This window comes from Cellulomonas sp. P24, from assembly GCF_024704385.1.
Lineage (GTDB): Bacteria > Actinomycetota > Actinomycetes > Actinomycetales > Cellulomonadaceae > JAJDFX01.
Genome location: NZ_JAJDFX010000002.1, coordinates 690,499 through 747,031 on the forward strand (window position 1 = coordinate 690,499; position 56,533 = coordinate 747,031).

The 56,533-nt window shown below is 71.7% G+C and carries 52 protein-coding genes (1 of these 52 cut by a window edge); 24 read left to right on the top strand and 28 right to left on the bottom strand.

What is annotated here, in order from left to right:
- Positions 1-78: 78 nt before the first annotated feature.
- From LJB74_RS03325 to LJB74_RS03340, 4 genes are all read right to left on the bottom strand, one after another.
- Positions 79-1,431, bottom strand: a complete 1,353-nt coding sequence (locus LJB74_RS03325) for an extracellular solute-binding protein (RefSeq protein ID WP_259307186.1) — start codon at positions 1,429-1,431, stop codon at positions 79-81.
- Positions 1,432-1,507: 76 nt separating this feature from the next.
- Positions 1,508-2,713 carry an ROK family transcriptional regulator gene (locus LJB74_RS03330; protein ID WP_310650798.1) on the bottom strand — a complete coding sequence of 402 codons (1,206 nt, stop codon included), beginning with the start codon at positions 2,711-2,713 and terminating at the stop codon, positions 1,508-1,510.
- A 32-nt stretch (positions 2,714-2,745) separates the two neighbouring features.
- Positions 2,746-3,684, bottom strand: coding sequence for a CAP domain-containing protein (locus LJB74_RS03335; protein WP_259307187.1), 939 nt, complete (start codon positions 3,682-3,684; stop codon positions 2,746-2,748).
- Positions 3,681-4,739, bottom strand: coding sequence for a PfkB family carbohydrate kinase (locus LJB74_RS03340; RefSeq protein WP_259307188.1), 1,059 nt, complete (start codon positions 4,737-4,739; stop codon positions 3,681-3,683). Before LJB74_RS03340 ends, LJB74_RS03335 begins: the two co-directional genes overlap by 4 nt.
- Positions 4,740-4,816: 77 nt before the next feature.
- On the opposite strand from LJB74_RS03340, the gene LJB74_RS03345 reads away from it, so the two are divergent.
- Positions 4,817-5,866, top strand: coding sequence for an LLM class flavin-dependent oxidoreductase (locus LJB74_RS03345; protein WP_259307189.1), 1,050 nt, complete (start codon positions 4,817-4,819; stop codon positions 5,864-5,866).
- Between the two features lie 40 nt (positions 5,867-5,906).
- Here the strand turns inward: LJB74_RS03345 and LJB74_RS03350 are convergent, their stop codons facing one another.
- The gene (locus LJB74_RS03350; protein ID WP_259307190.1) at positions 5,907-7,478 is read right to left on the bottom strand and encodes a hypothetical protein; all 1,572 of its coding nucleotides are present in this window, start codon (positions 7,476-7,478) and stop codon (positions 5,907-5,909) included.
- Entirely contained in the window at positions 7,454-8,230 is a 777-nt protein-coding gene (locus LJB74_RS03355; protein ID WP_259307191.1) for an ABC transporter ATP-binding protein, read from the bottom strand. Before LJB74_RS03355 ends, LJB74_RS03350 begins: the two co-directional genes overlap by 25 nt.
- A 313-nt stretch (positions 8,231-8,543) precedes the next feature.
- Here LJB74_RS03355 and LJB74_RS03360 point away from each other — a divergent pair, with 313 nt between their 5' ends.
- Together LJB74_RS03360 and pgi are read left to right on the top strand one after the other, a co-directional pair.
- Complete coding sequence (locus LJB74_RS03360) at positions 8,544-11,039, top strand: bifunctional diguanylate cyclase/phosphodiesterase (RefSeq protein WP_259307192.1); 2,496 nt, start codon at positions 8,544-8,546, stop codon at positions 11,037-11,039.
- A 118-nt stretch (positions 11,040-11,157) separates the two neighbouring features.
- Entirely contained in the window at positions 11,158-12,858 is a 1,701-nt protein-coding gene (gene pgi, locus LJB74_RS03365; protein WP_259307193.1) for a glucose-6-phosphate isomerase, read from the top strand.
- Positions 12,859-12,989: 131 nt separating this feature from the next.
- Here pgi and LJB74_RS03370 read toward each other — a convergent pair whose 3' ends face one another.
- Positions 12,990-14,255: a S1C family serine protease gene (locus tag LJB74_RS03370; RefSeq protein WP_259307194.1), complete on the bottom strand. Its 1,266-nt coding sequence runs from the start codon at positions 14,253-14,255 to the stop codon at positions 12,990-12,992.
- A gap of 174 nt (positions 14,256-14,429) precedes the next feature.
- On the opposite strand from LJB74_RS03370, the gene LJB74_RS03375 reads away from it, so the two are divergent.
- From LJB74_RS03375 to LJB74_RS03385, 3 genes are all read left to right on the top strand, one after another.
- Positions 14,430-14,810: an RNA-binding S4 domain-containing protein gene (locus LJB74_RS03375; protein WP_259307195.1), complete on the top strand. Its 381-nt coding sequence runs from the start codon at positions 14,430-14,432 to the stop codon at positions 14,808-14,810.
- 80 nt (positions 14,811-14,890) lie between these two features.
- The gene (locus LJB74_RS03380; RefSeq protein WP_259307196.1) at positions 14,891-15,850 is read left to right on the top strand and encodes a 2-hydroxyacid dehydrogenase; all 960 of its coding nucleotides are present in this window, start codon (positions 14,891-14,893) and stop codon (positions 15,848-15,850) included.
- Positions 15,851-15,921: 71 nt separating this feature from the next.
- Positions 15,922-16,596 (top strand): histidine phosphatase family protein, encoded by a 675-nt coding sequence (locus LJB74_RS03385; protein ID WP_259307197.1) that lies wholly within the window; start codon positions 15,922-15,924, stop codon positions 16,594-16,596.
- 194 nt (positions 16,597-16,790) lie between these two features.
- Here LJB74_RS03385 and LJB74_RS03390 read toward each other — a convergent pair whose 3' ends face one another.
- Positions 16,791-17,765 carry an aldo/keto reductase gene (locus LJB74_RS03390; RefSeq protein WP_259307198.1) on the bottom strand — a complete coding sequence of 325 codons (975 nt, stop codon included), beginning with the start codon at positions 17,763-17,765 and terminating at the stop codon, positions 16,791-16,793.
- Between the two features lie 25 nt (positions 17,766-17,790).
- Positions 17,791-18,660 (bottom strand): aldo/keto reductase, encoded by an 870-nt coding sequence (locus LJB74_RS03395; RefSeq protein WP_259307199.1) that lies wholly within the window; start codon positions 18,658-18,660, stop codon positions 17,791-17,793.
- 174 nt (positions 18,661-18,834) lie between these two features.
- Between LJB74_RS03395 and LJB74_RS03400 the strand changes: the two genes are divergently transcribed.
- The 4 genes from LJB74_RS03400 to mtnN all read left to right on the top strand — a co-directional run bounded on the left by LJB74_RS03400 (position 18,835) and on the right by mtnN (position 21,658).
- A complete protein-coding gene (locus LJB74_RS03400; RefSeq protein WP_259307200.1) occupies positions 18,835-19,734 on the top strand; it encodes a LysR family transcriptional regulator in 900 nt (299 codons plus the stop codon).
- A gap of 82 nt (positions 19,735-19,816) precedes the next feature.
- Entirely contained in the window at positions 19,817-20,311 is a 495-nt protein-coding gene (locus LJB74_RS03405) for a DinB family protein (protein ID WP_259307201.1), read from the top strand.
- Between the two features lie 172 nt (positions 20,312-20,483).
- Positions 20,484-20,936: an S-ribosylhomocysteine lyase gene (locus LJB74_RS03410; protein WP_259310272.1), complete on the top strand. Its 453-nt coding sequence runs from the start codon at positions 20,484-20,486 to the stop codon at positions 20,934-20,936.
- Positions 20,933-21,658: a 5'-methylthioadenosine/S-adenosylhomocysteine nucleosidase gene (gene mtnN, locus LJB74_RS03415; RefSeq protein ID WP_259307202.1), complete on the top strand. Its 726-nt coding sequence runs from the start codon at positions 20,933-20,935 to the stop codon at positions 21,656-21,658. The genes LJB74_RS03410 and mtnN overlap by 4 nt, the downstream gene beginning before the upstream one ends.
- 113 nt (positions 21,659-21,771) lie before the next feature.
- Here mtnN and LJB74_RS03420 read toward each other — a convergent pair whose 3' ends face one another.
- A complete protein-coding gene (locus tag LJB74_RS03420) occupies positions 21,772-22,584 on the bottom strand; it encodes a TetR/AcrR family transcriptional regulator (protein ID WP_259307203.1) in 813 nt (270 codons plus the stop codon).
- A 154-nt stretch (positions 22,585-22,738) separates the two neighbouring features.
- Here LJB74_RS03420 and LJB74_RS03425 point away from each other — a divergent pair, with 154 nt between their 5' ends.
- Both LJB74_RS03425 and LJB74_RS03430 read left to right on the top strand, forming a co-directional pair.
- Positions 22,739-23,773: an ABC transporter ATP-binding protein gene (locus LJB74_RS03425; RefSeq protein WP_259307204.1), complete on the top strand. Its 1,035-nt coding sequence runs from the start codon at positions 22,739-22,741 to the stop codon at positions 23,771-23,773.
- Entirely contained in the window at positions 23,770-24,504 is a 735-nt protein-coding gene (locus LJB74_RS03430; RefSeq protein ID WP_259307205.1) for an ABC transporter permease, read from the top strand. The genes LJB74_RS03425 and LJB74_RS03430 overlap by 4 nt, the downstream gene beginning before the upstream one ends.
- Here the strand turns inward: LJB74_RS03430 and LJB74_RS03435 are convergent.
- Positions 24,488-26,167: an MFS transporter gene (locus LJB74_RS03435; protein WP_259307206.1), complete on the bottom strand. Its 1,680-nt coding sequence runs from the start codon at positions 26,165-26,167 to the stop codon at positions 24,488-24,490. The genes LJB74_RS03430 and LJB74_RS03435 overlap by 17 nt on opposite strands.
- 102 nt (positions 26,168-26,269) lie before the next feature.
- Between LJB74_RS03435 and LJB74_RS03440 the strand changes: the two genes are divergently transcribed.
- Complete coding sequence (locus LJB74_RS03440) at positions 26,270-26,872, top strand: TetR family transcriptional regulator (protein WP_259307207.1); 603 nt, start codon at positions 26,270-26,272, stop codon at positions 26,870-26,872.
- A 56-nt stretch (positions 26,873-26,928) separates the two neighbouring features.
- Here LJB74_RS03440 and LJB74_RS03445 read toward each other — a convergent pair whose 3' ends face one another.
- On the bottom strand, positions 26,929-27,915 hold the full coding sequence (locus LJB74_RS03445; protein ID WP_396125113.1) for a nitrilase-related carbon-nitrogen hydrolase: 987 nt from the start codon (positions 27,913-27,915) through the stop codon (positions 26,929-26,931).
- A gap of 235 nt (positions 27,916-28,150) precedes the next feature.
- Between LJB74_RS03445 and LJB74_RS03450 the strand changes: the two genes are divergently transcribed.
- Positions 28,151-28,939: an SDR family NAD(P)-dependent oxidoreductase gene (locus tag LJB74_RS03450; protein WP_259307208.1), complete on the top strand. Its 789-nt coding sequence runs from the start codon at positions 28,151-28,153 to the stop codon at positions 28,937-28,939.
- A gap of 365 nt (positions 28,940-29,304) precedes the next feature.
- Entirely contained in the window at positions 29,305-30,576 is a 1,272-nt protein-coding gene (locus tag LJB74_RS03455; protein WP_259307209.1) for a DUF4921 family protein, read from the top strand.
- 21 nt (positions 30,577-30,597) lie between these two features.
- Here LJB74_RS03455 and LJB74_RS03460 read toward each other — a convergent pair whose 3' ends face one another.
- The 4 genes from LJB74_RS03460 to LJB74_RS03475 all read right to left on the bottom strand — a co-directional run bounded on the left by LJB74_RS03460 (position 30,598) and on the right by LJB74_RS03475 (position 33,620).
- Positions 30,598-31,458, bottom strand: a complete 861-nt coding sequence (locus LJB74_RS03460; protein ID WP_310650799.1) for an LLM class F420-dependent oxidoreductase — start codon at positions 31,456-31,458, stop codon at positions 30,598-30,600.
- A gap of 145 nt (positions 31,459-31,603) precedes the next feature.
- On the bottom strand, positions 31,604-32,476 hold the full coding sequence (locus LJB74_RS03465; protein WP_259307211.1) for an LLM class flavin-dependent oxidoreductase: 873 nt from the start codon (positions 32,474-32,476) through the stop codon (positions 31,604-31,606).
- 76 nt (positions 32,477-32,552) lie between these two features.
- A complete protein-coding gene (locus LJB74_RS03470; RefSeq protein WP_259307212.1) occupies positions 32,553-32,798 on the bottom strand; it encodes a hypothetical protein in 246 nt (81 codons plus the stop codon).
- 171 nt (positions 32,799-32,969) lie between these two features.
- Positions 32,970-33,620 carry a DUF2461 domain-containing protein gene (locus tag LJB74_RS03475; RefSeq protein WP_259307213.1) on the bottom strand — a complete coding sequence of 217 codons (651 nt, stop codon included), beginning with the start codon at positions 33,618-33,620 and terminating at the stop codon, positions 32,970-32,972.
- A gap of 202 nt (positions 33,621-33,822) precedes the next feature.
- Between LJB74_RS03475 and LJB74_RS03480 the strand changes: the two genes are divergently transcribed.
- Together LJB74_RS03480 and LJB74_RS03485 are read left to right on the top strand one after the other, a co-directional pair.
- Positions 33,823-34,683 carry a putative protein N(5)-glutamine methyltransferase gene (locus LJB74_RS03480; protein ID WP_259307214.1) on the top strand — a complete coding sequence of 287 codons (861 nt, stop codon included), beginning with the start codon at positions 33,823-33,825 and terminating at the stop codon, positions 34,681-34,683.
- A 32-nt stretch (positions 34,684-34,715) separates the two neighbouring features.
- Positions 34,716-35,684 carry an SGNH/GDSL hydrolase family protein gene (locus LJB74_RS03485; protein ID WP_259307215.1) on the top strand — a complete coding sequence of 323 codons (969 nt, stop codon included), beginning with the start codon at positions 34,716-34,718 and terminating at the stop codon, positions 35,682-35,684.
- A 9-nt stretch (positions 35,685-35,693) separates the two neighbouring features.
- Here LJB74_RS03485 and LJB74_RS03490 read toward each other — a convergent pair whose 3' ends face one another.
- The 4 genes from LJB74_RS03490 to LJB74_RS03505 all read right to left on the bottom strand — a co-directional run bounded on the left by LJB74_RS03490 (position 35,694) and on the right by LJB74_RS03505 (position 40,850).
- Positions 35,694-37,637, bottom strand: coding sequence for an acyl-CoA dehydrogenase family protein (locus LJB74_RS03490; RefSeq protein ID WP_259307216.1), 1,944 nt, complete (start codon positions 37,635-37,637; stop codon positions 35,694-35,696).
- Between the two features lie 120 nt (positions 37,638-37,757).
- Positions 37,758-37,979, bottom strand: a complete 222-nt coding sequence (locus LJB74_RS03495; RefSeq protein WP_259307217.1) for a hypothetical protein — start codon at positions 37,977-37,979, stop codon at positions 37,758-37,760.
- Positions 37,980-37,984: 5 nt separating this feature from the next.
- Positions 37,985-39,358, bottom strand: a complete 1,374-nt coding sequence (locus LJB74_RS03500) for a phospholipase D-like domain-containing protein (RefSeq protein ID WP_259307218.1) — start codon at positions 39,356-39,358, stop codon at positions 37,985-37,987.
- A 142-nt stretch (positions 39,359-39,500) separates the two neighbouring features.
- Positions 39,501-40,850: an MFS transporter gene (locus LJB74_RS03505; protein WP_259307219.1), complete on the bottom strand. Its 1,350-nt coding sequence runs from the start codon at positions 40,848-40,850 to the stop codon at positions 39,501-39,503.
- A 111-nt stretch (positions 40,851-40,961) separates the two neighbouring features.
- Between LJB74_RS03505 and LJB74_RS03510 the strand changes: the two genes are divergently transcribed.
- The 3 genes from LJB74_RS03510 (at position 40,962) to LJB74_RS03520 (ending at position 44,895) form a co-directional block, all read left to right on the top strand.
- Positions 40,962-41,864: a LysR family transcriptional regulator gene (locus LJB74_RS03510; protein WP_259307220.1), complete on the top strand. Its 903-nt coding sequence runs from the start codon at positions 40,962-40,964 to the stop codon at positions 41,862-41,864.
- 266 nt (positions 41,865-42,130) lie between these two features.
- Complete coding sequence (locus LJB74_RS03515; protein ID WP_259307221.1) at positions 42,131-43,774, top strand: APC family permease; 1,644 nt, start codon at positions 42,131-42,133, stop codon at positions 43,772-43,774.
- 221 nt (positions 43,775-43,995) lie between these two features.
- Positions 43,996-44,895 (top strand): ferritin family protein, encoded by a 900-nt coding sequence (locus LJB74_RS03520; RefSeq protein WP_259307222.1) that lies wholly within the window; start codon positions 43,996-43,998, stop codon positions 44,893-44,895.
- A 70-nt stretch (positions 44,896-44,965) separates the two neighbouring features.
- Here LJB74_RS03520 and LJB74_RS03525 read toward each other — a convergent pair whose 3' ends face one another.
- Both LJB74_RS03525 and LJB74_RS03530 read right to left on the bottom strand, forming a co-directional pair.
- Positions 44,966-45,847, bottom strand: coding sequence for an oxygenase MpaB family protein (locus tag LJB74_RS03525; protein WP_259307223.1), 882 nt, complete (start codon positions 45,845-45,847; stop codon positions 44,966-44,968).
- A gap of 99 nt (positions 45,848-45,946) precedes the next feature.
- A complete protein-coding gene (locus tag LJB74_RS03530) occupies positions 45,947-46,315 on the bottom strand; it encodes a VOC family protein (RefSeq protein WP_259307224.1) in 369 nt (122 codons plus the stop codon).
- 59 nt (positions 46,316-46,374) lie between these two features.
- On the opposite strand from LJB74_RS03530, the gene LJB74_RS03535 reads away from it, so the two are divergent.
- On the top strand, positions 46,375-46,824 hold the full coding sequence (locus LJB74_RS03535; protein ID WP_259307225.1) for a MarR family winged helix-turn-helix transcriptional regulator: 450 nt from the start codon (positions 46,375-46,377) through the stop codon (positions 46,822-46,824).
- 748 nt (positions 46,825-47,572) lie between these two features.
- Here LJB74_RS03535 and LJB74_RS03540 read toward each other — a convergent pair.
- The gene (locus tag LJB74_RS03540) at positions 47,573-48,373 is read right to left on the bottom strand and encodes a hypothetical protein (RefSeq protein WP_259307226.1); all 801 of its coding nucleotides are present in this window, start codon (positions 48,371-48,373) and stop codon (positions 47,573-47,575) included.
- 132 nt (positions 48,374-48,505) lie between these two features.
- Positions 48,506-48,598, bottom strand: coding sequence for a hypothetical protein (locus LJB74_RS20775; RefSeq protein ID WP_396125213.1), 93 nt, complete (start codon positions 48,596-48,598; stop codon positions 48,506-48,508).
- A gap of 15 nt (positions 48,599-48,613) precedes the next feature.
- Here LJB74_RS20775 and LJB74_RS03545 point away from each other — a divergent pair, with 15 nt between their 5' ends.
- On the top strand, positions 48,614-49,030 hold the full coding sequence (locus LJB74_RS03545; protein WP_259307227.1) for a hypothetical protein: 417 nt from the start codon (positions 48,614-48,616) through the stop codon (positions 49,028-49,030).
- A gap of 374 nt (positions 49,031-49,404) precedes the next feature.
- On the opposite strand, the gene LJB74_RS03550 is transcribed toward LJB74_RS03545, so the two are convergent.
- The 3 genes from LJB74_RS03550 to LJB74_RS03560 all read right to left on the bottom strand — a co-directional run bounded on the left by LJB74_RS03550 (position 49,405) and on the right by LJB74_RS03560 (position 52,586).
- Positions 49,405-50,694: an APC family permease gene (locus LJB74_RS03550; protein WP_259307228.1), complete on the bottom strand. Its 1,290-nt coding sequence runs from the start codon at positions 50,692-50,694 to the stop codon at positions 49,405-49,407.
- Positions 50,695-50,889: 195 nt separating this feature from the next.
- Entirely contained in the window at positions 50,890-51,198 is a 309-nt protein-coding gene (locus LJB74_RS03555) for a hypothetical protein (RefSeq protein WP_259307229.1), read from the bottom strand.
- A gap of 776 nt (positions 51,199-51,974) precedes the next feature.
- Complete coding sequence (locus LJB74_RS03560; protein WP_259307230.1) at positions 51,975-52,586, bottom strand: TMEM175 family protein; 612 nt, start codon at positions 52,584-52,586, stop codon at positions 51,975-51,977.
- A gap of 228 nt (positions 52,587-52,814) precedes the next feature.
- Here LJB74_RS03560 and LJB74_RS03565 point away from each other — a divergent pair, with 228 nt between their 5' ends.
- Positions 52,815-53,714 carry a dihydrofolate reductase family protein gene (locus tag LJB74_RS03565; protein WP_259307231.1) on the top strand — a complete coding sequence of 300 codons (900 nt, stop codon included), beginning with the start codon at positions 52,815-52,817 and terminating at the stop codon, positions 53,712-53,714.
- A 41-nt stretch (positions 53,715-53,755) separates the two neighbouring features.
- Positions 53,756-55,279, top strand: coding sequence for an MFS transporter (locus tag LJB74_RS03570; protein ID WP_259307232.1), 1,524 nt, complete (start codon positions 53,756-53,758; stop codon positions 55,277-55,279).
- Between the two features lie 10 nt (positions 55,280-55,289).
- On the opposite strand, the gene LJB74_RS03575 is transcribed toward LJB74_RS03570, so the two are convergent.
- On the bottom strand, positions 55,290-56,533 hold the 3' portion of the coding sequence (locus tag LJB74_RS03575; protein WP_259307233.1) for a bifunctional diguanylate cyclase/phosphodiesterase. 790 nt of this gene lie beyond the right edge of the window; 1,244 of the gene's 2,034 nt are visible here — the last part of the coding sequence; its start codon lies beyond the right edge, outside the window; its stop codon occupies positions 55,290-55,292.

Sequence of the window (56,533 nt, forward strand, 5' to 3'; positions counted from 1 at the left end):
CGCCCGTCGTCCGGGCGGGGTGGTGCCGTGGGTGGGGGTGCGTGCGCACCCCCACCCACGGGTCACGGACGCGCTCGGTCAGCTGACGCCGTTGAGGAGCGGGGTGATCTTGGCGTCGTACTCGGCGGCGAGCGCCGTGATGTCGCCGCCCTGGGAGACCTTGCTGAAGAACTCCTCGAGCAGGCCGGAGCCCTCGACCGCCGCCCAGCCCGGGGCTGCCGGGGTGAGCTTCGAGTTCGACGCGGACAGGATCGCGTCCTTCGCGAACTGGTCGGTCCCGAGCGAGCTCACGTAGTCCGAGTTCGCCGGGCCGAGCCCGCTCTCGCCGAGCATCTTCTGGTAGGCGGGGCTGAAGATGATCCGCATCAGGCTCTTGGCGAGCTCGGGGTGCTGGGACTTCGCCGAGATGCCGATGTTCGACCCGCCGGCGAGGACCGGAGCGGCCCCACCGTCCTTGCCCGGGAGCACGAACGTGCCGAAGGTCGCGTCGTTCCAGGTGCGGACGGGCTTGCCGTCCTTCTCCGAGAGGTCACCGATCGACCAGTGCGCCCAGCCCGGCGCCATGATCGTCGCGGCCGCAAGGGACGTGTTCGTCGTCGTCTTGTCCGTGTTGGTCGCGGTGTCCGTGTCGTTGAGGTAGAGCCACGGGCTCTGGTCCTTGGCGTCCGCGGGCGCCTTCGAGGCCTTGAGGTCGATCTGCTGGAGCTGGGTCAGGCCGGTGATGCTGTTCGGGTCCGAGAGCGTCGAGACCCACTTCCCGTTCTCCTTCTTGGCGAGGTCGCCGCCGTTGGCGAAGATCCACGAGATCCCGTTGCGCCAGTCCTGGCCACCGATGAAGAAGCCCGAGAAGTTCGCGATGTTGCGTGGGTTCTTCTCGGCGATCGTGACCACCGCGCTGTTGAACTCCGCAAGGGTCGTGGGGACCTCGACCCCCGCCTCCTTCCAGACGTCCGCGCGGTAGAACATGTAGCGCGAGCCGAAGTAGTACGGGAGCGTGAAGTTCTTGCCGTCGACCTCACCCGCGGCGACGAACGACTTCAGCAGCTTGTCGCCGCCCAGCTCGGTGTACATGTCGGAGATGTCGAGGAACGCGCCGACGTTCGTGAAGGTCGGCGACTGCGTGTTCCCGAGCTCGACGACGTCGGGCGTGTTGTTCGCGTCCGGCAGCGCGGTGGTGAGCTTGGTGACGAGGTCGCCCCAGTCCTGCTGCTCGATCGTGAGCGTCGACCCGGGGTTCTCCTTGGCGAACTCGGTCTTCAGGTACGTGCGCAGGCTGTCGGGGGTGTCGCCCCCTGCGAGCCAGAGCCTGATGTTCGCGGGTTCGGGCGTGCCCGCGGCGGACGGGGTCGTCGACGCGCCCGAGCCGCTCGAGCAGGCGCTCAGTGCGAGCGCCGTCGCGGCACCCAGTGCTGCGAAACGTAGGATCTTCACGTTGGTGTTCCTCCCATGTGCGGAGGCGATCGCCGGACAGCGTCGCCGCGGGGGTACTGCCGACCTGCATGGCCGGTCAGCTCGGGGTCGTCACGTGACCCCGAGCTGGCCGGACAGAACGAGCACGGCCGCCCCGGACAGGGCGGCGTCCTCGCCGAGGGTGGCCATCCTGACCGTGAGCGGTCCGCCGATGACCGGCATGGTGCGCTCGCGGATGGTGGCCAGCGCCTCCTCGCGGACCGGGCCGTCGAGCAGCTCGGCCGGGCCGCTGATCAGCACCTCCGCGAGGTTGAGCGCACTGACGACGGGTGCCAGGACCATGCCGAGCATCCGTCCGACCGACGCCAGCGCGGCGTCGGAGGCGTGGGGGTCGAGTCCGTCGACCAGGTGACGCAGGGCGGGTACCGAGAGCACCGTCTCGAGGCACCCCCCACCGTCCGCAGGCGCACTGCAGCGGCGCGGGCCCGCCGACCTGGTGGTCCCGCTCGTCGACGACGGTGAGGTGACCGACCTCGCCGGCGGCGTTGGCGTGGCCGGTCAGGAGCATGCCGTCCACGACGATCCCGGCGCCGACGCCCTGCCCGACCGTGAGCACCAGGAGGCCGTCGCCGCTCGCCCCGCCGTAGGTGTACTCACCGAGCGCACGGGTGTTGGCGTCGTTGCCGACGTGCACCGGGACGCCGAGCCGGGAGGTGAGGATGCTCGCGAGCGGGACGTCGTACCAGTCACGGTTCGGCGCCTCGATGACGACGCCGTCGCGATCGATCACCCCGGGCGACCCGATGCCGATGCCGATCACCGGGCGGGTGGCGGCGGCGAGGAGCTCCTTGGCGAGCTCGGCGAGGAGGTCGAGCGCAGCCTCCCCGGCGCGCCCGTCGAGCCGTGCGGCCCGTCGGACGACGACACCGCCGACGAGCGACATCACCGCACCCCGGATCCAGGCATCGTCGGCGAGGTCGATCGCGACGATCTGGTAGTCCTCGGTCCGCATCCCGACGAGGGTCGCGGGCTTGCCGACGCGCGCCTCGGTGCGCAGCCCGAGCTCTTCGACGAGGCCCTCGGCGATCAGCTCGGCGACGAGGTCCGAGACCGTCACGCGCGTCAGCCCGGTGCTGCGTGCGAGGTCCGCCCGTGACGTCGGGCCCGCGTGGAACAGGTGCTGGAGGACCATCGAGCGGTTGTGCGCCCGGGCGTGCTCCGGCAGCACCTTGACCATGGGGCGCAGGACGCGACCGAGTCCTCGGCCTGCGGCCCCGGGGCGAGCCGTCGTCGGTGTCGTCACATTTGTTAGTAGACCTTCCTTACAAACTCATGTCAACAGTCGGAACACTCCGTGACCGGATCGTTGCCGAACTGCGTCAGGTGCGCTTTCGCCGGTGCCCGGCGACTGCCAGGACACCGAGCGTCAGCGAACCCGCGACACCGAGGAGCCCGGCGGCGTCCGCTCCCCCGGCCGTCGACCGGGCTGCTGCTGACGACGCACCGGTCGCCGCGGCAGCCGGAACGGAGTCCGGGACGGCGTCCGGAGCCGAGGTCAGGGTGGGGGCAGGCGTCGGGCTCGCTGACGGTGACGGGGACGGGGTGGGGGTGGGGGGTGGGGGTGGGCGCAGGAGGCGCCGGGGCAGGCAGCAGAGCAGGTTCAGGTGCGGGCGCGCTCGAGTACGTGCCGAAGTTCTGCGTGCCCCAGGCCGTCCTGCCGCGGACCACGATCCCGATCCCGATGTCCGTGTACGCCGGGTTGAGGATGTTGGCCCGGTGCGGCGCCGAGCTCATCCACTGAGCCTCGAGGCCCAGCGCGTCGGCGGACGTGTTGCAGGCGACGTTCTCGCCGGCAGCGCTCCAACCCCGCGGGATCTGCTGGGAGAAGGACGGGTTGTGCGCGAGGCCGCCCGGGCACGTCCCGGAGTCGGCGAGATGAGTGCTCCACCTGGTCGCCACGGCAGACATCGCACTGCTCAGCCGGAGGGGCGGCGCACCGACCGCAGCGCGCGCCTGGTTGACCTGCACGAGGATCGCCGCGGCGTCGTCAGCGGCGGCGGCCGGAGAAGCGCCGACGCCGAGCGGCACGGCACCGACACCCACGCCCATGACCAGGAGCACCAACGCGACTCGCGCGGCCCACGACCGCGCAGGCCGCGACCTCGACGGGCGCACGCGCACCGGCCGGGCGTGCACTCGGCGGCGGCGCAGGTGCCACGCACCCACGCACGAGGCCACCACGCGCTGCGCGCGCCCGCTCTCCTCGGAACTCATGAGCGGTACCCCGGCACCCAGCCTCGCGCCCCGCGGAAGTGGACCGACTCCGACGCGACCTGCGCGGCACGTGCGAGCACGTCGACCGGATCGCTCGCAGCGAGCTCGCCGGCGAGGAACGCTGCATACGCGCCGTGCAGCACGTCACCGGCTCCGACCGTGTCGACGACGGTCCTCGACGGGTCGGCGGGCACGGTCACGGACCGCACCTCCGCCGGCGTGCGGGAGTCGAGCACCAGGATCGGGCCGGCCCCGTCGGAGCGCGCGACCACCCGAGGGCCGAACGCCGCGACCTGCCGCAGGAGCCGCTCACCGTCGACCGTCGCACCGCTCGCGATGTCCGCCGCGGGGCTGCCGGTTGCCGGCACGTCGGACGCGGGTACGTCCGCGGGAACCACACCGACGGGCACCCGGAAGTCCGCAGAGACGATCGCCTGGTCCACCAGGGCGAGCAGCCGCTCCATCCCGGGCTTCCAGCTGCCGTCATCGAGCACGACCAGCACTCCGCCGGCACGCGCCGCCCGGGAGACCTCGATCGCAGTCTCGAGATGATGCCCGTCCACCAGGACGACGTCCACACCGTCGAGCACGTCCGTCGGCACCGCCGCCAGCGCGCCGGACCTGGTGGCGTTCACCGACACCACCGCCCGTTCCCCGGTTGACGCAGTGACCAGGACGGTCGACACCGCAGGTGCGGCGCCGGTCCCGCGGGCAAGGTCGACGACCTCCACCCCGGCGTCGGCGAGCCCGGCCAGGGCGAGATCGGCGACGGGTCCGGAACCGATCGCGGTCACCAGCCGGGCGTGCGCCCCCACGGCCACCGCCGTCGCCGCCGCGTTCGCCGCAGGTCCGCCGAAGGTCAGCGTGGCGGACCGGGCGACGACCTTCTCGTTCGGTCCCGGGATCCCGTCGACCTCCTGGATGGCGTCCACGGTCGTGAGCCCGCAGCAGAGCACGACGTGCGATCGACGATCGACCCCAGCGACACCGTCGCGCCCGACGCCCGCCGGTTGGGCGTGCGCGGACAGCACCTCGGGTGACCTCGGGCCTGTCATCCGCCGATCATGACGGACGCGACCGTCCCCCGTCATGCGCCGGACCGGAGGAATATCGCGACCGTGCATGCGTTTGCATGGGAATGGACCTCGGCTTCTACACCTTCGGAGACCTCGGCACCGGCGACGGGAACACCCGGCCCCCGTCACCGGGTCAGCGGATCCGCGACATCCTCGAGCGGGTGAGGCTCGCGGACGAGGTCGGCCTTGCCTACGCCGGCATCGGGGAGCACCACCGCCCGGACTTCGCGGTGTCGTCGCCCGCGACCGTGATCGCCGCCGCACTGGCTCAGACCTCACGGATCACGGTCGGATCGGCCGTCACGGTGCTGAGCACCGAGGACCCGGTGCGGGTCTTCCAGCAGTTCGCGACGATGGACCAGTTCTCCGGCGGCCGGGTCGAGCTCCTCGCGGGTCGCGGCTCGTTCATCGAGTCCTACCCGCTGTTCGGGGCGGACCTCGCGGACTACGACGACCTCTTCGAGGAGAAGATCGCCCTCCTGCTGGCACTCGACCGCAGCACGCCCCTCAGCTGGCACGGGCGGTTCCGTCCCGCGCTGCAGGACGCCGTCGTGCTGCCCCGGCCCCTCGACCTCCCCGGTCGCGGCCCGCACCTCGACATCCAGGTCGCCACGGGCGGGAACCCGCAGTCCTCGGTGCGCGCCGGAACGCTGGGCCTCCCGGTGAACTACGCGATCATCGGCGGACGACCGGCGGACTTCGCACCGCTCGTCGAGCTGTACCGGCGCACGCACGCCGAGGCCGGTCACCCGGAGGAGAACCGCCGGGTGACCGTGTCCGGGATGGGGTTCGTCGCCGAGGAGGGGGCGCTCGACTTCTACTACCCGTACTGGCACCGGTCCATGGCCGGGATCGCGCGTGAACGCGGCTTCGCCATGCCGAACCGGATCATGTACGAGTCCACCGCTGCCCGTGGCGGCGCCTACGCGATCGGCACCCCGGAGCAGGTGGCCGAGAAGGTCGTCGAGCTGCACGCGCACCTGCACCACGACCGGCAGATCTTCCAGCTGGACCTCTCCGGGGTCCCGCAGCGCGAGTCGCTCAGGGCGATCGAGCTGCTCGGCACACAGGTGCTGCCTCTCGTCCAGGAGGCGCTGGGCGCCTGACCGTCCCGGCGCAGGACGGCCACCGCCCGCGGCACCACCATCAGCTCACCCGGACGAGGAGCGGCGCCCACCGGGAGTCGAGCGCGCGCCCGCCGAGATCGACGGCCGACCGCAGCAGCAGGCCTCCCCCGAGCACGCCGAGCGCGAGGGTGACCCAGCTGGCCGCCGGGCTCCACCACCAGGCCAGCGCGAAACCGACCAGCACCGGCAGAGCGAGAACCGTCGTCAGCACCGACGAGACGAGCTGGGCCGCCATGCTCGCACCGATCCCGCCGGTCTCCGCCGCGAACGGGCTCGCCCCGGCCCGCGGTGCGGGGTACGGCAGCACGACGCTCGCGACGGCAGACACCCCCAGCCCCACCAGCAGCAGGCCCAGTCCTGCACCGAGGCTCGCCGGGAGCATGGCCCACCTGCCGGCGACCGCCGACCCGACGACGGAGCCGACGACGACCACCGGGGCCGCCCAGATGATCACCCCGCGCGCCCGACCGCGGCGGTCGTCGACGCCGCGCATCCCGGAGGTCACGTGCATCCACAACGCGCTGCCGTCGAACGCCGTGTCGTTGTGGCGCCCCCAGCCCAGCGTCGCCCCCAGCAACGGACCGAGCACGATCACGGCGTCACGCGCGGCGATCGCGACCAGCCCGGTGATCATCACCGGGAGCAGGAGCCCCGCCGCGAGCGCGGAGAGGTACCGACCGTCACCGGCCCAGTACCGACGAGCCCGTCCGGCGACGGCCGCCGCAGCCACGCGTGAGGTGTTCCGCGGCGCCCGGTCGAGGATCAGGTCGTGACGCCGTCGCGTCGGCCCGCCGCGCAGCACCGGGTGGGTGAGGACACCACGGAGCAGGTGGTGCCAGGCACCCACCAGCCCGATCGCCCACACCACGGCGAGGACGAGCCGCGCGACCGCCCCGGCGAGGTCGCCTGTCGCCGCGGCTCCGGGCGCCGCCCAGGTGAACGCGAGCGGCGACCACCCGAGCACCGTGCTCAGCCCGGGGACCGCCTCGAGCGCGGCGCTCATCCCGAGGGACCCGAGGAACCACACCCCGAGCGCCACCAGCCCGATGACAGCGACCGCGGCACCCGCCGCGAGCCGACGACCACCGCGCGTGGCGATCACCCGGGTCGCCGCGAGGGTCGCGACCCGCGCGGACAGCAGGCACGTCACCCACGACACCGGGGCGCAGAGCGCCGTCACGATCGTCACCGTCGTGCCCTTGCCCGCCCAGGCGACCAGGCTCAGGGTGCACACGACACCGGCGAACACGGCCGGCACGCTGATCGCGCTCGCGACCCCCAGGGCCGGGACCAGTCGGCGGACCGGGACCGCGAAGGTGGCGAACCGCACCGGGTCGAGGGAGTCGTCCGTCCCGAAGACGAGGACCGGGATGACGACCCACCCCAGCACCAGCAATGTGCCGGCCACCACGAGGATGTCAGGGCGTGCCGCGGTCCCCGGGCCGGCGAGCCACCACGCCCCGGCCAGCAGGGTCGGGGTCGTCCCGAGCGCCCACAGGATGCCGAGGAGCAGCACGACGAGCCGCCACGGGTCGCGGCGCAGCGAGTGCCGCAGGAGCGTGAGCTTCAGGCGGACGACGGTCGCAACCACGACAGCTCCTGCTCGGGGCCCGGTCCGCCGAGGAGCCCGAAGAACCGGGTCTCGAGGTCCTGGCCGGCGCGCACGTCGTCGAGGGTCCCGACGGCGAGCACCCGGCCGGAGGCGATGACGGCGACGTGGTCGCACATCCGCTCGACGAGCGCCATGACGTGGCTCGAGAGCACGACGGTCCCACCGGCCTCGACGAACCTGACCAGGATCGTCCGGATCGCGCCGGCAGACACCGGGTCGACGGCCTCGAACGGCTCGTCCAGGACGAGGAGCCTCGGCGCGTGCACGAGAGCGCACGCGAGTGCGATCTTCTTGGTCATCCCGGCGGAGTAGTCGGCGACGAGCACCCCGGGGGCCGAGGCGAGGTCGAGCGCGGCGAGGAGGTCGTCACGCCGCTCGCGCACGACGCCCGGGTCCATCCCGCGCAGCAGACCCGCATAGGAGATGAGCTCGGCACCGGTCAACCGGTCGAACGTCCGGAGCCCGTCGGGGAGGACGCCGATCAGACGCTTGGCCTGTTCGGGCCGCGCCCAGAGGTCCAGGCCATGGACCAGGACGGTACCGGCGTCCGGGACGAGGAGCCCCGTCGCCATGGACAGGGTCGTGGTCTTGCCGGCACCGTTCGGGCCGACCAGCCCGAACATCGACCCCGCCGGGATGTCGAGGTCGAGGTCGTCGACCGCGACCGTGGTGCCGAACGACTTCCGCAGCCCGCGCAGGGCCAGCGCTGCGTCTCGCGGCGAGGTCTCCACCGGCGCAGCGTACCCACGTGTCGTCTCGAACCGAGGCAGGTCGGCGGATCGCACGGCCGTTCGGGTGACCGGTGCGCGCACCGCCGGCACGCTGTGCCCGCGCCGTCGGCACGCTGCGGGCGTAGGGTCCCGACCAGGCGGGTCTCCACCGGTCCCGCCGGTCGGCTGCGCTCGTGCACCACCTCGCCAGGGCCGGCACGCGGGACCACCTGACGCGCCGCGCGACGAGGCGGTCAGGACCCGCCCGCGATCGTGCGTCGGTGGACCGCCGCAGGGGGCGCTCGGACCGCCGCAGTGCGGGGAGGAGGACGCGATGGCACGGCGAGCCCCGCGGCCGGACCGGCGCGTCGGACACGTCGACGGGGCGGTCGGCGCCCTCGTCGGGCTTCTCGTGGTGTTCGCCGTCACCCTGCTGCTCTCCGGGTCGGACGTGCAACCGGTCGGCCCTGTCGCGTCGCTCGTGTACCTCGTGACGAGCATCGTGGCCGGCATCGTGTGCTGGTTCCCCGCCGACACCGGACGCGGGACGGTCTGGGGGTGGCGCCTGGTCGGCGTGCGAGCGGTGTTCGCGGTCGTGGCGACCATGCTCGTGGCCGTGCCCCGCACGTCGACGGGCAGCAACGCCTACCCCGTCGTGGCGGACTGGATCGTGCTCGCCGGGTTCCCGGTGCTCTACGTCGCCGCGATGCTCCTGGTCACCGCGCAGGTCCGGCACCTGGACGTCGGCGCCTGGCTCGACGGGGTCGTCGTCGCCGTCGGCATCGCAGCGGTGGCGAACGCGGTCCTGCTCGCTCCGCTCCGGGCCGCTCAGCGGACGGCCCCGACCAGTGTCGCGATCCTGCTCGGTCAACCGGTGGCCGACCTCGGCATCCTGCTCGCGGTCTGTGGTGCGATCCTCAGCCTCCGGCTCGTCCCCTCGGGTGGGTTGAGGCTGCTGCTCGCAGGCGTCGCCGTCAGGTTCCTCGGGGACAGCCTCCGCCTCGCGATGGAGGCCTCCGGCACGAACTCCCTCGAGCGCCTCGTCGCCTTCCTGTGGCTCTCGTCCGCGGTGCTCGTGGCCGTCGCCGCCCGGGTCCCGAGCTCAGGCACGGTCGCGGTCCGGACCACCCCGGTGAGCGACAGCGCAGCGTGGTGGCGCGGCCTGGCGCTCCCCGGCGGCGCGGCACTCGGCAGTCTGGCGATCCTCGCCGTCGCCCAGCAGCATGCGCTGCCGCTCGCTGCGTCGAGCCTCGCGCTCGTCACCCTCACGCTCGCGCTGGCCCGCACGGCGCTGACGTTCCATGAGGTCCTGTCGCTCTCCGACGTCCATGCCCAGGCCCGGACGGACGATCTCACCGGTCTGCCGAACCGCCGCGCCCTCTTCGAACGGGCCGATGCGTTGTTCCGACGGCGCAGCGCACGGGCGGCGTCCGCCGTGGACCGCGCCGTCTCGAGCCGCACGGCGTCCGCGTCGCTGCCCTCCCCCACCTCCGACACCACCGAGACCACCGGCACGGAGCGGCCCATGGGCACGGCGCGGTCCATGGGCACGGCGCGGTCCATGGGCACAGAGCGGTCCGTGGGCACAGAGCGGTACACGGACACGGGGCCGGCCTCGCTCGTCATCGTCGGCCTGGACCGGTTCAAGGAGATCAACGACTCGCTCGGCCACGCCGCAGGTGACGCGCTGCTGATCCAGGTCGGCCAACGGATCCGCACGCACCTGCGCAGCGACGACCTCCTCGCGCGGCTCGGCGGTGACGAGTTCGCCCTGCTGCTCCCCCGGACGTCTGCGGAGGGTGCCGTCGCGCTCGCCCGGACCGTACGCGCGTCGATCGAGGAGCCGTTCACCGTCGAGGCGACGCGCCTGCACGTCGACGCGAGCCTCGGCGTCGCGACGACCCCGGTGCCGGGCGGGTCCCGCGCCGAGCTGCTGCGGTGCGCCGACATCGCGATGGACGACGCCAAGCGCTCCGGCTCCGGGATCGCGCTCTACTCCCCCGTCATGCACGGCGAGGCGACCAACCGCGTCGCTCTGCTCGAGGAGCTGCGGTCCGCGCTCACGGGGGACCCGGCCGGGGGCGAGCTCGTCATGCACCTCCAGCCCCAGATGACGCTCGTCGCCGGGTCACCGGCGGACCAACGGGTGCACGGCATGGAGGCGCTCGTCCGCTGGATCCACCCGACGCAGGGGTTGCTCCTTCCGGGGCGGTTCCTTCCCCTGGCCGAGGGGACCGGCCTCATGCGCGACCTCGGGTACGTCGTCGGCGAACGCGCCCTGGACGCGTGCCGGACGTGGTGGGACCTCGGGTACCGGTTCCCCGTCTCGATCAACCTCTCCGCTGCGGACATGCACGACGAGGCCCTCCCCGAGAGGATCGCCGCCTCTCTCGCGTCGCGGGGCCTGCCGGCGTCCGCACTCGTGATCGAGGTGACCGAGCACAGCCTGATGGCCGACTCGGCGCGGGTCCGGCCGGTGCTCGAGCGGCTGCGCGCCTCGGGGGTGGCCATCTCGATCGACGACTACGGGACGGGCTTCTCCTCGCTGGCCTACCTGCGCCGACTGCCGCTCGACGAGCTCAAGCTCGACCGGCTCATGGTCGCCGACGTGCACCAGGACACGGCGAGCGCCGCAATCGTGCGCCACACCGTGGGTCTCGCGCACTCGCTCGGGCTGCGCCTGGTGGCCGAGGGCATCGAGGTCGCGGAGACCCGCGACATGCTCGCCGACCTCGGCTGCGACGTCGGGCAGGGGTATCTCTTCGCACGACCGATGCCGCCGTCCGACGTGGCGGACTGGCTCGCTGCCTCTGCCGCGCCGTCCCGCTGACCGCCCCGCTCACCACTCCCGCTGACTGCCCCGCTGACCGCCGGGCGGAAGGTCCGCCCCCGTCACGACCGCCAGGGCAATACGGTGGTCCCGAACGACAGCCGCGAGAAGGAGCACTGTGTCCACCACACCGATCGATGCCACGACCACTGCCGCCTGGGCGGCCCTCGCCGCTCACCGGGACGCGCTCGAGCCGGACCTGAGGTCCTGGTTCGCGGCCGATCCGGAGCGCGCCGCCCGACTGTCGCGCACGGTCGGTGACCTGCACGTCGACCTGTCGAAGAACCTCATCACCGACGAGACCCTCAGCCTGCTGCTCGACCTCGCCGGTGCTGTCGGTCTGGCCGAGCGGATCGACGCGATGTTCTCGGGCGTGCACATCAACGTGACCGAGAACCGCGCGGTGCTGCACACCGCCCTGCGTCGCCCGCGCGGCGCGACGCCTGCCCTGGTCGTGGACCGGCAGCAGGTCGACGTCGACGTCCAGACCGAGCTCGACAAGGTCGCCGCCTTCGCCGAGAAGGTCCGCTCCGGTGAGTGGACCGGCGTGACCGGCAAGCGCGTCGCGACCGTCGTCAACATCGGCATCGGCGGCTCCGACCTCGGCCCGGTCATGGCGTACGAGGCACTCAAGCCCTACGTCGCGGACGGTCTCGAGGTGCGGTTCGTCTCCAACATCGACCCGACCGACGTCGCGCAGACCTGCCAGGACCTCGACCCGGCGACCACGTTGTTCATCGTCGCGTCGAAGACCTTCGGCACCCTGGAGACGCTCACGAACGCCCGGCTCGCACGTCGCTGGCTCTGGGACGGGCTCCTCGCGTCCGGGGCGATCCAGGACACCGACGAGGCGCGCACGCACGCCGTCTCTCGGCACTTCGTCGCCGTGTCCACCGCCCATGCGAAGGTCGAGGCGTTCGGCATCGACCCGCAGAACGCGTTCGGGTTCTGGGACTGGGTCGGCGGGCGCTACTCGGTGGACTCTGCGATCGGGACCTCGCTCGCGATCGCGATCGGGCCGGACGCGTTCCGGTCGTTCCTCGACGGCTTCCACACGGTCGACGAGCACCTGCGGACCGTGCCGTTCGCCCAGAACGTCCCGGTGCTGATGGGCCTGCTCAACGTCTGGTACGTGAACTTCCTCGACGCGCACACGCACGCGGTCCTGCCGTACGCGCAGTCGCTGCACCGCTTCGCGGCGTACCTCCAGCAGCTGACGATGGAGTCGAACGGCAAGTCGGTGCGGTGGGACGGCAGCCCGGTCACCAGCCAGACCGGTGAGATCTTCTGGGGCGAGCCGGGCACCAACGGCCAGCATGCGTTCTACCAGCTGATCCACCAGGGCACCCGGCTGATCCCGGCGGACTTCATCGCGGTCGCGACGCCCGCGCACCCGCTCGAGGACGTCGACGCGCCGGGTGGGGACGTCGACGTCCACGAGCTGTTCCTGGCGAACTTCTTCGCCCAGACGAAGGCGCTCGCGTTCGGCAAGACCGCCGACGAGGTCCGTGCGGAGGGGACCCCCGAGGAGATCGTGGCGGCGCGTGTCTTCGGCGGGAACCGTCCGACCACGTCGATCATGGCGCCGGCGCTCACCCCGGCGGTCCTCGGTCAGCTCATCGCCCTGTACGAGCACATCACCTTCGTGCAGGGCGTCGTGTGGGGCATCGACAGCTTCGACCAGTGGGGGGTCGAGCTCGGGAAGAAGCTCGCGATGGAGATCGCACCGGCGGTGGCGGGCGACGCCGAGGTCCTGGCCGAGCAGGACTCGTCGACGCGCGGCCTGATCGAGTACTACCTCCAGCACCGGAGCCGCTGAGCGGCACGCCACAGCACAGCACGATCGCACCGGGGCCCCGCAGGTCAGCACTGCGGGGTCCCGGTGCGTCGGTGGGTCCCGGTCGCCGGGTCCCGTTGGTGGGCGGTCCCGGATCAGTCGGCGGGCTCGGATCAGTCGGCAGGCCCGGCGATCAGCGTCACGGTGGCCGTCTGGCTCGCCCCGGTGGTGCCCGACGTCCAGGTCACGGTCACCTGGTCACCCGGTTGGTGCGCGGCGAGGAGCTCGCTGAGCGCGTCTGCCGAGCCCACGGCCACGCCGTCGAGAGCGGTGATCGTGTCCCCTGCAGCGAGACCGGCCTGCTGCGCCGGGGTGCCGTCGATCACGCCGGCGACCCATGCGCCGGTCGTGGCCACGGTCGTGCCGGGACGTCCCGTCTGCGTGCCCATCTGCACCCCGAGGAAGGCGGGGTAGCCGATCGTCACGGTGTCGGTGTCCGTCCCGGCGAGGATCGTCTCGGCGATGGCGAGCGCACGATCGATCGTGATCGCGTAGCCGCTGATGTTCGAGCTCCCGGACGACGCCGCAGTCGTCACCCCGACCACGGCACCGGAGGAGTCGAGCACGGCCCCGCCGGAGTCACCCGAGACGACGTCCGCGTCGATCTGCAGGAGCCCGTCGAGCGTCACGAGCTCGCCGGTGACCTCGTCCTGCGTCGTGACCGTCGCGTCGAGGGAGGTCACGGTACCGGCGGCCGCCACGAGGCTCCCGCCGCCCTCGGCGTTCCCTACCGCGGTGACGGCGTCGCCGATCGCGACACCACTGGTCGCGATCGTCGCGGTCGCGAGCCCCGAGGCACCGGTGAGCCGCAGCACGGCGATGTCGGCGGTCGCGTCGGTGCCGACGACCTCGGCCGCGTACGTCGCACCGGTCGACTCGACGGTCACCTCGATCGCGGTGGCGCCGACGATCACGTGGTTGTTGGTGAGGACCGTGCCGTCGGAGGTCAGCACGATGCCGGTGCCCGCGGAGGTCGCCTCCTGGTACCCGAGCGTGGACACGATCGTCACGAGGCCGACCTGCTGCGTCGCGGTCGCCGCCGTCGTCTCGAGCGCCGTCGGCTCCGCTCCGCGGACCGGCCCGCTCCAGCCCCGGCCGGGCAGGTTCGACGTGTCGGGGATCTGCTCGTCCGGCTGCGTGAGGGCGCTGTCGGTCGACACCGACGCCGAGTCGAGGCTCTGCGTCGCCGACCAGATCGCACCTCCGGTCGCGAGCCCGAGGGCGAGGGCCGAGGCGGCCACGATCGCCACCGTGCGCCGACGCCGAGGACGTCGCACGACGGGTTCGACCAGGAACGTCTCCACCGGGACGTCGGGCGACGCTGCCGCGCCGGAACCGGGTGCTGTCGGGGTAGGTCCGGTGCCGTCGTTGTCATCCATGGGAGTCCTCCAGCCGTCCAGCACCTGGGTGGTGCCGTCACCTCCAGGCAACTCCGCAGGACTCTGAGCTGCCTGTGACCGTGCTGGGCCCCGGCGAAGCGTTCGGACGCGGGCGGCGGTCCAATGGTGGCCGGGTCGTCGGCGCTCGGCGCACCTCATGCCTAGGCTGGGGCGGTGGCCGTACCGGAACCTCTCGTGTCCACCCGGGTCGATCGCTGGGTATGGGCCGTCCGGCTCGCGCGCACCCGCGCGCTCGCGGCCGCCGCGTGCCGCGGTGGTCACGTCCGGGTGAACGGCGACCACGTGAAACCCGCGGCACCCGTGCGCGTCGGTGACGAGGTGCGGGTCCGGGGCGACGGCCCCGAGCGCATCGTCGTGGTCACGCGCGTGATCGAGAAGCGGGTCGGTGCCGGACCCGCGGCGGAGTGCTTCGTGGACCACACGCCGGCTCCCCCGCCACGCGAGCACGTGGCCGTCGCCGCGCAGCGCGACCGCGGTGCCGGCCGGCCGACCAAGCGCGAGCGCCGCGAGATCGACCGTCTTCGGGGTCGCTGAGCACGGCTCGATCGCCCCCGCCCGCACCCTCGGGCGCCACGAAACCTCCGCGGTACACGCGCGCACTAGGGTGCCGAACCATGACCTCTCGACGGATCGTGTGCCCCAGCGCTGACGGCGGGCTCGCCGCCCGGTTCGACTCCCCCGAGCTGCGCCGTCGGCTCGAGGCGCTCGGCGAGGTCGTCATCGCCGGCGACGTCCCCGACCAGGCGGAGATCCGGGAGTGGGTGAGCACCGCCGAGGTCGTGCTGCTCCCGGTGCACCTCGACGACGACACCCTTCGCGAGTGCGCCGGCCGCACCGAGCTCCTCGCGTTCGCCGGCACAGGGGCTGCGACCTACGTGAACCTCACGCTGGCGCGCGAGCTCGGCATCACGGTGACCAACGTGACGCACTACGGCGACCGCGCGGTCGCGGAGCATGCGCTCGCCCTGCTGCTGTCCGCTGCGCGCGGGGTGCCTGCCGCCGACCTCGCACTGCGGGGCGGGGACTGGACGGGCCGCGCGGGGCGCGAGCTCGAGGGGGCGACCGTGGGCGTGGTCGGGTTCGGCGGGATCGGCCGGACGTTCGCCCGGCTGGCGGACGCCCTCGGGATGCGGGTGCTCGTCTGGGACCGTGCGGTCGACGACGCCGACCTGTCGCCGGTCCACGGGCGGGCGGTCGACCTCGACGAGCTGTTCGCGAGCAGCGACGCCGTCAGCCTGCACCTGCCGTTGACGCCGCAGACCGACGGCCTCGTGACGGATCACCTGCTCGACCTGCTGGCTCCGGGGTCGATCCTCGTCAACACCGCGCGTGGTGAGCTGCTCGCGCGCGGCGCCCTGGTCCGTCGCCTCGCGCGCGGTGACCTGCTGGCCGCACTCGACGTGTTCGACCCGGAGCCGCTCGCGCCGGACGACCCGCTGCTCTCCGCGCCGGGCACGATCCTCACCCCTCACCTGGGGTTCCGCACCCCGCAGGCCCTGGCCCGGATGGCCGAGGGGACGGTCGCCGCCGTCGAGGGGTTCTGCGCCGGGCGTCCCGTCAACGTCGTGACCTGACTCCCGCTGCCCGCCCGGGGGTCATCCCGTCGTCACGCGGGGTTCATCGACGGTCGGTAGCATCGCCGCTCGTGGCACTCACCCTGTACCTGGTCCGGCACGGTCGCACGGTCTACAACGTCGAGCACCGGCTGCAGGGGTGGTGCGACTCACCCCTCACCGACGACGGCGCGGCCGGGGTCGACGTGACCGCGCACCACCTGCGTACCCGGTCGTTCGCCGCCGCATACGCGAGCCCATCCGGTCGGACGGTCGCGACCGCCGACGCGATCCTGAGCCATCATCCGGACACGGCGCTGACCACGGATGACGACCTCCGGGAGTTCAGCTTCGGCGACTTCGAGGCCGCGCCGGAGCAGGATCTTCACGCGTACGTCGACCCCTGGGAGATGTTCGCCCACGTGTTCGACGGGACCTACCCCGGCCTCCCCGGCGGCGAGTCCGCGCAGACGTACCTGGGTCGGGTCCGCGCCGGCTTCGCACGGATCGAGGAGGCCCATCGCGGCGACTCCGAGGTCCTGGTCGTCAGCCACGGGGTGACCCTTGCGGCGTACCTCACGCTGATCGGCTGCGCGCCGACGCATCCGCTCCCCAACGCGAGCGTCTCCACCGTCGAGATCGACGCGGACGGCGGGCACCACGTCACGTCGTTCGCGGTCGACCCGTCCGGTCAGGGCGTGCCGCAGCTCGGCACGATCCCGACGCAGGCCACCGAGCGGTCCGACCAGGCCCGCGCGTCGGCCTGACCCGCGCACCGGCTCACCTGTTCGTCGACCTGATCCGCGCGCCGGCTCACCTGGATGTCGGCCTGACCCGCACGTCGGTGTGACTCGCCCGTCGACCGACCGACGTTGCACGGACGCCGGGCCCCGGTCACCACGAGGGTGCCGAGACCCGGCGTCAGCGTGCCGTTCTGCCTGTTCGGCGCCGTCCTGCCGCCTCAGCCGCGCGCGGCCTCGACCTCGGCGTAGTCCTCCGCCGTGAGCGTCAACGACGCGGCGGGCAACCAGCCGTCGATCTGCGCCGGCGTGCGCGCGCCGACGATCGCACCGGTGACGCCCGGGAACCCCAGGGTCCAGGCTGCTGCTGCGGCCGCCGTCGGGACGTCGTGCCGTTCGGCGACCCGGGCGAGCGCTGCGGCGACCCGCAGGTTCGCGTCGAGCTCGGTGGTGAACGCCGGGGCCGACCTCCGCCAGTCGTCCGCGGGGAGGCCGGCCACCCGCTCGGCGGTGAACGCGCCGGTGAGCAGACCGGATCCCATCGGGCTGTACACGATCACGGCGGTGCCGTGCGCGTCGCACCACGGGAGCAGCTCGTCACGGGCCTCCTGGCGGATCGCCGAGAACGGCGGCTGCAGCGAGTCGACGTGGCCGAGGGACTCGGCGACCTCGAGCTGCGCGACGTCGTGGTTCGACAACCCGACGGCCCGCACCTTGCCCTCGGCCTTGAGGTCGAGGAAGGTCTGCCAGTAGACCTCCACCGGCGTCCCGTCGGCCGACGGCCAGTGCAGCTGGTACAGGTCGATGCGGTCGACGCCGAGCCGACGCAAGGACGCCTCGACCTCTGTCCGCAGCGACTCCGGGGTGCAGACGCTCCGCGGTGCGAGGCGGCGGTCGTCGTCGGACCACACGCGGCCGCCCTTGGTGAAGACGTACGGCCGCTCACCCTCCGGCAGGTCGCGCAGGGCGCGCCCGACGACCTCCTCGGAGTGGCCGAGCCCGTACACCGCCGCGGTGTCGATCCAGTTGACGCCGGACTCGACCGCGTGATGTATCGCCGCGATCGAGTCCTGGTCGTCCTGCGGTCCCCAGGCGAACGCCCAGTCCCCGCCGCCGATCGCCCATGCGCCGAAGCCGACGCGGGTGATCTGCATGTCGGTGCGCCCGAAGGTCACCGTGGGCAGCTCGGTCCTCATCGCTCTCCTCCGACTCGCGACGGGATCAGCGGGTCGGGTCGGCGGAGAGCGTGGCGATCTCCTCCGGGGTGAGCACGAGGTCGGCGGCCTGCGCCGAGTCCTGGATGCTCGCCGCACGCGACGCACCGGGGATCGGGATGACCACCGGGGCGAGCGCGAGCTCCCAGGCGAGGCAGACGCGCTGCGGGCTCACCCCGTGGGCGTCGGCGACGGTCTGGAAGGCGCCGTGCTGACCGCCGAGCTCACCGGCGCGGGCGATCCCACCGAGGGGGCTCCACGGAAGGAAGGCGATGCCGAGCTCGGCGCACAGCTCGAGCTCGCCGAGGCTGCTCCGGAACGCAGGCGAGAACTGGTTCTGCACCGACACCAGGCGCCCCCCGAGGATCTCCTGGGCCTGACGGATCTGGTCGACGTTCGCGTTCGAGATCCCGGCCATCGCGATCACGCCGTCGTCGAGCAGGTCGCGGATCGCGCCGACCGAGTCCGCGTACGGCACGCGGGGGTCCGGGCGGTGGAACTGGTAGAGGTCGATCACGTCGACGCCGAGGCGCTTGGCCGAGGCCTTGACGGCCTCCTTGAGGTACTCGGGCCGACCGTCCTGGGTCCACGAGCCGTCGCCGGGACGCAGGTGCCCGCCCTTGGTGGCGACGAGGACGTTGCTGGTGTCGCCGCCGTAGCTGCTCAGCGCGCGCGCGATCAGGCTCTCGTTGTGCCCGACGTCGGTCGCGGTGAGGTGGTAGGCGTCCGCGGTGTCGATGAGGGTGACACCGGCGTCGAGCGCGGCGTGGATCGTGCTGATCGACTGGCTCTCGTCGGGACGGCCCTCGATCGACATCGGCATCCCGCCGAGTCCGATCGCGCTGACGGACCGGTTGCCGATGGTGCGCTGCTGCATGCTGCCCTCTTCCTGTCCTGGTACTTGCTGGTGCCGCACGTGCACGGGGCACGGTGACGTGTGAGGACGCGCAGGAACGCGCGTCGTCGATCGTCCGGCACCGACGATGCTATGAAGCCGTAGACTTCGCGTCCAACAACTAGACCTCGTGAGATTGAGAACGGTGGGTCATCAATGGAGCTTCGGCAGATGGAGTACTTCGTCGCCCTCGCCGAGGAGCAGCAGTTCACCCGGGCGGCCGAGCTGACGACCGTGTCCCAGTCCGGGCTCTCGGCGGCGATCCGGAGCCTCGAGGAGGACCTCCAGACCCCGCTCTTCCTGCGGACGACCCGGCGGGTCGAGCTCACCGAGGCCGGCCACGCGCTGCTCCCGTTCGCCCGGACCCTCCTGGCCCAGGCCGCCGCCGGACGCGACGCCGTGATCGCGACCAAGAGCGAGCTGTCCGGACGTCTCCGCGTCGGCAGCGAGCAGTGCCTCGGCGTCGTCGACGTCCCCGAGCTCCTCGAGCGGTTCCACCGGCGCTACCCGCAGGTCGAGATCGAGTTCGAGCAGGCGGGGTCGCAGACGCTCCTCGGGCAGATCCGCACCGGCGAGCTCGACGTCGCGTTCATCGCCGGACCGGACAGCCGCACGCACATGCGTCTCGGGACGGTCGAGCACGTCGAGCTGAGCTCGGAGCCCCTCGTCCTGCTGGCGCCGCCGGACAGTCACCTCGCGACCAAGTCCCGCATCGAGTGGTCGTGCCTCGACGGTCTGGACTTCATCGACTTCCACCCGAGCTGGGCCGTCCGGCTCCTCAACGACGAGGCGTTCGAGGCCCGAGGGATCCACCGGCGGGTCCGGTTCACGGTCAACGACGTCCACACGCTGCTCGACATGGTCCAGCGCGGTCTCGGTGTCGCGATCGTCCCCCGACCGATCGCGTCGAAGCCCCAGGCCGCGTCGCTCGCCACGCTCCGTCTCACCGATCTCTCCGCACCGAGGTGGGTGGTGACCGCGGTCGCCGGCGCGTACGACCGCTCCGCCGTCGCCGCGAGCAAGCTCATGGAGATGCTGCCCGCGCGCGAGGCATGACGGCCGCGAGCGCGCACGACGCCGTCCTCTCAGGACACCGGCATCCGTTCCGTGCGGCGGACCGGCCTGCTACGGTCCGCGCATGACGCGACGTGTGCCGTTCCTCGGCGAGGAGAAGGAGAGCCTGCGGACGAGCCTGGACCGGCACCGTGACGTCGTCCTGTGGAAGATCGAGGACCTCGACGACGAGGCGCTCCGCCGCCCCATGACGCCGTCGGGCACGAGCCTGCTCGGGCTCGTCAAGCACCTGGCGGCCGTCGAGTACGGCTGGTTCTGCGAGACCTTCGACCGCCCGACCGAGCCGCTGCCGTTCGATCCCGACGACCCGGAGGCGGACCTGCGGGTCCGGCCCGACGAGACCACGGCGGACGTCGTCGCGTTCTACCAGCGGGCTCGCGCCGCCGCCGACGCCGCGATCGACGAGCTGGAGATCGACGACCTCGGCACCGCGTGGTTCGGGGAGACGGTGTCGCTGCGCTGGGTGCTCATCCACATGATCGAGGAGGTCGCCCGGCACGCAGGGCACCTGGACATCCTCCGCGAGCTGATCGACGGCAGCACGGGCGACCACCGGTAGCCGCCCGACGGGCACGACCCCACTCGACCCGCCCGGACCCCGGTTCCGGGTGATCTGCCCAGGCCACGGCGGTGCGGGCCGGCCCCCACCGGTGGAGCAGAATGGACCCGAGCACGCGCTCCGCCGCCGAGCGCCCCGTCGATCCCAGGAAGTCCTCGTGAACCAGCCCCGCATGAACGTCGAGTCGTTCAACCTCGACCACCGGACCGTCGTGGCCCCCTACGTGCGGCTCGCCGACACCAAGGTGCTCCCGGCCGGCGACGTGATCAGCAAGTTCGACGTGCGGTTCACGCAGCCCAACCGCGCCCACCTCGAGATGCCGGTGGTGCACTCTCTCGAGCACCTGTTCGCCGAGCACTCGCGCAACCACTCGACGCAGGTCATCGACTTCTCCCCGATGGGCTGCCAGACCGGCTTCTACCTGATCCTGCAGGGCGCCTGGGAGCTCGATGCGGTCCTCGACCTCGTCCAGGCGACCCTCGAGGACATCCTCGTGGCCACCGAGGTGCCGGCCGCGAACGAGATCCAGTGCGGGTGGGGTGCGAACCACACGCTCGAGGGTGCTCAGGACGCGGCCCGCACCTTCCTCGGTGCGCGCTCCGAGTGGAGCACGGTGACCGCGTGATCGCTGTCGACGCGATCGTCGTCACCGCCATGGCCGAGGAGTCGGCCCCGTTCCAGGACCGGGCCGAGGTGGTCGGGCGCGCGGTGAAGGTCGGCCATGCGGTCCATCAGCTCCTGGTGCTCCGCGGGCGGAGCGTGCTGCTCGTCCAGTGCGGGATCGGCCTGGTGAACGCCGCCACGGCTGCCGCCGTCGCCCTCACGAGCACGACCCCGCGTGCCGTCTTCAGCGCGGGCAGCGCTGGTGGGCTCGGGGCGGACGTCCGGGTGGGCGATGTCGTCGTCGGGTCCGCGTACGTCTACTCGGGTGCGGACGCCCGGGCCTTCGGGTACGCCCTGGGACAGGTGCCCGGCATGCCGGCGCTCTACCACGGGGACCAGGCGCTGCTCGACGCCGCGATCGAGGCGAACGCCTCGCAGGCCGAGGGCGAGCCGACGTTGCGCGTGCGGACCGGGACGATGCTCGCCGGTGACGCGTTCGTCGACGCGGGGATGGTCGAGGGGCTCCGGGCGTCGTTCCCCGCGGCGCTCTCGACCGACATGGAGTCCACGGCACTGGCGCAGACGTGCCACCTGTACTCCGTGCCGTTCCTGTCCGTCCGCGGGATCTCGGACCTGTGCGGGCCGGCCGCCGATGCCGACTTCCAGCAGCACGTGGACGACGCCGCGGAGCGCTCGGCCTCGGTCGTGATCGGCGCGCTGCACCGGCTGGTCGACCTCGCCTGAGTCGGCTCGGCCCGATCCGGATCGGCCTGATCCAGATCGGCCTCCTGCGATCGCCTCGCGCACCGGCAGGCATGGCCGGTGCGGGCACCCGGTCTCGTCGGTCGCGCGGTGGCTCAGTCGCCGAGAAGCCGCTCGACGAGCCTCGCGCCCACCCCGGACGCGTCGACCGCGTCACCGGTGATGGCGGCAAGCATCGTCGAGAACGTGCACACGGCAACGAGGCCGAGGGCCGTGTCCCGGTCCGCCGTCGTCGGTGGTGCGTCGGGCTCCCCGCCGGAGCGCGCGACCCTGTCGTCGCGGACCTGTGACGCGAGGTCCGCGAGGCTCGCCTCGACGACCGGTCCGAGCGCCGCCCGAGACTCGGGGTGTCGCACCGCATAGGCGAGCACCTCGAGGGTGAGGAGCATCTCCGGACCGTCCGGGACGGCCGCCATGCCCGCGACGAGCCGGTCGGCCAGCGAACCGGCGCCCGCGTCGACAACCGGCGCGGTGCACAGCACCTGCTCGCGTGCGAGCGCGAGGAAGAGGTCGGCCTTCGACCCGAAGTTCGCGTACACCGCGCCCTTCGTGTAGCCGGCCGCGGAGGCGATGTCTCCGACGGCGGCCCCCTCGTACCCCTGGGCGGCGAAGACGCGCGCCGCCGCGGCGAGCAGGTCCGCGCGCGTCCGGTCGACGCGCGCCTGCCGACGGAGGTCCGCCCGGCTCGCACCGGTGCGCTTCTCGACCGTCTCGGAGGCGTCGGACAGCCCCCGCGCCGCCTCACGCAGGCTCGCGGCGACAGCCTCGGAGACCTCTGCGCCGACGGCCGAGACCTGGTGGCTGAGGAGCCGGGTGAGGGTCGCGGTCGCGTCGGCGAGGGCGCGCGTCGCGGCGCCGACGCTGTCGTCGTCGGGATCGGGTGCATGGGTGTCGCGCAGTCGTGCCATGAACCGACTATACACACGACATACCGATCGGTATGTCGTACGTCAGTCCACATGCCGCTCGTGGAGCCGATGTCCCGCGCTGTCCCTCTTCACATACCGTGTGGTATCTGTTACGGTCCGTCACGTACTCATCGGTATATCCCTGGAGGACCTCATGGAATCCCGTGCCGTGCTCACGGTCCGCGGACTCAGCAAGCGCTACCCCGGGCGCCGCGGCGTGCAGGCGAACGACGGCATCGACCTCGACGTGACACCCGGCCAGGTGGTCGGCCTCCTCGGGCACAACGGTGCCGGGAAGACGACCCTCGTCAACCAGGTCGTCGGGCTCGTCCGTCCGGACGCCGGCTCGATCACCCTCGACGGCGTCGACGCGATCGCCCGGCCCGACCTCGCTCGGCAGCGCACCTCGATCCAGGCGCAGGCCAACGTCCCGATCACGGGCCTGACGCCACGTGCCGCGATCCAGCTCGTCGGCCGGATCCGCGGCGGGCGGCGGGCTGACGTCGCCGCACGCACCCAGGACCTCATCGACACCCTCGACATCGGGGCCTGGGCCGACACCCCGTCGCAGAAGATCTCCGGCGGTGTCGCACGGCTCACGGCGTTCTGCATGACGGCTGTCGTCCCCGGCCGCCTGGTCGTGCTCGACGAACCCACCAACGACGTCGACCCCGTCCGCCGCCGCCTGCTCTGGGACGAGATCCGCGTGCTCGCCGACGCCGGCGCCGGCGTCCTGCTCGTCACCCACAACGTCCGCGAGGCCGAGCGCGTCGTCGACCGGCTGGCCGTCCTCGACCGCGGGCGCGTGATCGCGACCGGCACCCCGTCGAGCCTCTCGGCGTCGGCGCACGGCCACCTCACGGTCGAGCTCGATCTCCCGCCGGGAGTCGAGCCCGACTGGCCCGCGGAGGTCGGCGCGACGTCACGCAGCCGGCTCCGCGCGACCGGCACCGTCCGGGCGGAGGACGCCGCCGACGTCGTTCGCTGGGCCCAGGCTGCCGTCGACTCGGGCGTCGTCGAGCGCTACTCGCTCACGGCTGCCTCCCTCGAGGACGTGTACGTCCGGCTCGTCGGTCCCGATCGCGTCGACCCCGCGGAGCCCGGCGGCACCGCGCAGCCCACCGACCCCACCGACCCAGACCCCACCGACCCGGACCCCACCGACACCGAGCTGGAGGTCGTGGCATGACCGCCGTCCGCCAGACCCTTCTGCTCGCACAGTGGCAGTTCCGCCGCCACTCCGTGTTCATGCCGCTGCTGGTCGTCGTCCAGATCGCGATCGCGGTCGCGACGGTGGTCGGCTACGGGCTGCTCGTCGGCGACCCGTCCCCCGAGGTCGCACTGTTCCTCGCGACCGGCGCACCCACGATCACCCTCATCACGGTCGGCCTCGTCATGGCACCGCAGCTGCTCGCCCAGGCGAAGACCGAGGGCAGTCTCGACTGGATGCGCACCCTTCCGGTGGCCCGGGCGTCGTTCCTGGTCAGCGACCTGCTGGTATGGACGGTCGTCGCCCTCCCGGGCATGGTGCTCGGCATCGTGGCGGGTGTGCTGCGGTTCGGCGTCGACCTCTCGGTGCGCCCGTGGATCGTCGGGGCCGCCGTGCTCATCTCGCTCACGTCGGCCGCGGTCGGCTACGCCATGGCGTCGCTCCTGCCGCCGGTCGTCGCCCAGCTGATGACGCAGATGATCATCTTCCTGGTGCTGTTGTTCTCCCCCGTCAGCTACCCCGCGAGCCGGCTGCCGGAGTGGCTCCAGACCGCCCACCAGTACCTGCCGATCGAGCCGATGGCCCAGATCATGCGGGCGGGCCTGGCCGGTGCCGCGTTCACGGTCCCCGGCCGCTCGCTCGTCGTGCTCGGGCTCTGGTGCGCGGCGGCCGTGGCCGGAGCGCTCGCCGCCCTCAGGCGACGGGCCTGACCGTCGCCCCCGTCCCGGCATCCCGCAGGCTGGGGGCCGGGACGGGGGTGGCCACGCCCGCGGCACCTTCGTCGGCTCCGGCCGCGGCGTCGACGCCGATCACGCTCTCGCTATCGCTCTCGCTCTCGCCCTCGCCCTCGCCCGCACGATCCCCGCGGCGTGGGGCGCGGAGCGCGACGGCGACCGCGCCGACGAGGAGCACGGCGGCCGCGACGAGGAACGCCGCCCCGGTCGCGTCCACGAACGAGCTCTCCGCCGCCGCGACGAGGCGGGTCCCGACCGCACCGAGCTGGTGGAGCTGCTCGGCGCCGAACCGGATGAACGCGATCGAGGACTGCGCGTGGTCGGCGACCGCCGTGGGCAGCCCCGCGACCGCGTCGTGCAGACCGTTGCGGTAGGTCTCGTTCAGGACGGTGCCGAGCACCGCGATCCCGAGCGCGCTGCCAAGCTCCCGAGACGTGTCGTTGACCGCAGAACCGACGCCCTGCTTCGACGCGGGCAGCGAGGACACGATCGCGGTGGTCGACGGCGTCCCGGCGAGCGCCATCCCTGCGGCGAAGACCACGAGCGACGTCGCGAAGCGCCAGTACTCGAACGTGACACCGAGCGTGGACATCCCGAGCATGCCGAGGGCGCTGAGCGTGAGGCCGAGGGGGACGATGCGGTTGGTGCCGAACCTGTCGGCGATCCGCGGGGCGTTGCGGGCCAGCGGGACCATGACGATCGGCAGCGGGAACAGGGCGACCGCGGCCCGCAGCGGCGAGAGGCCCGCGATGTACTGCAGGTACTGCAGAGAGATGTAGAAGAAGCCGAAGCTCGCGAAGAACTGCAGGGTCAGGGCGAGCGTCCCCATGCCGAAGCCGCGCAGCCGGAAGAGCCGGACGTCGAGCATCGGGTCGCGGCGGTGCAGCTCCCAGCGCACGAACGCCGTCAGCGCGATCGCCCCGAGAGCGAAGCCGCCGATCGTCAGCGGGTCGGACCAGCCGCGGTCGGGTCCCTCGATGATCGCGTACACCAGCGAGACGAGCCCGACGAGCGACGCGAGCGCACCCACCGGGTCGAGCCGAGGGGCGTGCGGGTCGCGCGAGGACGGGACGATCGTCAACGTGCCGAGAACGGCGAGCGCCGCGAGCGTGACGTTGAGCGCGAAGAACGAGTTCCACGCGAAGTACTCGAGCAGCAGGCCGGAGCCGAACAGGCCGATCACCGCTCCCCCGCCGGCGACGCCGACCCAGACGCCGACGGCCTTGCCGCGCTCCTCGGGCGGGAACGACGTCGTGATGATCGACAGCGTCACGGGCATGACCGCAGCGGCACCGACGCCCATCATGGCCCGCAGCAGGATGAGGGTCTGGGGCGAGGTGACGACCATGGCCGCGGCGGCCGCCGTGCCGAAGACCAGCAGCCCTGCGAGCAGCACACCCTTGCGGCCGTAGCGGTCGCCGAGGGCGCCGGCCGGCAGGAGCAGCCCGACGAACGCGAGGGTGTAGGCGTCGACGATCCAGGTGATCTCGGTCTGGCTGGCACTGAGGCTGGTCGCGAGGTCCGGGAGGGCCACGTTCAGGCCGCTGACGGCGGACACGACCATCATGAGCGCGAGGGCGACGACGCCGAGCAGGGCGGAGCGTCGGCGAGGCGAGAGCGGGGGCACGGACTCGGACATGCGATATCCTCCGACTAGTAATTCCCAACGCGCTGAATTCTTCACATGTGGAATAACTCCTGTCAAGGCCCGGCAGAACCGACCGAGAGGCGAAGCGACACCATGACCCGCGCCCACTCCGGACGACGCCCCGGCGACAGCGGCACCCGCGAGGCGATCGAGGGCGCCGCACGCCGACAGTTCGCCGAGCTCGGCTACGACCGCACGTCGCTGCGGCAGGTCGCCCGCGAGGCCGGCGTCGACCCGACCCTGGTCAGCCACTTCTACGGGTCCAAGCAGCAGCTCTTCGTGACCGTGGTCGAGCTCCCGTTCCGACCCGCGGAGGTCCTCCCACAGCTCCTCGAGGGCGACCCCGGCGAGCTCGGGCTTCGCCTCGCGCGGTTCATCCTCGGGGTCTTCGAGTCAGCGCAGAGCCGCGGTCAGGTCATCGGGATCGTCAGGTCGGCGACCTCCGAGCCCGAGGCCGCACGCCTGGTCCGCGACATGCTGACCCGCGAGGTCCTCACCCCGCTCGCCGAGGGCCTGGGCGTCGCCGACGCCGAGTTCCGCGCAGGGCTCCTCGGCTCGCAGGTCGTCGGCATGATCATGGCGCGCTACATCGTCGCGATCGAGCCGCTCGCGTCACGCGACGCCGCGGAGGTGGCCCTCGCGATCGCCCCGAACCTCCAGCACTACCTGACGGGTGACCTCAGCTCGTCACGCTGAACGGCCCTCGGGCGGGCTGCTGCTGAGTGAGGCAATGGGTCCAGGCGCCGTCCAGGTCACGCCGGCACGCCCGGATCGACGGGCGCCACGAGTGCGCCGTACGTGTCGGGTCTCCGCGTACGCAGGAATGGGAACAGGTCGAGCCAGTCCGTGCGCTGACGCAGGTCGAGGTCGACCACGAGCACCGCCTGCTCGTCCCGCGGTGCCTGCACGAGGACCCGTCCGTAGGGGTCGCTGACGAACGACGACCCGTAGAACGTGTGGCCGGGGGTGCCGTCCGGCCGTGGCTCCTGGCCGGTCCGGTTGGCGACCACCATGAACAGACCGTTCGCGATCCCGTTGCCCACGATCACCTGACGCCACAACGGCTCGGTGTCGAAGTCCGGGTGGTCGGGCTCGGAGCCGATCGCGCTCGGGTAGACGACGACGTCCGCGCCACCCAACGCGTAGGCGCGCGCGACCTCCGGGAACCACTCGTCCCAGCAGGTCGGGAAGCCGAAGCAGGCCCCGGCGTCCTCGGCGCCCCCGGCATCCTCGGTTCCCCCGACGTCCTCCGATCCCCCGGCCGGCCCGGTCCGACGGGCAGCTCCGGCTGTCCCGCCGAGCCGGTGCACCGGGTACGGCCCGAGCGCCGGATCGGCCCCCTCCGCCGGACCCGGGCGGAAGTACAGGTCCTCGTGGTAGCCCGCCGTGACCGGGAGGTGCAGCTTGGGCGTCCGGACCAGGATCTCCCCGGCGGGTGACACGACGATCGCGACGTTGAGACCCCGGCCGTCGGCGTCGCCGGTGCGCTCGTACAGCGACCCGTGGACGAGCACCCCGTGCGTCGCAGCTGCGGCCGCGGCGAACCGGACGGTCGGGCCGTCGACGAGGCTCTCGGCCACGGCGTCCGCCCGCCCGGTGGGCACCGTGTCCGCGGGGTACCGGGACAGCGTGAGCTCGGGAAGGACGACGAGGCGCGCGCCCGCGTCGGCGGCCATGCCGATCGCGTCGGTCAGTGCGCCGGTCAGGACGGCGGCGTCGGGGTGCCAGGCATGCTGCACGAGCCCAATCCGCACGCGCGGACCCGCCCCGGCGCCGGGGACCCGGGCCGGGGACGGCGGCGGATCGAGGGCGAGGATGCGCCGGAACCCCGGGGTCACGGCCGGTCGGCGGTCACGACCGCGGACTTCGCGTGCACGCCACACCTCCTCTGCGATCGACGACTGCGACCGGACGCTACCGGACCGTTCGGCGCGGTGACGAGCACCGGGAGCGGCCTCGGGGCACGATCGCACCATGAACGTTCCGGAGGCCTGGAGCCTGCACGCACGCGTCGCCCTGGTGAGCGGGGCCGGGAGCCCGACGGGAATCGGTCTCGCCGCAGCGCGGGCACTGGGCGAGCTCGGGGCCACGGTCGTGCTGACCGCGACCACCGACCGGGTGCACGCACGCGCCGCCGAGCTGCGGGACCTGGGCATCGACGCCACCGGCGTGGTCGCGCGGCTCGAGACCGAGGCGGCGGTCGACGAGCTGTCGCGGACCCTGGCCGCCGCAGGGATCGCGCCGGACGTGCTCGTCAACAACGCCGGCATGGTGGCCACCGGTGACCCCGGGATGATCTCCGGCGAAGCGACGATGCCGGTCGCGGACTGGCACCGGAGCCTCGACCTCAACCTGACGACGGCGTTCCTGCTCACCCGGGCACTCTTGCCGCACATGCGCGACACCGGCTGGGGTCGGATCGTCACGGTGTCGAGCCTGACCGGTGCTGTGATGGCGGCGCGCGGCGACGTCGCGTACGCCGCGGCGAAGGCCGGGCTCGTCGGCCTCACCCGTGCCCTGGCTGTCGACGAGGCCCGGTCAGGCATCACGGCGAACGCGGTCGCCCCGGGCTGGATCGCTACCGGCTCCCAGCTCGAGAACGAGGCCCTCGAGGGTCGTCAGGTGCCGGCGCGGCGCAGCGGGACGGCGAGCGAGGTCGCGTCGGCGATCGCGTGGCTCGCGACACCGGGCGCGTCCTACGTCACCGGTCAGCTGATCGCCGTCGACGGCGGCAACAGCGTCGCCGAGGAACGACTCCTCTAGCCGTACCGACCGGCCACGGTGGTGGTCGAGTGGAGCGTTCTGCACGCGACACGCGGGCGTGTCGCGGCAGAACGCTCCACTCGACCGCGGGGGGCGGAGGCTCCACTCAAGCGGGGCGGGCGGCGGGTGGCCGGATCGACGTCGGCCGGGGCGAGGTGCGCAGCCGTCATCTCACCCGTGCACGTCCGTTCGATCTGCGCGCACGCACGTGTCGGCAGTTCTACTGTGACGGTGTGCCGGCAGACTGCCCGCACGAGGTGTTCAGTGAGGTGTCATGACGAACGAGAACATCCGTCCCGAAGAACCCAGCACCACGCAGCCACTGGTGCGGCTCCCCGACGGCACGATCAAGCAGGTCTCCCCCCATGACCGGGACGGTCGTCTGGACCATCCCCGGCCGAGCGCACCGCCCGCTCGCGGTGCAGTCGCACGACCGACGGCCGGCGGACCCCGCGGAGAAGGATCTCCTGTGCGGTTTCTGCGCAGGTCGCTACCTCGAGACCCCGCCGGAGAAGTCGCGACTCGTCGCGAACCCGGACGGCACGTGGTCCGTCCTGGACGACGTCCCCATCAGCGCGCTCACGGACACCGTCGCGCAGTTCCGCCGCATCCCCAACCTCTTCGAGATCCTCTCCGTCGACTACTGGCGCGCCAACCACGGCTACGTCGTCCCCGACGACGCCCTCGCCCGGGCCGAGGCCTACATGGCCGACCCGCGCGGGCGTGCCCACGTCCTCGAGATCCTGCGCCGTCGTGCGATCGCCTCCGGGACCACCGACGCCGAGTGGGCGCAGGTCCCCGAGCAGACCAAGCTGACCGACGGGATCGACCTGTTCGCCGGGTCGCACGACGTGATCGTCGCGCGCCGCCACCTGGTCGACGACGCCACGTACGACGACGAGCTCGCCGGCTCGGGCACGCTCACCCCGCAGGAGCACCACGAGTACCTCGCCTTCACGATCACCGCGATGCAGAACCTCTACGCGTCACGGGCCCACGCCCGGTACGTCGCGGTCTTCCAGAACTGGCTCGCACCGGCAGGCGCGACGTTCGACCACCTGCACAAGCAGCTCGTGGCGCTCGACGAGCACGGGCCCCAGACGGACCGCGAGCTCGCGCGCCTGCGCGTCGAGCCCGACATCTTCACGACCGCCGTCCTCGATCACGCCGTCGCCCACCGCCTCGTGGTCGCGGAGAACGACCACGCGATCGCGATCGCGGGGGTCGGCCACCGCTACCCGTCCCTCGAGGTGTACTCACGCAGCGAGCACCACCTGCCGTGGAACCACACCGAGGAGGAGGTCCGCGCGGTCTCCGACCTGCTTCACGCCGTCCACGCCGCGACAGGCGTCCACGTCCCGACCAACGAGGAGTGGCACCACCGGCCGCCGGACGCCCCCGAGCCGATGCCGTGGCACATCGTGCTCAAGTGGCGCACCTCGACCCTCGCCGGGTTCGAGGGCGGCACCAAGATCAACGTCAACACGGTGGACCCGGCGACGCTGCGCTACCGGGTGGTCAAGGAGCTGTACCGGCTGCGCGAGACCGGGTCGATCGCGGACATGCGGATCGGTGACGAGTGCTCGCACCTGACCGGGACGCTCCGGTACACCGAGGGCATCGACCGCTGGGGGTGACCGGGCCGCGGAGCGGGTGCGTCAGCCGAGCGCCGCGAGCGGGCCGACCGCGGGGGCGACCGCGTCGCGCACCCATGCGCTGAGCCGAGTCGCGGGCGGACGCAGGATCACCGTCTCGACCCCGAGCGCGGCGTAGTCCGCCATCGTTGCGACGAACCCGTCGACGTCGCCGCGCTCGAGCTGCTCGCCCATGTGCAGAAGGGTGACCCGGATCTCCTGCGGGTCGCGCCCGACCGTCTCGCAGTGCCCGCGCAGCACGTCGAGCTTGTGCGCGACCTCCACGGGTGAGGTCGCGAACAGGTTGCACGCGTCGCCGTACTGCGCCACGAGCCGGAGGGTCTTCCGCTCGCCCGACCCACCGATGAGGATCTCCGGCCGCGGCGCAGTCAGCGGCAGCGGCGAGCACAGCGTCTCGGCAAGGCGGTAGTGCACGCCCTCGTACGGACCGTTGTCCTCCGGGTCCCACATCTGCAGGCAGATCTGCAGGGTCTCCTCGAGGCGTTCGAACCGCTCACCGAGCGGCGGGTACGGCACACCCATCGCGAGGTGCTCCCGCTCGTACCACGCCGCACCGATCCCGAACGTCGCACGCCCGCCGGACAGGACGTCGAGGGTGGCGACGATCTTCGCCAGCAGACCCGGGTGGCGGTAGGTCACACCGGTGACGAGGACACCGAGCTGCGCAGTCGACGTCACGCCCGCGAGGTACCCGAGCGTCGTGTACGCCTCGAGCATCGGGTCGGCGGCCGGGAATCCGGCACGCTCCATCTGGAAGTAGTGGTCCATGACGGAGATCCACGACACCCCGGCGTCCTCGGCGGCCGCGCAGGTGTCGGCCAGCTCGCGCCGGAGCTCGCTCGGCTCCTGACCGTCGAACCTCATGAGATGAATCCCGACGCGCATCGCCAACCCCTTCTCCCGCGTCGCGGGGACCGGTCGGCGCCCGCCGGGACACTCTGCCCATCAAGGAGGGTTCCCGGTCAAGACCCGCCCGAAGGTTCGCGCCTGATGCACGAGCGGCTGCGCCTCAGGCGACGAGCGGCTGCACCTCGGTCGCGACGAACCGCACGAACCCCTCGTGGTCGGGCTCGTCGGAGGTCGGCTGCAGCACCACGGTGTCCGCGCCGGCGTCTGCCCACCGCCGGACCGCTGCGGCGACGGTGCCGGCGTCACCGGCGACCCCGACCTCGTCGGTGAGGTCGAAGCCCCAGGCTCGTTGCTCGGCCTCGAGGCGCTCGGCGGCACCGGGGCCTGTCGCGGCCATGACGTTGACGACGATCCGGTGCGGGTCCGTCCGTCCGACGGCGCGCCGTCCCTCGTCGATGAGTGCGCGCGCCCGGCGCACCCCGGTCGGGCTGGTCCCGCCGGTGAGGAGGGTGCCGTCGGCCAGTCGACCGGACAATCTCAGGGTCCGTGGCTTGCCCGCACCGAGCAGGATCGGCGGTGTCGTGAGCGGTGGCCAGTCGAGGCGCACGGCGTCGAGGTTCACGTAGCGTCCGGCCGTCGTCACCGTCTCCCCGCGGAACAGTCCCGTCAGTGCGGTCACGTACTCGCCGAGCAGGGTGATCGGCGACTCGGGACGCGCGCCCACCTGGCCCATCCAGTCCTGGACGCCGTGGCCGAACCCGACGCTGACGCGCCCAGGGAACAGCCGGAGCAGGGTCGCGGTCTCCATCGCGGTGAGGGCGACGTTGCGCAGCGGCACCGGGAGGAGGCCGATCCCGACGGTCACGCGCTCCGTCCAGGCGAGGGCCGCGGCCGCGCTGGCGATCCCGCTCTCCTTGAAGCAGTCCTCCCAGAACCAGAGCTCGGCCAGGCCGGTCTCATCGGCGACGCGCGCGATCGAGCGCAGGCGCTCCGGAGGGAGCTGGGGCAAGAACACCGCACCGAGAACGGTCATGCAGCGATTCTCGCTCAGTCACCTCCCCGGGGCGCGGGCAGAGTCGGTCGCCACGCCGGGTGTCGTCGTCGACGCCTCAGGCGACGTCGTCGGCGCGGCGGGACGGGACGGCGTTCCGCCGCCGTTCGGCGAGCCACATGAGCCCGATCGGGAGAGCGCCGCCGACGAATGCCGCGAGCGCCCCGTGCAGCAGTCGCACCGAGGTGCTGCCGGTCGTGCTCGCCACGACCCCGATCACGAAGAGTGCGGCGATCACCGCACCACCGGTCACGCGGGCTGAGTGCCGGCGCGGTTCCGCGCCAGGGTCTTCCCATCGCGTCATGCCGACTCCCCCTGGATGTCCCGAGCCGTCCACCGCTCAGGCCTGCGCGTCAGACCTTAACCGCTGAACCGTCCGATTTGCCGCAAGCGTCCGCGGCCACCGCGCGGTGGCCGCTCGCGGCCACGATCGCTCCGCCGGCTCGGACGTCAGTGCGCTCCGCCGGCTCGGACCTCAGCGCCCGAACGTCCGCTCGATCTCCGACGGTCCGACGTGCCGGTCGAGCCACTGCGTCAACGGCACCGAGGCGCGCAGCACGGCGACGACCTGGTCCTTGGCCGCGGCGGTCGACAACCACGGCTCGACCGGCCACTGCTTCCAGGTGACCAGCCCCTTCAGACGGAGCAGCTCGATCCGGGGGTGGTCCTTCGGGTACCCGCGAGGTGCGGTCGCGAGGGCGCCTGACGCCGTGATCGTGAGGCCGGCCGCGCGCACGTCCGCGACGATGCCCGCGAGCGCCTCACCGGGGAGGTCCAGCGCGACGGCGCGGCGGTACCTCGCGAGCTGGTCCGCCGCGAACACGTACATCCCGCTGGCCGCCGCGAGCCCGTCCGCGGAGACCTGCACGTAGCCGCCGCTGCGGAGGGTCGCGCCGATCGCGGTCTTGTACGGGGACTTGTCCGCGCTGAACCGCACGTCGCGGTTCGGCCGGAAGATCTTCGCCTCGCCGAACTCGTCGGTGAGCTCGGCGAGCAGCGCCTCCATGGGCCCACGCACGTGCTCGTCGTACATCGCGCGGTGCGCCTGCCAGTAGGCCTTCGAGTTGTCGATCTCGAGGCCCTCGTAGAAGTCGAGGACCGCGTCGGTCCACCCGTGGAACGTCATCGTGGTCCTCTCCAGCTCGCCCGGTGGCCGTCGCCCCGGGCCGGCATGCGCCCGATGCGGAATCGTCGCGCGCGAGGCCCGAGTCTGCCACCGGGGAATGACATGGCCCGGGGCCCGGCGATCCGCGTAGCGTGCGGGTGCGGTGCGGTGCACCGTGGTCCCCGTCCGTGCGGGTGACCTCGGCGTCCGGAGAGGAACCCGCATGGCACCTGGTCGTGGCGACCTCTCGCCCGACGGCATCGTCCGCCGGCTGCGCGCCGCCGGCTGCGTGTTCGCCGAGGACGAGGCGCGGCTGCTGGTCGCCGAGGCGCCCACCCCGGCTCGACTCGCCGAGATGATCGATCTGCGCGTCGCCGGTCTGCCGCTCGAGCAGGTGCTCGGCTGGGCGGAGTTCTTCGGGATGCGGATCGCCGTCGAGCCCGGGGTGTTCGTTCCTCGGCGCCGCTCGGAGCTGCTGGTCAGCGAGGCTGCCGCGCTGGTCCGGGCTGGGGGCGACGCACGACGCGTGGTCGTCGTCGACCTGTGCTGCGGGTCCGGAGCCGTCGGCGCGGCGCTCGCCACGGAGCTGACCCGCGACCGACGGTCCGACGACCGGCGCGGACGGTCGCGCGACGTCGAGCTGCACGCCGCCGACATCGATCCGGTCGCGGTGCGGTGCGCCCGCCGGAACGTCGCGGCCCTGGGTGGCCTCGTCCATGAGGGCGATCTCGACGGTCCGCTGCCCGACGCCCTGCGCGGACACGTCGACATCCTCGTGGCGAACGCGCCGTACGTCCCCACCGACGAGATCCGGTTGATGCCACCGGAGGCGCGGGACCACGAGCCACCGGTCGCGCTCGACGGCGGCGCGGACGGGCTGGACGTCCAGCGCCGGGTGGCCGCCGCGGCGCCGCGGTGGTTGTCGCCGGGCGGCCACCTGCTGGTCGAGACGAGTCGGCGTCAGGCGCCGTCGACCGTTGCGGCGGTCACCTCCGCCGGGCTGGTGGCGCGGGTGGTGACGTCGCGGGACCTGGACGCGACGGTCGTGGTGGGTGCCCGACCGACCACGGCGGAGCACGTCTAGGACCTTGTGCCCTTGCCTCATACAGTGATTGAGTGCCGTTCAGCACGGTCGGGGTCCGCACCGTGCAGCACGGGTCGACGCAGAGTGGCATCGAGACCGGGAGGCACGCCGTGAGGTCCAGGTTCGGATCCAGATTCGGTTCGCGATCGCTTCGAGCACGCATCCTCGTCGCGTGGGTCGCGGTCATCGCCCTCGGCGTCGGCGTCGCCGGCCCCGCCGACGCCCGCACCCGGCACGCGACACCGTCCTACTACCTCTCGCTCGGCGACTCCCTGGCCTACGGGTACCAGCCGAACCTTGTCGCCGCGGGAGACCTCGACCCCACGCACTACGTCAGCTACGCCGAGGACTACGCGCGGCTCGACCGTCACCTCACGCTGGTCAACTACGGCTGCCCCGGTGAGACGACCGCGACCCTCCTCACCGGTGGCTGCCCGTGGCCGTCGACCGCGCTGCACGACTCCTACGGCGCCGCGACGTCCCAGCTCGCCGCCGCGACCGCGTTCCTGACGGCGCACCGCGGTCAGGTCTCCCTGGTGACGATCGACATCGGCTCGAACGACCTGCTCGCGCTGGTCGGACAGTGCCAGACGACCGCGACCTCGGCGACAGCGCTCGAGGCCTGCCTCGCCGCCGGGCTGCCCGCCACGATCTCGACGATCGCGACGAACTACGCGACGCTCCTCGGCACGATCAAGACCCTCGCGCCCTCGGCGACGATCGTGATGTTCAACCTCTACAACCCGATGGCCCTCACGCTGCCCGGCAGCGACCAGCTCGTCGGCGTCGTCAACCAGGCCCTGGCCGGCATCGCCGCGAACGCCGGTGCACGGGTCGCGGACGCCTTCAAGGCCATCAACGTGAAGGCCGACTCGACGGTCGAGAAGGCGTCGGTGTGCCTGCTCACCTGGGAGTGCACGTCGTACAAGAACGTGCACCCGACCACCCTCGGCTACGACGCACTCACCTGGGCGCTGGTCGTCGCCCGCTGGGAACGGTGACGGCCGGCGTCAGCGGTACCGCCGGCGCACGTTCTCGCGGGTGGACGGCCCGGACGGGGTCGGCGCGATCCACGGTCCGGTGCCCTCCGACGGGTCCATCACACCCTGCTCGAGCCAGCGGACCTTGCCGTCGAGGACGGCGCGGGCCAGTCGCCGGTCGCTCACGTCCGTGTGGTGGCTGAGCTCGCGGAAGAGCTCGTCCACGCGCGCGCGGGACTGTCGGCAGAACGCGTCGGCGAGCCCGTAGGCACTCGCCCCGGTCGCGGGATCCTGGCGACGCATCGACTCGGCCCGTGTGCAGACGGCCGACATCGCGAACAGCTCCGCACCGATGTCGACGATCCGTCCGAGCAGCGCCTGCTTCTGCTCGAGCCTCGTCTGCCATCTCGCCATCGCGTAGAAGGTGCGCCGTGCGACCGCCCGTGACGAGCGTTCGACGTAGCGCAGGTGCTCCGCGAGCGGTCCGAACTCGCTGTACGCGCCGGGGAGCGACCCGCGTCCAGTGACGAGCTGCGGCAGCCACCGGGCGTAGAAGCCGGTCGCGTGCACGGCGGCCGAGGCCTTCGCGCGCACGCCCGAGTCGACCGACGCGAGGTCGCCCGCAGCCGACAGGTGGGCGTCGACGGCCTCACGCGCGATGAGCAGGCGCATGATCTCCGACGACCCCTCGAAGATCCGGTTGATCCGCATGTCCCGGAGGAGCTGCTCGACGGGCGCAGCCCTCTCGCCACGTGCCGCGAGCGAGTCGGCCGACTCGTAGCCGCGCCCGCCGCGGATCTGCACCAGGTCGTCCGCCACCGCGTAGCCCATCTCGCTCGCCCACAGCTTCGCGAGCGCCGCCTCGATGCGGACGTCCTTGAGGCCGGCGTCGGCCAGCGCGGCGGACAGCTCGAACACCGACTCGAGCGCGAACACCGTCGCGGCGATGAAGGCGACCTTCTTGCCGACGGCCTCGTGCTGCCCGACGGGCTTGCCCCACTGCACCCGCTCGGCCGACCACTCGCGGGCGATCTTCAGCGCCCACTTGCCGCCGCCCGCGCAGATCGCCGGGATCGAGAGCCGGCCGGTGTTGAGGGTGCTCAACGCGATCTTCAGCCCCTGGCCCTCCGCACCGACCCGGTTCTCGACCGGGACCCGCACCTGGTGGAAGCGCGTGACCCCGTTCTCCATGCCCTTGAGGCCCATGAAGGCGTTGCGGTTCTCGACCGTGACCCCGGAGGTGTCCGCGTCGACGACGAACGCCGTGATGCCGCCCCGGTGGCCGTCGCTCGGCGGCACCTTCGCCATGACGACCAGCAGCTCGGCGATCGGCCCGTTGGTCGTCCACAGCTTCACACCGTCGAGCAGGTAGGCGGCGCCGTCCTCGGTCGGGACGGCCGTCGCGCCGAGCCGGGCGGGGTCCGACCCGACGTCGGGCTCGGTGAGGAGGAACGCGGACACCGCGCCCCTCGCGCAGCGCGGCAGGAACTCCCGCTTCTGCTCCTCGGTGCCGAACATCCGCACCGGCTCCGGGACGCCGATGGACTGGTGTGCCGAGAGCAGCGCACCGAGGCTCGGGTGCACCGTGCTGATGAGCATGAGCGCACGGCCGTAGTACACCAGCGGGAGGCCGAGCCCGCCGTACGCCCGTGGGATCTTGATGCCGAACGCCCCGAGCTCGGCCAGACCCGCGAGGTACTCGTCGGGGATCCGGTCCTCACGCTCGATCCGGCGCCCGTCGAGCGTCGCGCAGAACGTGGCGACGTCCGTGAGGAACGCCTCCCCGCGCGCGGCGTCCATTGGGTCCGGCTCGGGGAACGGGTGGATCAGCGACAGGTCGAGCTCCCCGAGGTACAGCCCCTTCGCGAAGCTCGGTCGGTCCCACCCGGCCTCCCGTGCCGCCTCGGCGACCTCTCGCGCCTCGCGCTCGCTCGGGTCCGACGTGCTGGTTCGCTGCCCTGGCGTCGCGCTCATCTGAACCCCTCCACCGAGGTCGTGCCGGCTTTTTCCCCGGCTTCGACCGACGATACGCGCGGACTCCGCTTCCGGCGCCCGCAGCGGACGGGGCCCCGGCGCAGGCGCGACGGCTCCGCCTCAGACGCCCGGGTCGACCACCTGGTCCCAGAACGCGTCCGGGGTGAACAGCCTCGCGATGCGGGGGTCGACGGGCGTCGTGTCCGTCCCCGCGGTCGCGTCGTACCGCGCGACGGGCGCTCCTGCGGGAGGCGACTGCCACAGGCCCAGCGAGAGCTCCGGCGCCACGGAGACCGGCGGTGCGGCAGCCCCGAGGTGCCGCGCCCACAGGCGTTCGCGCATGCGCTTCACCCCCCCGGGCCGGTGACGTCACCGAAGGCGACGCCGGCCTCGGAGTCGTGCGTCATGCTGCGCCGGTTGACGTTGGCCGAGGACACCAGGGCGACCTCGTCGTCGAACACCCACGTCTTGGCGTGCACGTACTGTTCCGACGCCACGGTCGCGACCTTCGCGGCGTGCGGTGCGAGGTGGGCGAGGAACCGCCGGCGTCGGTCCCAGACCTGGAACAGCTCCTTGCTGACCTCCTCGGAGCGGCTGATCACCATGATCAGCGCGTCGAGGTGCGGCATCGCGGCGGCGAGGTGCCGTGCGATCTCCTCGTCGACGAGGTACTGGTCCTCGAGGTAGATGAACCGCTGGGACCGGTCGATCGCGTGGACGAGGAAGTCCCGGACAGCGGTGCTACCCGTCGGCGCGAACGGGTACGGCGGGCCGCCGAGGCCCGCGTAGGCACGGGGGTCGGCGTAGGTGGTGAGGATCCGGGTGCGATGCGGGGTGCTCGGTGCGCCGATGGCAGCGGATGGGAGCGGCGGGAGGGTGATCCGTCGCGGTCGGCGCGGGTGCGCGTTCCATCGCTCCTGCACGATCCCGTAGAGGTCCGCGGCGCCGGCGCCGGTCAGCTCGGCCTGGACGTCGTGCATGGCCGAGCCCCGACGGACCGGGCGGCCCGGGCGGCGGGTCCGGCCCGGATCGTCGGTCCCGTCCGGGTAGTCCGTCCGGTTCGGGTTGAAGTCGACGCCCCCGCACCAGGCCCGGAGCTCGGTCCCGTTGCGCACGATCCACACCTTCTGGTGGTGGACCCCGGTCTGCACCGGGTTGACGAGCCGCCCGCCGGCGACGGCCAGGTCACGGTGCAGCAGCCACCCGTCGTGGATCGCGGCTCCCCCGGGGAGCGCCGTGACGAACGACGTCGCCGCCCTGTTGTTCGCGAGCCCGACCCGGAGCCCTGGGAGCGGACCGACCCTCACCGCCGGGAACCGCGTGAACAGGGCCCTGACCGGGACGCCACGCGCCGCAGCGTCGATCAGAACGCTGCCGACGGTCGCGGCCTCGGTGAGGTGCGTCGACGGGTGGAAGCTCCAGCCCACCACAACGACCAGAGAGTCGGGCCCCGCACAGTCCGCGACTGCCGCCTCGAACGAGGCGAACGCGTCGCGGGCGCTCGTGTGGACGGTCACGTCGGACCGGGACACCGCCGACGTGCGTCCGGTCAGGGGGACGTCCAGCCACGCGTCGAGCACCGCGAGTCGGGACGCGTCGTCCTCGTGCGGTGCCGTCCCGCCGTCGGGCCCGGGTCCGGTGGCGCGCCCAGGCTCGCTGGTGCGCTCAGGCTCGCTGGTGCGCTCAGGCTCGCTGGTGCGCGACGGGTCGGGCATCGACATGGGGCAACCTCCTCGCGCAGTCTCTCGCGGATGGGCAGGTCGCCGCCTGCGAGCGGCGAGGTGCGTCGTGGCGCGTGCGGCAGGACGCACGTTTCCCCCGCGTCACGGCAGACCGACCGCCACCACGGACCGACCGGACACCTCAGACGTGCGTGTCGGCGAGCGGGTACCGGTGCAACGCGATCGCGGTCCCACCGAGCACCATGAGCACGACCACGGCGAAGACCACGAACGACCCGGCGAGCGGCGCACCTGCCGCACTCGCGAGCCCGATCCCGAGCACCGGCACGACGAGCCCGGTGTAGCCGCCGAGGAACACCCCCGCGATCGCTTCCCCGCGGGACTCGGCCGGTGCGAGCTGCCCCGCAGTGCCGAGGGCGCCCTTGAGCAGCAGGCCGGCCCCTCCTCCGGCGACGAGCCCACCTGCGAGGAACGCGACGGCTGACGTCGCGATGACGCCGCTCCCGAGGACCAGCATCCCGGCCGCCGTGACGGTGAGCCCGAGACCGAGCTGGCGCGGCGCCGGGAGCGAGCCGAGGGCGATCTGGGACCCCGCCGCAGCCGCGAAGACGAGGAACGCGGCCAGGCCGCCGACGAGGGGCGACCGCTGCCCGATCGAGCTGAGGAAGCTCGGCGCGAGCGAGGTGAACAGTCCCATGATCGCGAACAGCCCGAACGCCGCCGCGGTGACCGCGACGTACCGCCCGCGCGCGCGGCGCGGGACCGTGATCCGCTGGGGTCGGTACGGACGGCTCTCCGCGCGGACCGTCTCCGGCACACCGGACACCGCGATCGCGCCGACCACCAGGAGCACGAGGAACACGACGTCGGGCACGACGAGCGGGTGCGGTGCGAGCACGGCGAGGATGCCGGCGACGAGTGGGCCGAGTGCCAGTCCGCCGAGGTTCGCGGCGACGGCGACGACCCCGGGCCGGGTCGTCGCCTCGTCCGGACGCGCGACGGCATGCAGCTCGGCAAGGTGGGCGGTCGCGGTCGCGGTGATCATCCCGACGCCGAGACCCGTGAGCACACGGGCGACGATCAGACCCGGCAGCGACGTCCAGACCAGGAACAGCACGGCTGCGACCGCCTCGACGAGCAGGGCGGGGAGCAGCACCCGGGTACGCCCGACCCAGTCGGAGACGTGGCCGACGAGGAACAGGCTGACGATGACGCCGACGGCGTAGGCGGCGAACGCCACCGTGACCCACAGGGTCGAGAACCCGTCCCGCTGACGATAGAGACCCCACAGCGGTGTCGGGATGGTCGAGAACGCCATCCCGACGACGAATGTCCCGCTGACCACCCAGAAGCCCGCGCCGTGGCTGAGGCGCTCGGTCCGCGGACGCGGCGCTCCCGGCTGCTGCGGTTCGATCGGCTGGTACGACCCGGGTCGCGGGCTCGACCCGGCTCGCGGGCTCGGCTCGGTATTCAGCGGGGACGAGTGTGCAGGCCGGAGGTGGCTGGCCTTGTGGGCGGTCGTGGTGGACATCGCGTGCTCCTCGGACGGCGGTGATGAGGTGCCCTCATGGTGCGTACGAACTATCGATCGTGTCCAACGATTCTTTTCGCTACTTCCCATCTGTATCTGCGATAATGCCGTATGGAACTGCGCCACCTGGAGGTCTTCCTCGCGATCGTCGAGACCGGCACGTTCACTGCTGCCGGCCAGCGGTTGCACCTCGTCCAGTCGGCGGTGAGCGCGACGCTGCACGCGTTGGAGACCGAGCTCGGCGCGCGCCTGTTCGTCCGCACCGCGCGTCGCGCCATCCTGACCGACGCAGGCGTCGCGCTCGTCCCGGAGGCCCGTGCCGCTCTCGCCGCTGCGGCCGCAGCACGGACGGCCGTCGCCGAGGTCCGCGAGGGCGTCCGTGGCCCGCTCGCCGTCGGCACGATGACGACGACGCACCTGGTCGACCTGCCGCGGCTGCTCGGCAGGTTCCAGGAGACCCACCCGCACGTGACGATCAGCCTGCGCACCCTCGCGCACGGTTCGCGCGACCTCGAGGCCGGCGTTCTCTCGGGTGAGCTCGACGTCGCGTTCGTCTCTGTTCCCGGCCCGACGCCGCCGGGGCTGCGGCTCCGCCCGCTCGCACGCTTCCCCATGCGACTCCTCCTCCCCCTCGGCCATCCCGCTGCGGTCGCCGACGCGGTGGCGCTCGCCGACCTCGCCGCCGAGCGGTGGATCGACTCGCCGCCCGGCTTCGGCAACCGCACCGTCGTCGACAGCGCGTTCGCGGAGGACTCGCTCACCCGGACCGTTGCGATCGAGGTCGCGGACGTCCCGACCCTCCCGGCGTACGTCGCGGCCGGTCTCGGCGTCGCCGTCGTCCCGGGTTACGTCCCGATCGACCCCGAGGTGGTCCATGTGCGGCAGGTGCGGGGCCATGACCTGACATGGCCGATGTCCCTCGCCACCGCGACGCGTCGGCCGGAACGGGCCGTCGTCAGCGCCTTCGCCGCCGTGGTCGCCGAGGAGGTCGGCGCTCGCATCGGCACGGCATGAAAGCGCCGGTGTGACGGGGCTCGCTACCGGACGCACGATGTCAGGCCGGTCCACGCACGTCGGCGTTGACCTTTCCTGGACATTCCCTGGCAGTTTTGTTTTACCCGTTGTCCACCGTGGCAATGCCTCGTAGCCTCTGGTCGCGTCAACACGTTCCGCAAGGTCGCCGCGCCCGCTCTGATGCGGCAAAGGGCGTTCGGCGGAACCCCGAAGGATGCCCCCGGCACGTTGAAGCGCCGAGGCCGTGCGAAACGAGGGATGCGGTCATGGCGGTCATCGAAGAAGAACCGGCCCAGGCCCCGGCGAGATCACTGCGACGGGAGATCGGCCTGATCTCCCTGCTGTGGGCCTCCATGGGGTCGATCATCGGGTCCGGCTGGCTGTTCGGCGCGAAGACCGCGCTGGCCACGGCCGGGCCGGCCGCGATCATCTCCTGGGTCGTCGGTGGTGGCGCGATCCTCATCCTCGCCCTGGTACATGCCGAGCTCGGGGCGATGTACCCCTACTCGGGCGGGTCGGCCCGGTTCCCGCACTTCGCGTTCGGCGGCGCGGCAGGGGCCTCGTTCGGCTGGTTCTCCTGGTTGCAGGCCGCGACGGTCGCGCCCATCGAGGTCTCGGCGATGATCAGCTACGCGCAGCACTACTCGTTCGCGAGCGGCTGGCTGGACTCGAAGGGCCTGCTGACCGGCAGCGGTCTGGTGATCGCCGTCATCCTCATGGCGCTCGTCTCGTCGGTGAACTTCCTCGGCATCCGCGCGCTCGCCCTCACCAACAGCACGGCGACGTGGTGGAAGGTCGGGGCGCCACTGGCGACCATCCTGCTCGTCGCGATCCTCGGCGGACTGCACACGTCGAACTTCACGGCCGCCGACGGCTTCTCTCCCGACGGTGCGCACGGCATCCTTGCCGCGGTCGCGACCAGCGGGATCATCTTCTCCTACCTCGGATTCGAGCAGGCCGACCAGCTCGCCGGCGAGAGCACGAACCCCAAGCGCGACATCCCGGTCGCCGTGATCGGTTCGATCATCCTCGGCATCATCATCTACATCGCCCTCCAGGTCGTCTTCCTGCTCGCCCTGCCCGCGAGCGCGATCGGGTCCACCTGGAGCGAGGTCGGCACCGGTCTCTACACCGCGTTCACCGGCCCCTGGGCGCAGCTCGCCTCACTGGTGAGCCTCGGCTGGCTCGCGGCGATCCTCTACCTCGACGCGATCATCTCTCCTGCGGGCACCGGCCTGATCTACACGGCGGCGTCGTCGCGCGTCTCCTACGGTCTGAGCCGCAACGGCTACGTCCCGATGGCCTTCGAGCGGTTGAACAAGCGCGGGGTGCCGTGGGTCGGCGTGATCGTGGCCTTCGTCATCGGGTGCATCTGCTTCCTGCCGTTCCCGAGCTGGCAGTCGCTGGTCGGCCTGATCACGAGCGCCAGCGTCCTGATGTACGCCGGCGCGCCGCTGTCGTTCGGGGTGTTCCGGAAGCGCCTCCCCCACGCCGAGCGCCCCTACCGGCTACCGGCCGGAGGCTTCTTCGCCCCGCTCGCCTTCATCGTCTCGAACCTCATCATCCTGTGGTCGACGTGGGACACCGACTGGAAGCTCGGCGTCGCGATTCTCCTCGGCTATGTGATCCTCGGGATCAACAGGATCTTCAAGCTGAACCCGCACGCTCCCGTCCTGAACTGGAGAGCCGCACAATGGCTTCCGGTGTATCTCATCGGAATGGGCGTGATCGTCTACCTGAGCGACTACGGGCCATTGAAGAACCCCGTCATCCCGTTGTGGTGGGACATCGTCGTCGTGAGCGCGTTCAGCCTGATCATCTACTACTGGGCGATCGCGGTCGCACTGCCCAGCGAGCAGATCCAGGCCATGATCAACGAGTCGGAGGAGTCCGTCGCCCTCGCCGGCTGACATCGCGCGCGGGAAGGCGTGACCCGGATGTCGCACGCCTGAGGACTGCACTGATGTCACTCGCGCCCCGGGACCGCATGGCCTCGACGGCGGCGACCAGGTGCGCGACCGCGCGAGATCCCGATGGCACGCTCCTCACACTCTCCTCACAGCCATCTCAGTGGCGCGGTGTTCGCTGATGGTGCGCGCGGGCCTCCGCGCGCTGCCGAGAGGAGTTCGCCATGTCTCGCACCATCCGCATCCTGGCCGTCGCCGCGGCGGTCGGAGTCCTGCTCGCACCGACTGCGCAGGCCGCAACGCTGGACCCGTCCACCGACGCGAACCTGCACACTGCGCTGCAGATCGAGGCCTTCGACTGGGCCCGCTACACGGTGTACGCCGAGCAGGCCGACCGAGAGGGGGCTGGATCAGCGTCCGCCTTGTTCACGACGACCGCCACTGAGGACCGCTACGTCCACGCGGCCGAGCTGGCCGTTCCCGCTGCCCTCGTGGGCGACAACGCCCAGAACCTCCGCGCCGCCATCGACGGCGAGACCTACGAGGCGACGGTCATGTACCCCGAGTTCGCTGCCACCGCCCGCGCCGAGGGGTGCACCCGGGCCGCGAACATCTTCGACTCCATCGCCAAGGAGGAGATGATGCACGCCAACAAGTACACCGCGGCGCTCTCGGCGATCCTGACCGGCAGCGGCCCGATCCCTCGGGCTTCCGCGCTGCAGTGGATCACCGTCACCCCCCAGCTCCCCAGGTGCGGCGGACAGACCCTGACGAACCTCGCCACCGCGATGCACGGTGAGTCTCTCGCCCAGGTCAAGTACGACCTGTTCGCGCAGGTCGCCCGCGACTCCGGCCAGACCGCGCTCGCCGACCTGTTCGCGGGTACCGGACAGGTGGAGTTCCGCGAGCACTTCTCGGACGAGGCGAACCTCGCAGGCCTGATGGGAGACACCGCGACGAACCTCACGAACGCTGCCGTGTCCGAGGACCTCGAGGCGACGGTGACCTACCCGGGCTTCGCCCAGGAAGCCACGGCATCGGGTGACACCGACGAGGCCGTGCTCTTCGAGGGGCTGGCGAGCGCCGAGGCCCTTCAGCGCGACGCCTTCCTCGCCGAGGGCTGAACGGTCGTCCCTGGCGGCTCCGAGTCTCTCGGGGCTCGGAGCCGCCAGGAGAGCCGCACCAGTTCCCCCGTCAGACCTCGGCAGCCGTGCTCGGTGCGCGGCCCGGCTCCTTCGAGTCGAGCGCCCACCTGATCGTGGCCGTGATCGCCTTGCCACCTGCCCGGCGCAGCGGGTCGAGCGTCGGCGCCGCACGCACACCGAGCTCACGCCGCGCCCACGGCGGCAGCAGCGCGAGACCCCCTGACGTGATCAGCCCGTAGCCAGGTCGCGCCACCCAGGGCAGCGGCGGGGTGTGCAGGAGGAACGTCGCGACATCGCGTGCTGCGTCCGTGGCGGCCAGCTCGCTGCGGAAGGCATCGAGCTGTGCGCGCAGGCCCGCGTAGGTGACCGGCGGGTCCTCGACCCCGAGAGCACGCGCGACGACGGCGGTCTGCGCCACGTATTCGTCGCAGCCGGCGTCGTCGAGCGGTCGCCGGCCGAAGTGCTGGTGCGCGAGCAGGAAGCTCTCCGCCTCGCCCAGGTGCACCCAGGACAGCAGGTGCGGGTCGGCCGCGTCGTACCCGACGCCGTCGGGCATCGTGCCGAACACCCGCTTGTGCACGGCCTGCACGATCGCGATCGCCTGCTCCGAGGCGGCGCTCGTCCCGAACGTCGTGGCGGCGATGAAGGTGGCCGTGTTCTGCAGGCGCCCCCACGGGTCCAGGCGGTACCCCGAGTGCTCGGCGACGGCCGTCATCACCCGCGGGTGCAGAGACTGCAGGAGCAGGGCGCGCACTCCGCCGATGAACATCGATGCGTCCCCGTGCACCCGCCCGATCGGGCTGTCCGGGTCGAACCATCGAGGGCCCGGGGTCAGGTGGATGCGGTCCCTGGCGGCGTCCGGGTCCGGGCCGGCGACACGGCTGAGCAGCGCGTGCGCGAGGGCCGCACGTGGGTGTCGGAGAGAGCTCACCCTCTGATCGTCACATGCGACGCCCTCGACGGACTGGACGCGGGACCCGACCTTGCCGACGGCAGGGCGCGGATCATGCTTCCGATCGGCCGGCGACGGCTACTGCTTGTCGTGGATCGTCACGGAGTACCCGTCGAGGTCCGTGAAGGCGAACGTCCGCCCGAACGGACCGTCGAACGGTGGCGTGACGATCGGCACGCCTGCGGCGGCGAGGGAGTCGTGCAGCGCCTGCGCGTCGGTGCAGTGCAGCCACAGCGCAACACCGGCGCCCGGCTGGCCGGCCCCGTCCAGGTCGACACCGGGCAGCGCGTCCCGCACCGCGAACGGGACCGGTGTCGTGGCGAACACCACGGCGTGCGGCGGGCTGAACGGCGCGCGGCGCAGACCGAGGCGCTCCTCGTAGAACGCCGCAGCACGTTCCAGGTCGCGTACCTGCAGGGCGATGAAGTCGGGTCCGGTGATGGTCATGGCGCTCTCCTCTGATTGTCAATGTCCTGACATCGCGGACTGTATGTCAGGATACTGACATGGAGCAACGCGAGGTCCTCGGTCCGGTGGAAGGCGCGGTCGGCTATGTGCTCAAACAGGCCGCGGTCGCGCTGCGGAGCGCGCTGGATGCCGCACTACGCCCGCTGCACCTGACCGTGACGCAGTACGCGTGCCTGGAGCTGCTCGGGCAACGTCCCGGGCTGTCGAACGCCGAGCTGGCTCGCGGAGTCTTCGTCACCCGTCAGTCGATGAACGTCGTCCTGCGCGGGCTCGAAGAGCGTGGTCTCGTCGCCCGACCCGCCATCGCGCCACACGGCCGCGAGCTGCCGACCGAGCTGACCCGCGCCGGCCGCGAGATCCTCGAGTCGGCCAGCGCCGCGGTGCTCGAGGTCCAGACGACGATGTGCACCGGGCTGACGGCCGACCGACAGCAGGCCCTGCTCGAGACTCTCGGCGTCTGCATCCGCAACCTCAGCGCCGACGCCTGACCTGTGCCTGGTCAGTTTCGCCGACTTCACGCTGGGGTGCTCGACGTCGGTGAGTGGAGGGGGCCCGAGGTCGCGCCGCCTGGGAGTGGCGTCCGTCCGACGGACCGGCTGACGACGATTGCCGGACGGTAGTCAACCCGGCACCCCTCGGGCGCCCGTCGATGCGCTGCGGTTGACCCGCGGTGCAGCTGAGGCCGCGGGGACGGGCCTGTTCCCATGGGGAGGGTGCAGAGTCGGGTTCGCGACTACTCGTCAATGTGCCCCCTCGCTGCGAGGCCCTGACCTGGGGGTTCGCGACGCGGTTGGCCCGCAGGCGCGCCTGGTCGTCGTGGTCTGTCGTCTCGCCTCCGGCGGCTATCCGATCGCTGAGCGTGGCCCTGCACTCCGACGGGTCCTCCGGGCGGTTCGCGCGTGGTCGGGGTCGGTGCTCCGCACCAAGGTCCACGGGCCGGGCGTGAAGGTGCCCGTATGCCCCGTCTGCGTTCCGGGCTGGTGCTCCGCTATCGGATGGACGCCTCAGTGCGAGCCCGGCCCGCACACACCCGTGGGTGCGGTGGGGTTCGGCTGTCCCGAGCGGGGCGGCGGTGCGGTGCGTACTCGGCGCTCGCGCGCCGTGCGCGCGCCCCGCACCCGCCGTCCCCGCACCGGGGCGAGCCTGGCCCGTTCCGGCTCCCGGGGTGGCGTCGAGGGCTCCCCAGTAACGCTGCTACTTCAAGTCAAGCGCGCGGCTGCGCCGCGCGTCGGTCGTTCAGCGCCGGTCCGGATCGGAACCCTCATGGACGACATGCGACGGCGTGGGTGGGCTCGATAGCTCCGGCAGCGACTCAGTTGGGCCGGTGTACTTGTGGAGATCCTTTGGGTGCGTCTCGCGATTGAATCGCACCGACTCCAGACTTTCCGGGGGCAGCGAAATTATCGTGCCCTTGCCTGTCATGTATACCCAGTCCTGCGGCGTCACGTTAAAGGACCAGGACTCAATCGCCACCCAACTGCGCGAGCGCGTCGTCTTCGCCTCCAGAGTGAACCGGAGATCCTGTATTACCGGCTTCTCCCAGCGAGACCAACAGACAAACCTCTTATCCACGACCGCTTTCGAGAGCACGATAAACGGCGGCCCCGTGCCACTTCGCGCCTTGAGCACGCTCCTACCAGGGCCCGAACGCAGCTCAGTCGTCGTGTCGAGCTCCATGTTGAAGTCCCAGATCTCGTGCGCATCCGGAATCGGCAGACCACGATAGCCGACCCGAACGCGTAGGCCCTGAACGACGATAGGCCGTACGCCGGTGTTGGCAATCGATGCGGAAATTGCGATATCCGGTGTAAACCAGCCGCATCCGTCGTTGGTCCACTGAGTCACCGAGAATTGAGCAAACCGGGGCGTGAATATGACACTGCCTCGCGTGAAGTGGGTACGCCACAGTGCGACGCCCGAGAAGATCGCGGCGATTAGCGAAATGAGAAGAGCGACGAGCGCGATCCAAGTTCCTGCTCGCGAACCATCACTTCCGGCCGCAGACGCGGCCTCAACAAAGAAAGTCGTCCCAGTCAATTCGCCCTCCCGCGGGATAGCATAGTGGGTGGCCAGGTCACGCTCAGTGGGTGTACTTACGACTAGCGGCGTTGGCGTCTTGGGTTGACACCGGCACCGAGTCGTTCGCGCGAGGCGCGGGCCAGGGATGCGCTAGCCCCGCCGAACGGTCAGACCCGCGGCCTTGCTCCGGTTACACGGCCCGCAGAGCACTTGAAGGTTCTCCGGAACGCTACTGCCCCCCATCGCAACCGGGATCACGTGGTCGAACTGCAGTTCGTACACGGCACCGCAGTGTCGGCAGCGTCCGCCGTCGCGATTCCAGACGAACTGCTTGACATCGTCGGGGATGCTCCCGCGCGGCGACGGTGGTCGGGGCGCGCCTCCCATTGCGACGGCTGCCTGCGCTCGTTCGACCCGCGCCGCTTCTCGCTGCTGACGCGTGACGAGCAAGGCGTAGATCTGATCGGCGCGGAGCCCATCATTGTCCCAGTAGAAGGCGTTCCGGAACTGCCAGTAGGCTCGACTCTCGACTCTCGCGACGGGAACGGGCTGCTGAATCTGCCGCTGAGACCTGGCCGAAAACTCAGCCTCACTGATCTTGCCAAGCCGATATTCCTTCCGCCCGACCTTCAGCGTCAACCAGCCTTTGCCTCCGAAGATTCCAGACTTGTATGAGACAGTGACATTTTCTGCCCGACGCAGCATCAAGCCTCCATCACGTCGCGGACGCAGCCCCCGATGAAATCGACCGCGAGGCGAACACGGGGCTCGACAAGGCAACGTACACCGGCACGGCACGCCACGAAAGAGCGTTCGTCATCCGCTCAGACGTCGCGATGCCATGACACCACTTGCCCACAGTTCGGCTGCCGGCCTGCCGGAACGACATGCGCCCCCAATCCGAGCGCGATCGGTGGTTGCCCGTTCGGCGAGGGTGGGGGCGTATTGGTGACTTGTCGGGTTGCCCACACCGGTCGCTCCCCCGTGCGAACCGCACGATCACCGCGCCCCGGGGCGCGCGCGTCAACGAGCGACCGCCCACGCACCCCCTATGCCCGCAACCCGCGCCCCGTCATCCGCCGGAACACCGCCTCGATCCCGAACGACACCCCCACCATCGCGACCAGCACCCCGGCGGACCCGAGGCTGCTCTTGGCCAGGAGCGCAGCGAGCGCCCCGACACAGGCCACTGCCCCGACGATCGAGATCCACGGCGCCGATCCGCGCTGCTTCGAGGTTCGAGCCTCGGCGATGTTCACCACCGCGAAGATGATGAGGAACCCGGCACTGCCCATCGTGGAGATGCTCTGCAGGTTGAGGACGTTCGCGAGCACGAGCGTCGCGGCGGCGGTGATGATCAGCCCTTCCAGGGGCTGGTTCCAGATGGGCCGCTCGAGCTGTGCCGGGAGCTCGCGCGCCTTGGCGATCGTGTAGGTCATGCGCGCCGACCCGTACAGCGTCGCGTTGATCGCCGACGCCGTCGAGAGCATCGCGGCGACGCCGATCAGCGCGAACCCGGCTTGCCCGAGCGTCGGGCGTGCGGCGACCGCGAGCGCGTAGTCGCGCGCGTCGACGAGCTGGGCGACCGGCACGGACCCGACGGCCACCACGGCGACGAGCACGTACAGCACGATGACGAACACGACCGAGATGTAGTACGCGCGCTTCAGCGTCCGCGCCGGGTCCACGACGTCCTCGGCGGCGTTGGCGATCAGCTCGAAACCCTCGTAGGCGAGGAAGACGATCATCCCGCCCGCGACGAGGGACAACGGCGGACTCCACTGGTCGGGTGCGAGCCGCGACGTGGAGACACCTGCCATCCCGACCACGACGAACAGCAGCAGGATCGTCAGCTTGACGGCGACGACGTACCGCTCGGCACGCGCCACGGTCGAGGCCCCGGCGACATTGAGGACGGCGATCAGCACGACGGCCACCGTCAGGAACATGTGCTTGCCGAGCTCGTGCTGCTCGGCCGGCAGGAAGCTCGCCGCGTAGCTGCCGAACGCCTGCGAGTAGAGCGCCAGCATCACGATGTAGCTCAGCCACAGCAGCACGTTGATCCCGCCGGCGAACAACCCGGGCCCGAACGCGCGGTTGACGAACGTCACGGTGCCGCCGCGGCTCGGGAACGACGCCGAGAGCAGCGCGTAAGAGCGCGCGGTGAGCAGCGCCACCAGCCCGGCGACGAGGAACGCGACCGGCGCCCCTCCCCCGGCGATCTGAACCGACAGCCCGAGGACCGCGAAGATCCCGCCGCCGACCATCCCGCCGATGCCGATCGACACGACACCCCACAGGCCGACGCGCCTGGTCCCGTCGGTGGTCGCCTCTGCCACGTGCGTTCCTCCCTGCAGGTCGGCGCTCGCGCGCCACGTGCCGGTCACACGTCCGGCGACCCCGCAGGACACGATGCCACGACGCACCCGGCGAGGGTCTGCGCCGCGGCCGAGAGCGGATCTCAGGCAGTCGCCCGTGCCGACGTCGAGCGACTGGCGGCGGGATGACCGAGGCCGGCGTGGATTGTCAGGTGCTCACGGGCGCAGGAAGGTCGAGGTTGAGGCGGGAAGTCCCAGGAGACTGCGGAGGTGCCCGGAGCTCTGGGCGCGAGTCGCATTGAGGTGATCGTCCTCGTTCGGATTCGAGACGTAGCTGGCGAGATCCTTGTACCCGGCCATGAGAAACGCGTCATAGGCCTCGATCGCCGCAATCAGATTCTCGGCGGCGGCAGCCGCGTCCGTCGGGAACGTGATCCCTCGCAACGCGGCTAGGAACAGCTTGTCGGCGTCGACCTGGGCCAGCAGATCCGTTCGGTAGATGTATCCGGAGTGGGCGGAGAGCATCGCATCAACGTTTCGCCACCCGGGTGTAGCGGCATCCACCGCCGCGAGGTATGCCGATCCCGCCGCCGACACCTCCGTCGCAGTTGCGGGTGGAGAGGGCGTCTCTCGCTGACGCGTCATGCTGTGGGGGCTCTCCTCCGACGCCGAGGACCCGCTGGCTGGCGCAGCCGGTGTGCATCCTCCCAGAACAAGGACCAGGAACGAGAGGCATGCGGCGACCGCGGCCCATCCCGCGGAGAGCGGGCGCGAAACGCGACGTCGGCCCCCTGGCGAGGGATGACGGAGAGCGTCCTGCACCGGTCGCGTCATGGCGGCAGCTTCTTCCGGGATCGCCCGCATCCTCCGGACCGGCATTGTCCTCACCACGGGTAGTCCTTCAGCATGGAATCCACGGTACGTGACCCGAACCTGCTTATTCGCGAATTCCGTCGGGCTGATTGTCGCTCACGGCACGCGATTCTCAGGGTGCGCGTGCGATCCGAGAATCGATCGTCTCGCACCCGGTCGGGGTGGACCCACCGAGGACGCACTGACATCGCCGGCGGCGCCAGTGGCGCGCGAGCTGGGATGGCAGACGGAGGCCGTCGAGTGGGATCGGAGCGACGAGTCGGAGAACGCGGCGGTCATCCAGGGACGGGAGGCGCTGCACGCGCTGCCGACCGGGCGCTCGGTCGTCATCGGCAAGCCCCTCGGTTCGCTCCTGCTTCCCGTCGGCACGGCGAGGGCGCGCGTTCTTCGAGAGTCTCCCCTCGGCCTGACCTTCCGAGAGCACGCCGTCACTCGTCGTCGGGCACGGCGACCGTGAGCCGCTCGATCCGCCGGTCCGGGACCAGCCACATCGCCGCGACCGCGACGTACAGGACGTAGGACAGCGGCGTCCACACGAACGCGGCGCCGATGGCCAGCGCATACAGCACGGGCGAGATCCGGCCCTTGACGTCGCGCCCGATCGCCCGTGCGAGCGTCCCGTCGGCCCCGCTTGCTCGGATGATCGTCTTGCTCAACATGAAGTAGGCAACCCCTGCCATCAGCAGGATCACCCCGTAGAGCGCGGCGGGCGCGGCAGCACCACGGCTCTCGCCGAGCCAGCTCGTCGAGAACGGGACGAGCGAGAGCCAGAACAGCAGGTGCATGTTGGCCCACATGATCGGGCCGCTGACGTGGTCGGCCGTCGTCATCAGGTGGTGGTGGTTGTTCCAGTAGATCGCGACGTACACGAAGCTCAGGACGTAGCTGAAGAACACCGGGACGAGGTGGGCGGCGGTGAGATCGGCGAACGTCGCGACGTGCCCCTCCGCGGCGATCGGCACGCGCAGCTCGAGCACCATGATCGTGATGACGATGGCGAGAACACCGTCGCTGAACGCCTCCAACCGGCTCGTGCGCATGCCGCCGACTATCGCCGAAGTGCAGCCCGCCGTCCAGATGACCCGCGACCAGGCGCGAGATCGTGAGTCCGGTGCGAGATCGCACGTCCAGACTCACGGTCTCGGGCCGGACTCACGATCTCGGCGAAGGGGGTGGGTGGCGGTGGTGGTGCGGGTCGTGATGTCGGACCTGGCGAGCATGATCGGAACGAGCTGGCTGGCGACCGAGTCGATGAGGGAGGCACTCCGATGCCGACGCACCAGGGCGATCCTGGGGACGTCCCGGACACCGACGTCGCGGCCCGGACCCGGCCGCGCATCGTGACCCACAACGCGGCGTCCGTCGACGGACGGCTCTCGATCTCCCCCGACGTTCTGCTGATGTTCGACGAGCGCTGGCCGACGTTCGCCGGGTCCACCTACGGCGATGTCCAGCGGCGACTCCGGCCCGACGTGCTGCTCGAAGGCTCGGGGTCGTTCGTGACAGCAGGGCACGAGCCGGACCCGCTCCCGGACCCGACGGAGCCCGCCGACCTGCTCCTCACCGACTTCCTCCCTGCCGATGTCGTCGCGCGGGTGACCCGTGGCTGGCTCACCGTCGTCGACAGCCGAGGGCGGATCCGCTGGCTGTACAAGGAGTACCCGGGTGAGCAGTGGAGGGGCTGGCACGTGCTCGTCCTGGTCTCCGCAACGACACCGCTCGCCTACCTCTCCTACCTGCGACGTGAGCAGGTTCCCTACCTCGTCGTCGGCGAGGAGCGCGTCGACCTCCCGCTCGCGATGGCGACCCTCCACCGGCTTCTCGGTACGCACACGGTCGTCTCGACCGCCGGTGGACGGCTAAACGGAGCCCTCCTCCGCGCCGGTCTCGTCGACGAGATCGAGGTCGAGGTCGTCCCGATAGCCGTGGGCGGCACCACCACGCCGGTCCTGTTCACCGCGGCCGACCTCGCGCCCGACGACGCCCCGACGCGTCTGCACCTCATCGAGACGATCCCACGCAGCGACGGCCGCGTCCTGCTGCGCTACGCGGTCGAGCCGGGCGATCCGGGCGATCCGGGCGATCCGGGCGATCCGGGCGACCAGAGCACCGGCCTCGAGGGGGCAACCGCCGTGGACGGGAATGTCGGCACCGGCCTGCACACTTGACCTCGTGGTGGGCCGCACGGCGCGGCAGCGGAAGGGTCGGGATGAGCAGCGACGGCGTCGGCTTCAGGTCAGAACGGGGACCGATCCTCATCGCCGTCATGGTGACGACGGGTCTGGTCGCGATCGACTCGACGATCCTCGCCACGGCGGTCCCGACGATCGTCAAGGACCTCGGGGGCTTCGCCAGCTTCCCGTGGCTGTTCTCGATCTACCTGCTCACGCAGGCGGTCGCGGTCCCCATCTACTCGAAGGTCGCGGACTCCGTCGGCCGCAAGCCCGTCGTCCTCCTCGGGGTCGGCCTGTTCCTCCTCGGGTCCGTCGCGTCCGGGTTCGCCTGGAGCATGCCCGTGCTCATCGGGTTCCGCGCCGTCCAGGGCCTGGGTGCAGGTGCCGTGCAGCCCATGGCCATGACGATCGTCGGCGACATCTACACGCTCGAGGAACGCGCCAAGGCGCAGGGGTACATCGCGAGCGTGTGGGCGGTGTCCGCGATCGTCGGGCCGACCCTCGGCGGGGTGTTCTCCGAGTTCACGTCGTGGCGGTGGATCTTCTTCGTCAACGTGCCGCTGTGCCTGGCCGCCGCGTGGCTGCTCGTCCGGCACCTGCACGAGACGGTCACCCGCACCCGCCACGCGATCGACTGGCTCGGCGGACTGTTCCTCACCGGGGCGTTGAGCCTGCTGATCCTCGCGATGCTGGAAGGCGGCAACGCCTGGGCGTGGACCTCGACGCCGAGCATCGGGGCGTTCACGGTGGGCGCCGTCCTTCTCGTCGCCTTCGCACTGGTCGAGCGCCGCGCTGCCGAGCCCGTGCTCCCGCTGACGATGCTCACCCGGCGCGTCGTCCTGACCACGTCGCTCGTGTCGGTGGGCGTCGGCGCGATCATGATCGGCCTGACGTCGTACGTGCCGAGCTACCTCGAGGCGCTGCTGCACGCGTCGCCGTTGACGTCCGGGCTGACGTTGGCGGTCCTGACCATCGGGTGGCCGATCGCCGCGACGCTGTCCGGCCGGGTCTACCTCCGGGTCGGGTTCCGCACCACCGTGCTCCTCGGGTCGTCCATCGTGATCCTCGGCACCGTCGAGCTCGCCGTGACGTCGCTGCACCCGGCACTGGTCGCCGTCGGCCTCGGCTGCTTCATCGTGGGTCTCGGGCTGGGTCTCGTCGCGGCGCCGAGCCTCATCGCCGCGCAGTCGAGCGTGGCGTGGGGTGAGCGCGCCGTCGTCACCGGCACCAACATGTTCGCCCGGTCCGTCGGCAGCGCCGTCGGGGTCGCCGCGCTCGGCGCCGTCGTCAACGGGATGCTGCGCGGCCAGGATGCGACCGGCGACCCGCAACGGTTCGGGGTCGCGGTGACGTGGGTGTTCGTGGGACTCGCGGCCATCGCCGTGATGCTCGTCGTCGCCGGCGCCGCGATGCCGCACCACACGGCGGCAGCGGCACGCGCAATCGACACTGACACCGACGACGACACCGCCGACCAGGCTCCCTCCGCCGAGACCGACACGGTCCCGTCACCGACCGACGACCGCGACCCGCGCCTGCTCGCGCAGCCGCCCGAGTAGCTGCCGCGGCTCACCCGCCCGGAACGGCCGCCAGCTCCTCGTCGAGGTGCCGTGCGAACCACTCGTCGAACACCGACGCCGGCACCGGCCGCGACAGGAAGTACCCCTGACCCGCGTGGCAGCCGAGCGCGCTCAGCCGGTCCCACGTCGCCCGGTCCTCGACGCCCTCGGCGATCACGTGCAGGCCGAGGCTGCGAGCCAGGTCGATGCTCGACGACACGATGACCTCGTTGACGTCACCGCCGAGGTCCGTCACGAAGCTCCGATCGATCTTCAGGCCGTGCACAGGCAGGCGCTGCAGGTACGCCATCGACGAGTAACCGGTGCCGAAGTCGTCGATCGACACCGTCAGCCCCAGCTCCGTCAACGACCTCAGCACCCCGAGAGCGCGCTCCGGGTCGGCCATGACCGTGCTCTCGGTGATCTCCAGCTCGAGCATGCTGCCCGGCACGTCATGACGCGCGAGCGCCGCGGCGACGTCGTCACGCAGCGTCAGCTCGAGCAACGACCGGGCCGACAGGTTGACGGCGACGGCCAACGGCCGCCCGGCCCGCGCCCACTGCGCGGCCTGCGCGAGAGCCTGGTCGAGCACCGCGAGGGTCAGCTGGCGGATCAGCCCGGTCCGCTCGGCGAGCGGGATGAACTCGTCCGGGAAGAGCAGGCCACGGGTCGGGTGCTCCCAGCGGACCAGGGCCTCGGCACCGGTCACCTCGCCGGAGTCCATGTCGACCTGCGGCTGGTAGTGCAGCACGAGCTGGCCGGCGTCGATCCCCCGCCGCAGCTCCCCCAGCATCGCGAGCCGCGCGGGACTGTTCGCGTCGTACGCGGGGTCGTAGACCGTCACCCCGTTCTGGTGGGTCTTCGCCGCGTACATCGCGACGTCCGCGTGCCGGAGCAGCGTCTCGAAGTCCTCGCCGTGATCCGGGCTGATCGCGATGCCGATGCTGCCCCCGACGTCGAGCTCGACCCCCTCGACCGCGAACGCCTCGTCCAGCACACCGAGCACCCGGCGCCCGATCGCCAACGCGTCGTCGGCCCCCACGACCTCCGGGAGCAGGACGACGAACTCGTCTCCGCCAAGCCGCGCGATCGTGTCGTGCGGGCGCAGCACCGACGTCAGCCGAGGCCCGATCAGTGCCAGCAGCAGGTCGCCGTGGTGGTGACCCAAGGTGTCGTTGATCTCCTTGAACCGGTCGAGGTCCAGCAGCAGCAGCGCCACGTGGGTGTCGTGCCGCTGCGCGGTGGCGAGGGCCT

Bases quoted from the DNA above. Each gene is read 5' to 3' on its own strand.
- LJB74_RS03570 (WP_259307232.1), top strand. From the start codon at position 53,756: ATGAGCAGCGACGGCGTCGGCTTCAGGTCAGAACGGGGACCGATCCTC.
- LJB74_RS03420 (WP_259307203.1), bottom strand. From the start codon at position 22,584: ATGGCACGACTGCGCGACACCCATGCACCCGATCCCGACGACGACAGC.
- LJB74_RS03470 (WP_259307212.1), bottom strand. From the start codon at position 32,798: ATGACGCGATGGGAAGACCCTGGCGCGGAACCGCGCCGGCACTCAGCC.
- LJB74_RS03560 (WP_259307230.1), bottom strand. From the start codon at position 52,586: ATGCGCACGAGCCGGTTGGAGGCGTTCAGCGACGGTGTTCTCGCCATC.
- LJB74_RS03535 (WP_259307225.1), top strand. From the start codon at position 46,375: ATGGAGCAACGCGAGGTCCTCGGTCCGGTGGAAGGCGCGGTCGGCTAT.
- LJB74_RS03450 (WP_259307208.1), top strand. From the start codon at position 28,151: ATGAACGTTCCGGAGGCCTGGAGCCTGCACGCACGCGTCGCCCTGGTG.
- LJB74_RS03425 (WP_259307204.1), top strand. From the start codon at position 22,739: ATGGAATCCCGTGCCGTGCTCACGGTCCGCGGACTCAGCAAGCGCTAC.
- LJB74_RS03335 (WP_259307187.1), bottom strand. From the start codon at position 3,684: ATGAGTTCCGAGGAGAGCGGGCGCGCGCAGCGCGTGGTGGCCTCGTGC.
- LJB74_RS03410 (WP_259310272.1), top strand. From the start codon at position 20,484: ATGAACGTCGAGTCGTTCAACCTCGACCACCGGACCGTCGTGGCCCCC.
- LJB74_RS03505 (WP_259307219.1), bottom strand. From the start codon at position 40,850: ATGTCCACCACGACCGCCCACAAGGCCAGCCACCTCCGGCCTGCACAC.
- LJB74_RS03340 (WP_259307188.1), bottom strand. From the start codon at position 4,739: ATGACAGGCCCGAGGTCACCCGAGGTGCTGTCCGCGCACGCCCAACCG.
- LJB74_RS03455 (WP_259307209.1), top strand. From the start codon at position 29,305: ATGACCGGGACGGTCGTCTGGACCATCCCCGGCCGAGCGCACCGCCCG.
- LJB74_RS03475 (WP_259307213.1), bottom strand. From the start codon at position 33,620: ATGACGTTCCACGGGTGGACCGACGCGGTCCTCGACTTCTACGAGGGC.
- LJB74_RS03495 (WP_259307217.1), bottom strand. From the start codon at position 37,979: ATGCGCGAACGCCTGTGGGCGCGGCACCTCGGGGCTGCCGCACCGCCG.
- LJB74_RS03380 (WP_259307196.1), top strand. From the start codon at position 14,891: ATGACCTCTCGACGGATCGTGTGCCCCAGCGCTGACGGCGGGCTCGCC.
- LJB74_RS03510 (WP_259307220.1), top strand. From the start codon at position 40,962: ATGGAACTGCGCCACCTGGAGGTCTTCCTCGCGATCGTCGAGACCGGC.
- LJB74_RS03405 (WP_259307201.1), top strand. From the start codon at position 19,817: ATGACGCGACGTGTGCCGTTCCTCGGCGAGGAGAAGGAGAGCCTGCGG.
- LJB74_RS03440 (WP_259307207.1), top strand. From the start codon at position 26,270: ATGACCCGCGCCCACTCCGGACGACGCCCCGGCGACAGCGGCACCCGC.
- LJB74_RS03530 (WP_259307224.1), bottom strand. From the start codon at position 46,315: ATGACCATCACCGGACCCGACTTCATCGCCCTGCAGGTACGCGACCTG.
- LJB74_RS03370 (WP_259307194.1), bottom strand. From the start codon at position 14,255: ATGGATGACAACGACGGCACCGGACCTACCCCGACAGCACCCGGTTCC.
- LJB74_RS03395 (WP_259307199.1), bottom strand. From the start codon at position 18,660: ATGCAGCAGCGCACCATCGGCAACCGGTCCGTCAGCGCGATCGGACTC.
- LJB74_RS03435 (WP_259307206.1), bottom strand. From the start codon at position 26,167: ATGTCCGAGTCCGTGCCCCCGCTCTCGCCTCGCCGACGCTCCGCCCTG.
- LJB74_RS03390 (WP_259307198.1), bottom strand. From the start codon at position 17,765: ATGAGGACCGAGCTGCCCACGGTGACCTTCGGGCGCACCGACATGCAG.
- LJB74_RS03490 (WP_259307216.1), bottom strand. From the start codon at position 37,637: ATGAGCGCGACGCCAGGGCAGCGAACCAGCACGTCGGACCCGAGCGAG.
- LJB74_RS03360 (WP_259307192.1), top strand. From the start codon at position 8,544: ATGGCACGGCGAGCCCCGCGGCCGGACCGGCGCGTCGGACACGTCGAC.
- LJB74_RS03465 (WP_259307211.1), bottom strand. From the start codon at position 32,476: ATGACCGTTCTCGGTGCGGTGTTCTTGCCCCAGCTCCCTCCGGAGCGC.
- LJB74_RS03400 (WP_259307200.1), top strand. From the start codon at position 18,835: ATGGAGCTTCGGCAGATGGAGTACTTCGTCGCCCTCGCCGAGGAGCAG.
- LJB74_RS20775 (WP_396125213.1), bottom strand. From the start codon at position 48,598: ATGGGGGGCAGTAGCGTTCCGGAGAACCTTCAAGTGCTCTGCGGGCCG.
- LJB74_RS03515 (WP_259307221.1), top strand. From the start codon at position 42,131: ATGGCGGTCATCGAAGAAGAACCGGCCCAGGCCCCGGCGAGATCACTG.
- LJB74_RS03555 (WP_259307229.1), bottom strand. From the start codon at position 51,198: ATGCTCTCCGCCCACTCCGGATACATCTACCGAACGGATCTGCTGGCC.
- LJB74_RS03520 (WP_259307222.1), top strand. From the start codon at position 43,996: ATGTCTCGCACCATCCGCATCCTGGCCGTCGCCGCGGCGGTCGGAGTC.
- LJB74_RS03480 (WP_259307214.1), top strand. From the start codon at position 33,823: ATGGCACCTGGTCGTGGCGACCTCTCGCCCGACGGCATCGTCCGCCGG.
- LJB74_RS03430 (WP_259307205.1), top strand. From the start codon at position 23,770: ATGACCGCCGTCCGCCAGACCCTTCTGCTCGCACAGTGGCAGTTCCGC.
- LJB74_RS03345 (WP_259307189.1), top strand. From the start codon at position 4,817: ATGGGAATGGACCTCGGCTTCTACACCTTCGGAGACCTCGGCACCGGC.
- LJB74_RS03460 (WP_310650799.1), bottom strand. From the start codon at position 31,458: ATGAGGTTCGACGGTCAGGAGCCGAGCGAGCTCCGGCGCGAGCTGGCC.
- LJB74_RS03565 (WP_259307231.1), top strand. From the start codon at position 52,815: ATGCCGACGCACCAGGGCGATCCTGGGGACGTCCCGGACACCGACGTC.
- LJB74_RS03500 (WP_259307218.1), bottom strand. From the start codon at position 39,358: ATGTCGATGCCCGACCCGTCGCGCACCAGCGAGCCTGAGCGCACCAGC.